Raw genomic sequence first — 55,586 nt, forward strand, 5'->3', positions numbered from 1 at the left:
GCGCGACACCAACCGTGACAACTTCATGAGCGCCGAGCGGGCCAAGGAGTACGGTCTGGTCGATGCCGTCCACGACAAGCGGCAATTGCCGGTCTAAACAAGGCGCCGAGTGGGGGCGGCGGTCTCGTTCCGTCGCCCTCGCACTTGAAAATGGCTGCATTTGCCTTCATCTTGTTTTTCAAGCCCCACCGTATTGGATTGATCGAATGACTGATACCCGTAACGGCGAAGACAGCGGCAAGCTGCTTTATTGTTCCTTCTGCGGCAAGAGCCAGCATGAAGTGCGCAAGCTGATCGCCGGCCCTTCGGTATTCATCTGCGACGAATGCGTCGACCTGTGCAATGACATCATCCGCGAGGAGGTGCAGGAGGCTCAGGCTGAAAGCAGTGCCCACAAGTTGCCTGCTCCCAAGGAAATCAGCTTGATCCTCGATCAGTATGTGATCGGCCAGGAACGGGCGAAAAAGGTTCTTGCGGTAGCGGTCTACAACCACTACAAGCGCTTGAACCAGCGCGACAAGAAAGATGACGTCGAACTGGGCAAGAGCAACATCCTGCTGATCGGTCCGACCGGTTCCGGCAAGACGCTGCTGGCCGAGACGCTGGCTCGCCTGCTCAACGTGCCCTTCACCATCGCCGACGCGACCACGCTGACCGAGGCGGGGTACGTGGGTGAGGATGTCGAGAACATCATCCAGAAGCTGTTGCAGAAGTGCGACTACGATGTCGAAAAGGCCCAGATGGGTATTGTCTACATCGACGAGATCGACAAGATTTCGCGCAAGTCGGACAACCCCTCGATCACCCGCGACGTTTCCGGCGAAGGCGTCCAGCAGGCACTGTTGAAGCTGATCGAAGGCACCGTGGCGTCGGTGCCTCCGCAGGGTGGCCGCAAGCATCCGCAGCAGGAGTTCCTGCAGGTCGATACGCGCAACATCCTGTTCATCTGTGGCGGTGCCTTCGCTGGCCTGGAGAAAGTCATCCAGGCACGCTCGACCAAGGGCGGTATCGGTTTCAATGCCGAAGTCCGCAGCCAGGACCTGGGCAAGAAGGTCGGCGTGGCCCTGCGTGAAGTGGAGCCGGACGATCTGGTCAAGTTCGGCCTCATCCCGGAGTTCGTTGGCCGCCTGCCGGTCATCGCGACCCTCGACGAGCTGGACGAGGAAGCGCTGATGCAGATTCTCACCGAACCGAAGAACGCGCTGACCAAGCAGTACGGCAAGCTCTTCGAAATGGAAGGTGTGGACCTGGAGTTCCGTCCCGATGCGCTGAAGGCCGTGGCCAACCGTGCACTGGAGCGCAAGACCGGTGCTCGTGGCCTGCGTTCGATTCTCGAAGGTGTGCTGCTGGACACCATGTACGAGATTCCTTCGCAGAACGAAGTCAGCAAGGTCGTCATCGACGAGAGCGTCATCGCCGGTACGTCCAAGCCGCTGCTCATCTATGAGAGCATCGAGCCGCAAGCCAAGGCCGCGCCTGACGCCTAAGCGGAGGCGAGTCGATGGAAAAATGCCCGTATCGCGAGATACGGGCATTTTCTTTTGGGCCGTGATCGTCGGATTCTCACTGGAGGAACGCCGCGCTCATCAACTGCTGGGTGTATGGATGCTGTGGGGCGTTGAAGATGTCCCGCGAGTCTCCCTGCTCGACTACCTTGCCCTGTTTCATCACGATCACGTGGTGGCTGAGTGCGCGGACCACCGCCAGGTCATGGCTGATGAACAAGTAGGTCAGGTTGTATTTGGCCTGCAAGTTGCGCAGCAGCTCGACGACCTGGCGTTGTACGGTTCGGTCCAGGGCCGAGGTCGGTTCGTCCAGCAGTATCAACGCTGGTTTGAGCACCAGTGCGCGAGCGATAGCGATACGCTGGCGCTGGCCGCCAGAGAATTCATGGGGATAGCGGTGACGCGTGGAAGGGTCCAGGCCGACTTCATTGAGCACGTCGATGACCGCCTGCTCGCGTTCCTTGGGCGAGCCGATGCCATGGATGTCCAGGCCCTCCGCGATGACTTCGCCAACCGACATGCGTGGGCTCAGGCTGCCATATGGGTCTTGAAACACCACTTGCATCTCTCTTCGCAGTGGGCGCACGTCACGTTGCGACAGTCCGTTCAACTGCCTGCCCTGCAGGACGATGGAGCCCTGGCTGCCATTGATCAGGCGCAGAATGGCCAACCCGAGGGTGGATTTGCCCGAGCCGCTTTCGCCCACGATGCCCAGGGTCTGGCCCTGGCGCAGGCTGAAGTCGATGCCATCGACGGCCTTGACATGATCGACCGTGCGCCTGAGCACGCCTTTCTTGATTGGAAACCAGACCCGTAGCCGTTCCACTTCGAGCATCGGCTTGCCGGCGGGGTTGTCCGCAGGTTCGCCCGAGGGCTCGGCGGCCAGCAGTTCGCGGGTGTAGGGATGCTGCGCTGAACTGAACAATTGCTCGCAGTCTGCCTGTTCGAGGATTTGCCCGCGTTGCATCACGCAGACCCGGTGGGCGATGCGCCTGACCAGATTGAGATCGTGGCTGATCAATAGCAAGCCCATGCCCAGGCGAGCCTGCAAATCCTTGAGCAATTCGAGGATTTTCAGTTGCACCGTTACATCCAGCGCCGTCGTTGGCTCGTCGGCGATCAGCAATTCCGGCTCGTTGGCCAGGGCCATGGCGATCATCACGCGCTGACGTTGTCCGCCGGACAGTTCGTGAGGCAGTGCCTTGAGTCGCTTGGCGGGTTCGGCTATGCCGACCAGTTCCAGCAGTTCCAGGGTGCGTGCCGTGGCCGCCTTGCCGGTCAGGCCCTTGTGCAGGGCCAGCACTTCGTTGATCTGCCGGCCGATGGCGTGCAGCGGATTGAGCGAGGTCATGGGTTCCTGGAAGACCATGGCGATGCGGTTGCCACGGATGCTCCTCAGCTTGCGTTCATCCAGGGTAAGCAAGTCCTGTCCGGCATAGCGGATGCTGCCGCTCGGGTGGCGCGCCTGGGGATAGGGCAGCAAGCGCAGGATCGAATGTGCCGTCACCGATTTGCCGGAACCGCTTTCGCCCACCAGGGCCAAGGTTTCACCCTTGCGAATGTCGAAGCTGACACCGTCTACGACCCTTAGCGGCGCACCCTCGTTGCGAAACTCAACAGCGAGGTCGCGGATTTCTATCAGGTTCTCGCTCATGTCACTTCCTTGGGTCGAAGGCGTCGCGCGCCGCTTCGCCGATGAATACCAGCAGGCTCAGGAGGATTCCCAGGGAGGCGAAGGCGCTTATGCCCAGCCAGGCGGCCTGGCGGTTCTCCTTGCCCTGGGCGACCAGCTCTCCCAGCGAAGGCGAGCCTGCGGGAAGGCCGAAGCCCAGGAAGTCCAGGGCGGTCAGTTGGCCGATGGCGCCGCAGAGAATGAATGGCATGAAGGTCATGGTCGAGACCATGGCATTGGGCAGGATGTGCTGGAGCATGATCTTGCCGTTGCCCATGCCCAGGGCGCGGGCCGCCCGCACGTATTCCAGGTTGCGCCCGCGCAGGAATTCGACGCGGACCAGGTCGACCAGTGCGGTCCAGGAAAACAGCAGCATGATACCCAGCAGCCACCAGAAACTGGGCTGCACGAAGCTGGCCAGGATGATCAGCATGAACAGCGTCGGCAGCCCGCTCCAGACCTCCAGGAAGCGCTGGCCGAGAATATCCACCCAGCCGCCATAGAAGCCCTGCAGGGCGCCGGCGAGGATACCGACCAGCGAACTGGCCAGGGTCAGAGCCAGGGCGAACAGCACCGATACTCGGAAGCCATAGATGACCCGAGCCAGCACATCGCGGCCCTGGTCATCGGTGCCCAGCCAGTTCTGTGCCGAAGGCGCGGAGGGCGCCGGTACTTTCAATTCATAGTTGATGCTGGTGTAGTCGAACGGAATGATCGGCCAGAGCATCCAGCCGTCCTTGGCCGCGATCAGTTCTTGAATGTACGGGCTCTTGTAGTTGGCCTGCAGCGGGAACTCGCCGCCGAAGGTGGTTTCCGGATAGCGCTTGAGCACCGGGAAATACCACTCGCCGTCGTAACGCACGACCAGGGGCTTGTCGTTGGCGATCAGCTCGGCCCCCAGGCTCAGGACGAACAAGATCAGGAACAACCACAACGACCACCAGCCGCGCTTATGGGCCTTGAAACGGGCGAAGCGACGTTGATTGAGCGGGGAGAGGGCCATATCAGTGCTCCCTGCTTTCGAAATCGATGCGTGGGTCGACCAGGGTGTAGGCAAGGTCGCCGATCAGCTTCATCAGCAGCCCGAGCAGGGTAAAGATGAACAGCGTGCCAAGTACCACGGGATAGTCGCGGTTGACCGCCGACTCGAAGCTCAACAGGCCAATTCCGTCGAGGGAGAAGATCACCTCGATCAGCAGCGAACCGGTAAAGAAGATGCCGATGAACGCAGCGGGGAAGCCTGCAATGATCAGCAGCATGGCGTTACGGAAGACATGGCCATAGAGCACGCGGTTTTCGCTCAGGCCCTTGGCGCGCGCGGTGATCACATATTGCTTGTTGATTTCGTCGAGGAAGCTGTTCTTGGTCAGCAGGGTCAGGGTGGCGAAGTTGCCGATCACCAGGGCGGTGACGGGCAGCGTCAGGTGCCAGAAGTAATCGAGGATCTTGCCGGCCAGGCTGAGTTCGTCGAAATTGCCTGACGTGAGGCCGCGTATCGGGAACCACTCCCAGTAGCTGCCACCGGCGAACAGCACGATCAGCAGAATGGCGAACAGGAAGCCTGGGATGGCATAGCCGATGATGATCACGCTGCTGGTCCAGATGTCGAAGGCGCTGTTATGCCGCACTGCCTTGCTGATGCCCAATGGAATGGAGATGAGGTAGGTGATCAGCGTGCTCCACAGGCCCAATGAGATGGAAACCGGCAGCTTCTCCTTGATCAGGTCGATCACGCTGGTGTCGCGAAAGTAGCTTTCGCCCAGATCGAGGCGTGCATAGTTCTTCAGCATCAGCCACAGGCGCTCACTGGGCGGCTTGTCGAAGCCGTACATTTTCTTGATTTTCTCGATCATGTCCGGGTCCAGGCCCTGGGCGCCACGGTAGCTGGAGCCGGCCACCGATACTTCGCCACCGCCTCCGGAGAAGCGCCCGGTGGCACCGCCGGAAGCCGCATCGAAGCCTTCGAGCTTGGCGATCATCTGTTCCACCGGGCCGCCGGGGACGATCTGGATGATAAAGAAGTTGATCAGCAGAATACCGAGCAGCGTCGGGATGATCAGCAGCAAGCGCCGGATGATGTAGGCCAGCATGGTCAGGGCGTCTCCGCATCGGTTGCTTTCTGCTCGGGCAGCACTTCACCGACCGGCTTTTCCTGCCACCAGGTCATCAGGCCGTATTGGGCGTCGTAGGCCGGGGTCACCGCTGGCCTGCCGAAACGGTTCCAATAGGCCACGCGATGGCTGCTGACGAAGTAGTTGGGCACCACATAGTGACCCCAGAGCAGGACGCGATCGAGGGCGCGTGCGTGGGTGATCAGCGACTGGCGTGAGTCAGCCTGGATCATGCTTTCCACCAGCGAATCGATGGCCGGGTCACGCAGGCCGATGTAATTGCGGCTGCCTGGTTTCTCGGCGCTGCTGGAGTGCCAGAAATCGCGTTGCTCGTTGCCGGGAGAATTGGACTGCGGCCAGATCGCGGAGGTCATGTCGAAATCGCGGCTGCGCATGCGGTTGACGTACTGCGAGCTATCGACGCGGCGGATCTGCATGTCTATTCCCAGCTCGGCCAGGTTCCGTTTGAATGGCAGGAGGACGCGCTCCAGATTGGCCTGGAAGTTGAGGAACTCGAACGCCAGCGGTTTGCCGTTGGCATCCACCATCTTGTCGTTTTCGATGTGATAGCCGGCCTCTTGCAGCAACTGATAGGCGCGGCGGCTCTGTTCGCGAATGATGCCGCTGCCATCGTTGACCGGGAGGCTGAAGGGTTGCTTGAAAACCTCGTCGGGAATCTTGCCGCGCAGCGGTTCCAATATCTTCAGTTCGTCTACGTCGGGCAGGCCGCGAGCCGCCATGTCCGAGTTCTCGAAATAGCTGTGCGTGCGCTTGTAGGCGCCATAGAACAGCTGCTTGTTGGACCACTCGAAATCGAACAGCAGGGCAATGGCTTCACGTACGCGGCGATCCTGGAACAGCGGGCGGCGGATGTTGAAGGCATAGCCTTGCATGCCGCTGGGGTTGTGGTTGGGAATCTCGACCTTGACGAATCTCCCGGCGCGCAGGGCAGGGGAGTCATAGCCGGTGTTCCAGTCCTTGGCCGAATACTCGTAGTTGGTATCGAACTGCCCGGCCTTGAAGGCCTCCAGGGCAACCGACATGTCCTTGTAGTAGTCGATGGTGATCACATCGAAGTTGTACAGCCCCCTGGAGACGGGAAGGTCCTTGGCCCACCAGTCTTTCACCCTTTCCAGGCGTATCGAGGTGCCGGGCGAAACCTGGGTGATGCGGTAGGGGCCGCTGCCCAGTGGCGGCTTCAACGTGCTCTTGCTGAAGTCACGGCTGGCCCACCAGTGCTTGGGCAGAACCGGCAGTTGGCCGAGGATCAGTGGCAGCTCGCGATTGCCCGCATGTTTGAAGTCGAAGCGCACTTTCAGTCGGTCTTCGGCTACCACCTCGGCAATGTCGGAATAGTAGTGTCGATACAGTGGCGAGCCTTTTTCGACGAGGATGTTGAAGGTGAAGACCACGTCTTCGGCCGTGATCGGCGTACCGTCGTTGAAGCGTGCCTTGGGGTTGATGTAGAAGCGTACGTAATGGTCGTCCGGGGCCCGCTCGATTTTCTCGGCGACCAGGCCGTAGGCGGTCATGGGTTCGTCCTGGGAGGGGTAGAGCAGGGTGTCGTAAACCAGGCTGGCCGGTGATTCGCTCGCCGGATTGCCCTTGGCGATGAACGGGTTGAGGCTGTCGAAGCCATTGAAGCCAGGGGTGCGCAACAGCCCGCCCTTGGGCGCATCCGGGTTGACGTAATCGAAGTGCTTGAAGCCGGCCGGGTACTTGGGCGGTTCGCCATAGAGCGTAATGGCGGTTTCGGGCGCTGCCTGGCTCAGCGAGGCGATGCCCAGCAGCGCAAGGGCGGCGGTGCGCAGGAGTGCGCGGTGGATGGCAGTCATGGTCTGTTCTCCATGGGCTTCATCCACCACGCGCGCAGGCCCAGGGTATAGGGCGGCGTGGTGACGAAGCCGAAGCGGTTGCGGTAGGCGATCCGGTGCTGATCGATGTACCAGTTGGGAATGCTGTAATGCTGCCAGAGCAGGACACGGTCGATGGCCTTGGCGGCGGCGACCTGCTCGTCGCGGGTCTGCGCGCCAAGCAGTTTTTCGAGCAGGTGGTCGACCACCGGATCGGCGACGCCTGCATAGTTCTTGCTGCCTTTCACGCTCACCTGGCTGGAATGGAAGTATTGCCATTGTTCCAGGCCTGGGCTGAGCGATTGCGGCAGGGTCATCAGAATCATGTCGTAGTCGAACTGGTCCAGGCGCTGCTTGTATTGGGCGCGATCCACGGTGCGCAGGCTTACCTGCACACCGATGCTGGCGAGGCTTTGTGCATAGGGCAGGAGAATGCGCTCGAGGTTCGGGTTGACCAGCAGGATCTCGAAGCGCAGGCGTTCGCCCTTGGCGTTGAGCAGGCCGCGGCCAGAGGGTCTCCAGCCGGCCTCGGCCAATAGACCGAGCGCTGCGCGCAGGGTTTCCCGCGGAATGCCGTGGCCTTCGGTCGTCGGGACCTGGAAGGTTTCACTGAACAGGCGCTCGGGGAGTTGCTGGCGGTAGGGCGAAAGCAACAGCCATTCCTGACCTTCCGGTTTTCCCGTGGCGGCAAATTCGCTGTTGGGGTAGTAGCTGGTCGCGCGCCGATAGGAATCATTGAACAGTGTGCGATTGGTCCATTCGAAATCGAACATCCGGGCGATGGCTTCGCGCACTCGCCGGTCGGCGAATACCGAGCGGCGGGTATTCATGAACAGCGCCTGGGTCTGGGTCGGGATCTGATGGGGGATGGCCGCACGGATCACGTCGCCGCGGGTCAGCGCGGGAAAGCGGTAGCCATTCGCCCAGTTCTTCGCCTGGTGCTCGATGTAGAAGTCGAACTCGCCGGCCTTGAAGGCCTCGAAGGCGACATTGCTGTCGCGATAGAAGTCCATTTCCAGGCGGTCGAAGTTGTACTTGCCACGGTTTACCGGCAGGTTTGCGCCCCACCAGTCCTTTACCCGTTCGAACACCAGGCTGCGCCCCGGCACCACTTTGACGATGCGATAGGGGCCGCTGCCCAGCGGTGGCTCGAAAGTGGTCGCCTTGAAGTCACGGCCCTTCCAATAGTGCTGGGGCAATACCGGCAACTCGCCGAGGCGCAGGATCAGCAGGGGATTGCCCGCGCGCTTGAAGACGAAGCGGATGCGGTGGCGATCGAGGATGTCGACACGTTGCACTTCCTGCAGGTTGGTCCGGTACTGCGGATGACCATCCCTGAGCAACAGGCGATAGGAAAACGCCACGTCATAGGCGGTGATCGGCGTGCCGTCGTGAAAGCGCGCTTCCGTACGCAGGTTGAAGACGACCCAGCTTCGGCTTTCATTGAATTCCACCGAGCGTGCGATCAGCCCATAGCTGGATGCCGGTTCGTCGCCGGATGGGTCATAGGCGCCAGTCCCCGCCATCAGGGTTTCGTTCAGCTCGCTGATGCCGTACTGCAGGAAGTTGGGCGCGACCGATGGGCTGCTGCCCTTGAAACTGTAGGGGTTGAGCGTGTCGAACGTGCCATAGGCCATGGCCCGCACGGCACCGCTCTTGGGCGCGTCGGGGTTGACCCAGTCGAAGTGGGTGAAGCTGGCGGGGTACTTGAGGGTGCCGAACTGGGCGTAGCCATGGCTTTCGCTGATAGTCGCGAAGACGGGAAAGCTCAGGACCAGGCCAACTATCAGCGAGAACAGATTACGCATCAGGCGCTGGATTCCGGCTTTCGGCTGCTTGGACTGTACAGTAACAGCTTGTATAGGCACGAAAAAGAGTGCTTTTTCCGATGTCTATGCCATCATTTCGCCACAATCACAGCGGTTCGTTGGCGAGAACTCAATCGTGGAACAACGCAGTACCGGTTTGCGGGCCTGGATGGATCGCTTGAACGAGGCGGAATTGCCCGCCCTGGCCGCGGTCATCCAAGACTTGCAGCGCCTTTCCGAAGCCGACAAATCCTCGGTCCAGCAACTGGCTGCGGTTTTGTTGCGCGATGCGACGTTGACTTCCAAGGTGCTCAGGGTTGGCAACAGCGTCTATTACAACCCGTCCCAGGAAAGCATCCGCACCATTTCCCGTGCCATCGTCCTGATCGGTTTCGACAGCGTACGCCTGATCAGCCTTTCCGTATGCCTGATCGACAGCCTGCTGAGCAAGTCGCCGCGCGAGCAACTGCGTGGTCTTCTGGCGCGTTCGTTTCATGCGGCGGTGCAGGCGCGCAATATCGCCGGGCAACGCCTGCCAGGGCGCCAGGAAGAGGTCTTCATCGCCGCGTTGCTGCATCAGATTGGCGAGTTGGCGTTCTGGGGATGTGGCGGCGAACAGGCCGATGAGCTGGCGGCGCTCCTGGAGCAAGCCAGCGTGCAACCCGGACAGGCGGTGCTCGACGTGCTGGGCGTGAGCTTTCGCCAATTGACCCAGGAACTGGTCAAGAGCTGGAACCTGGGTGATATCGCCAGCCTGGCTCAAAGCGGTGCGGCGCAGTCCGACCCGGCGGTGCGCGCGGTCACCCTGGGTACGCGCATCAGTGAAGCCGCATTGCAGGGCTGGAGTTCTCCGGCCATGGCAGCGCTGGTCGAGCAGCTTGCGCGCCTGCTCGGTATCAGTGAAGACGCGGCGTTGCAGCAGGTTCTTGCCAGTGCCGACGAAGCCGTCGAGGTGGCGACCACCTTCGGTGCCAGCAAGCTCTGCGATCTGATTCCGAGCACGGACCCGGAACTGATCCAGGCGCAGAGACAGGCGCAGACAGTCGAGCTGTTGCAGCCTGACCTGACGATCCTGCAGCAGGCCGCGCAGGACCTGGCGCTGATGGTCAGCGACAGGGCGGATGTCGGTCTGGTCCTCGATACGGCGTTGAAAGGCCTGCACCAGGGGGCAGGTCTTGAGCGTGTGATGTTGGCGGTCCTGGCTGAGCAGCAGAGCTGCTTCCGGGCCAAGCGCGTGGCGGGCGAAGGCACTCAGCAGTGGATGGAGGGCTTCCGCCTGCCCGCGGCCCAGGACAGTGAGGTCAATGTGTTCGGCTATGCGTTGCGCCATCGCGAAGCGATATGGATGGGCGTGCCTGCCAGCTACAACCTGAACGAACTGGTCACCCTGCCGATGCGGCAGATGCTCGGGCAGGGCATGTTCTTCATCGCGCCGTTGATGGCGGGCAAGCGCGAGATCGGTGTGCTGTACGCCGATTGCCGGGTGTCGGGGCGGCCCTTGACGCAGGAGCAGTTCGCGGCGTTTCAGCGTTTCACGCAACTGACCGGACGCTGCCTGGAGGCGATCAGCCGGCGCGCTTGAAGAGCGGAAGCGGCTTTCGACAGCCTGTCAGGTGCTGAAACGCGTGGTCGTCAATTGGTACTGAGATAAAGCGTCAGTGTCTGCCCGGGCTTGAGGTTCTTGCTGCTGCTTGGATTCCAGCGCTGCAAGTGTTCCATTTCGATCTTGAAGCGTTGGGCGATGAGGGACATCGAGTCGCCTCGCTTGACCCGGTAGTACGTGACGTTCTGGCGGCCACTCTTGCTTGCGCTGGCGACCGTCTCCTGCGTGCGCCCTTGTCGGACCACCAACTCCTGGCCAAGGCTCAATTTGCTCTGCGCGCTCAGCTTGTTCCAGACCAGCAAGTCCTTGACCGAAATCTTGTTGGCATTGGCGATCTGCCAGAGGGTATCGCCGTTTTTCACTTTATAGCGACGCGAACTGCTGGCCGGCACCGCGATTTGTGCGACTTGCCTGGCGAGCGGCACTGAGCCGGTCGAGGCAACCATCCCCGGAATGGTCAATGCCTGGCCGATCGACAGGCGATTGCCCTTGAGCTGGTTGGCGTTCTTCAGTTCGTTGACGTTGACCTTGTAGCGGCTGGCGATGCTGTGCAGGCTATCGCCGGAGCGAACCCGGTATTCCTGCCAGGCAAGCGCCTCGCTGGCCGGCATGCTGGCCAGGTTGGCGGCCAGCACTTCGGCCTTGTCGATCGGCACCAGCAATTGCAGGGGGCCGTCCATGGTCACGCGCTTCTTGAACGCCGGATTGAGGTTGTACAGTTCCTGGGCGTCGATGTCGGCCAGTTGTGCCACTCGATTCAGGTCGAGGCGGCGAGGGATGTCGATTTGCTCGAAGTAGGGCTCGTTGGCGATCGGGCTGAGGGCGATGCCGTAGGCGTCGGGTGACATGACCAGTTGCGAGAGGGCCAGCAGCTTGGGTACGTAGTCCTGGGTTTCCTTTGGCAGCGGCAGATTCCAGTAGTCGGTGGGCAGGCCGAGCTTCTCGTTGCGCTCGATGGCCCGGCTGACGGTGCCTTCGCCGGCATTGTAGGCCGCTAGGGCGAGCAGCCAGTCGCCGTTGAACATGTCGTGCAAGCGGCTCAGGTAGGTGAGGGCGGCGTTGGTCGAGGCGGTGATGTCGCGACGACCGTCGTACCAGTTGGTCTGGCGCAGGTTGTAGACGCGGCCGGTCGCCGGGATGAACTGCCACAGGCCCATGGCCTGGCTGCGCGACAGGGCGAAGGGGTTGTAGGAGCTTTCGATCATTGGCAGCAGGGCCAGCTCCATGGGCATGCCGCGCTCTTCGAGGCGTTCGACCACGTAGTGGATATAGAGGCTGCCACGCTCGGACGAGCCTTCGAGGAACGACGGGTTGCCGACGAACCACAGGCGCTGGTTCTCGATGCGCGGGTTGACGCCGATCTCGTCCTGCAGCTTGAACCCGGAACGCATGCGATCCCAGATGTCGCTGGGCGCTTCGGTCACTTCATCCTCAGACAACCAGACCGTTTCGTACGGTTGCGTCTTGGCTGCATGGACCTTGCTCGGCGCGGGGTTCTCGCGGTTGTCCGCGCTCATGCTCTGGCAACCCGCCAAGCCCAGGCAAAGCGCGGCCGCGAGGATTTTCAGCGGCATGGCCGGGGTGCTGTTTTCAAGGTTCTCGTCGGGCTGCAGGCGCATGGGTCGTCGGTACTTTCCGGGCGAAAAATTCCGGCGATTCTAGAAACGCCCCTCGGGGTGGTCAAGGTTACATCTGTCAAAGATGTGACACTTAGCTGACCCGGAAGACATCTTTCCAGCACCTGAGCGCAGCAAAAACCTCCTGTGCCGTGCGTTCGCGCCGGCCTTCCCGTTCGTCGATCTTTTCTTTAATGGATGTTTCATCGCAGCGCAGAAAGGGGTTGGTGGCTTTTTCCAGGGCCAAGGTGGAAGGCAGGCTGATGCGCTGCTCGTCACGCCAGCGCTTTACCTGCTGGAAACGTTGTTCGACCCGTGAGTTGCCGGGTTCGGCAGCCCTGGCGAAGTGCAAGTTGCTCAGGGTGTATTCGTGGGCGCAGTAGACCAGTGTCTCGTCCGGCAGCCGGGCCAACTGGCTCAACGATTCGTGCATCTGCGCCGGCGTGCCTTCGAACAGTCGGCCGCAGCCGGCGGCGAACAGCGTGTCGCCGCTGAACAGCCAGTGATCGTTGTCCTGGCCGTGGTAATAGGCGATATGCCCGCTGGTATGGCCGGGCACCAGAAACACCTCGAAGCCCAGGCCAAGCACGTCGATGCGGTCGCCCTGGTCGAGGGCGACATCGCGCTCGGGAATCCGTTCTTCGGCGGGGCCGTAGACACGGGCTCCGGTCGCCTGCTTGAGGCGTGTAACGCCGCCGACGTGATCGTTGTGATGATGGGTGATGAGGATATCGCTCAGTTGCCAGCCCGGATGGGCGTCGAGCCAGGCCAGTACCGGGCCGGCGTCGCCGGGGTCGATCACGGCGCAGCGCAGCCGGTTGGTATCCTGCAGCAGCCAGATGTAGTTGTCGGTGAAAGCCGGGAGTGCGTCGATCTGAAACATTTTTCGGGGTCGCCAAGCGGATCACAATGACGCATCTTAGTCAGCAAGCGCGTCGATTGGCCACGCAGGATCAGATCATGCACGACGAACCGTTCGCCCAGGCCGACCCGGACTGGCTGCAACTCACCCGGGAGGCGAGGGCTTGGCTGGCTTCTCCGCTCGGCAAAATGCTGCTCGAACAGGAGCACCTGGCGCTGGAAAACGAGCTGGCGCGGTTCTTCGGCGGGTTTCTGGTGCACTACGGCCCGGCTCAGGCCAAGCCCGCGCAGGCCGAGCAGATCCGTTGCAACGTACGCCTGGGGGCGCCCCTGGCAGGTGTCGATATTGCCTGCGAGGAGCAGGCCTGGCCGCTCGGCGAGCACGCCGCCGACGTGGTGGTGATGCAGCATGGCCTGGATTTCAGCCTGTCGCCCCATGGCCTGCTGCGTGAGGCCGCGCTCAGCGTTCGTCCCGGAGGGCATCTGCTGATCCTGGGGATCAACCCTTGGAGTACCTGGGGCTTGCGCCATTATTTCGCTGGCGATGGCTTTCGCCGTGCCCGCTGCATATCGCCGACCCGCCTGGCGGACTGGCTCAACCTGCTGGGCTTCGCGCTGGAGAAACGGCGCTTCGGGTGTTATCGTCCGCCGCTCGCTTCAGCCGCCTGGCAATCACGCCTGGCTCGGCTGGAGCACTGGGGCAGTGCCATGCGCTTGCCGGGCGCCGGCTTTTACCTGCTGGTGGCGCGCAAGCTGGTGGTCGGGCTGCGTCCCTTGCGCCAGGTGCAACGGGCGCCGATGGGCAAGCTGCTGCCAATGCCGGTGGCCAAGATCAGCCGCCGCGATAGCCAATAGACAGACGAAGAATGAGCGAACAGGTCGAGATTTATACCGACGGCGCCTGCAAGGGCAATCCCGGTCCGGGTGGCTGGGGTGCCTTGCTGGTGTTCAAGGGGGTCGAGAAGGAATTGTGGGGTGGCGAGCGCGATACCACCAACAACCGCATGGAACTCACCGCGGCGATCCGCGCCCTAGCGGAGTTGAAACGCTCCTGCCCGGTGCGCCTAGTCACCGACTCCCAGTACGTCATGCAGGGCATCCAGGACTGGATGCCGAACTGGAAGAAGCGGGGCTGGAAGACGTCCACCAAGCAGCCGGTGAAGAATGCCGATCTCTGGCAGCAACTGGATGAGCAGGTCAATCGCCATAAGGTGAGCTGGGAATGGGTACGCGGCCATGCCGGTCATCCAGGTAATGAACGGGCGGACCAACTGGCCAACCGTGGCGTCGACGAAGTGAGGAGTTTGCAGCGTGCGTAGCGTAGTGCTCGATACTGAAACCACCGGTATGCCGGTCAGCGATGGTCACCGGATCATCGAGATCGGCGCTGTGGAACTGGAAGGGCGGCGCCTGACCGGGCGGCATTTCCATGTCTACCTGCAGCCGGATCGCGAGATCGACGAGGGCGCGTTCGCGGTCCACGGTATCAGTAGCGAGTTCCTGGCCGACAAACCGCGTTTCCGTGATGTGGCCGATGAGTTCTTCGAGTTCATCAAGGGCGCGCAACTGATCATCCACAACGCAGCGTTCGACGTTGGCTTCATCAACAACGAGTTCGCCCTGATCGGCCAGACCGAGCGAGCCGATCTCAGCGAGCATTGCAGCATCCTCGACAGCCTGCTGATGGCTCGCGAGCGCCATCCGGGCCAGCGTAACAACCTCGATGCGCTGTGCAAGCGCTACGGCGTGGACAACTCCAACCGCGAGCTGCATGGCGCTTTGCTCGACTCCGAGATCCTGGCCGACGTCTACCTGGCCATGACCGGTGGCCAGACCAATCTGTCCCTGGCCGGGGATGGGGGCGATGGCAGCGGTCGTGTGGCGCCGAGTCCGATTCGACGCATCGCTGGACGTACACCGTCGATGATCATTCGCGCCAGTGACGCGGAGCTGGAGGCTCACGCCAAGGCTCTGGCCGTTATCGCGAAGGCCTCCGGTGGTCCATCCGTCTGGCAGAAGCTGGAAATGCCGGCCGAGGAAAACGCCTGAGCCGAAAGGTTGGTTCTGCGACCTTTTCGTACAGCTTGCCGCTGCGGGGGTTCCGCCCGTGGCGGTGAACTTCTAACCTGAGTAGACGGCCACTCAGGAAAGAATTCATGTACAAAGACCTGAAATTCCCCGTCCTCATCGTGCATCGCGACATCAAGGCCGATACCGTCGCGGGTGAGCGCGTACGCGGTATCGCCCAGGAATTGGCGCAGGATGGCTTCGCCATCCTTTCCACGGCCAGCTCGGCCGAAGGCCGCATCGTCGCGTCCACGCACCATGGCCTGGCCTGCATCCTGGTTGCCGCCGAAGGGGCGGGCGATAACCAGCGTCTGCTGCAAGATATGGTCGAGTTGATCCGCATTGCCCGCATGCGTGCGCCGCAGTTGCCGATCTTCGCCCTTGGCGAGCAGGTGACCATCGAGAACGCCCCGGCCGAGGCGATGGCCGACCTCAATCAGTTGCGCGGCATCCTCTATCTGTACGAGGACACCGTTTCATTTCTCGCCCGTCAGGTGGCGCGAGCTGCGCACAATTACCTGGATGGCCTGCTGCCGCCCTTCTTCAAGGCACTGGTGCAACATACCGCGCAGTCCAACTATTCCTGGCACACGCCGGGGCACGGCGGTGGCGTGGCCTATCGCAAGAGCCCGGTGGGCCAGGCTTTCCACCAATTCTTCGGTGAGAACACGCTGCGTTCGGACCTCTCGGTATCCGTACCTGAGCTGGGCTCGCTGCTCGATCACACCGGCCCACTGGCCGAGGCCGAGGCTCGTGCTGCGCGCAATTTCGGCGCCGACCATACGTTCTTCGTGATCAATGGCACCTCGACGGCGAACAAGATCGTCTGGCACTCCATGGTTGGGCGCGATGACCTGGTGCTGGTCGACCGCAACTGCCACAAGTCGATCCTGCATTCGATCATCATGACCGGCGCGGTGCCGCTGTACCTGATGCCGGAGCGCAACGAGCTGGGCATCATCGGCCCGATTCCTCTGTCGGAGTTCAGCAAGGCGTCGATCCAGGCCAAGATCGACGCCAGCCCACTGGCCCGGGGCCGTGAGCCCAGGGTCAAGCTGGCGGTGGTGACCAACTCGACCTACGACGGCCTTTGCTACAACGCCGAGCTGATCAAGCAGACCCTGGGCGACAGCGTCGAGGTCCTGCATTTCGACGAGGCCTGGTATGCCTATGCGGCTTTCCATGAGTTCTACGCCGGCCGCTACGGCATGGGGACCAGCGAAGGCGCGCGCACGCCGCTGGTATTCAGCACCCACTCGACCCACAAGCTGCTGGCAGCCTTCAGCCAGGCATCGATGATCCACGTGCAGGACGGTGGCCAGCGTCAACTCGACCGCGATCGTTTCAACGAGGCGTTCATGATGCACACTTCCACATCGCCGCAGTACGGCATCCTCGCTTCGCTGGATGTCGCCTCGGCGATGATGGAAGGGCCGGCCGGTCGCTCGTTGATCCAGGAAACCTTCGACGAGGCCCTGAGCTTTCGCCGGGCCTTGGCCAACCTGCGCAAGAATCTGCAGGCCGAGGACTGGTGGTTCAGTATCTGGCAGCCGCCCCAGGCCGAAGGCGGCGAGGGCGTGCAATCGACCGCCGACTGGCTGCTGCAGCCAGAGGCCGACTGGCATGGTTTCGGCGAGGTGGTCGAAGACTACGTGTTGCTCGACCCGATCAAGGTCACCCTGGTCATGCCGGGGCTTTCTGCCGATGGCAAACTGGCGGCGCGTGGCATTCCCGCGGCAGTGGTCAGCAAGTTCCTCTGGGAGCGTGGCCTGGTCGTGGAGAAGACCGGCCTGTACTCCTTCCTGGTGCTGTTCTCCATGGGCATCACCAAGGGCAAATGGAGCACGTTGCTGACCGAGTTGCTGGAGTTCAAGCGCCTCTACGATGGCAACAGCCCATTGATCGAAGCGCTGCCATCGGTTGCCCGCGAGGATGCCGTGCGCTATGGCGGCATGGGGCTGCGTGACCTGTGCGATGAGTTGCACGCCTGCTACCGCGAGAATGCCACGGCCAAGGCGCTCAAGCGCATGTACACGAGCCTGCCCGAGGCCGCCCTCAAACCGGCTCATGCCTACGACCATCTGGTGCGTGGCGAGGTCGAGGCGGTGCCCATCGAGCAGTTGGAAGGGCGAGTCGCTGCGGTGATGCTGGTGCCTTATCCGCCCGGCATTCCATTGATCATGCCCGGCGAGCGCTTCACTGCGCAGACGCGCTCGATCATCGACTATCTGCTGTATGCCCGGGACTTCGATGAGCGCTTTCCGGGCTTCGATACCGATGTGCACGGCCTGCAGAAGGAAAACGGCGAATACACCCTGGATTGCCTGAAACAGTCGAAATCTGACTACTTGGTGCCCGTGGCCTGAGCCTTCGGTCACAGTGCCGCCATCGACTTTTGTCACGCGCTTGTTATAGTTGCGCGCCTGGAGCCTGCCGGAATTCCATCCAACCCGGTAGTGCCAACGATAATGGATTGCCTGTCCTTGAGGATGATCAGCGTGCCCGAGTACAACGCCTTTCGTGTGGCGCTGCAGGATAAAGTCGCCCACATACAGATCGACCGTCCCGACAAGGTCAACGCGATGAACGTCGATTTCTGGCGTGAAATCATCGACATCTTCCGTTGGCTCGATGACACCGATGAAGCACGTGTAGCGGTCATCTCCGGAGCGGGCAGGCATTTTTCATCCGGTATCGACCTGATGATGCTGGCCCAGGTCGCCAGTGAGCTGGGCAAGGACGTTGGCCGTAACGCCGAGATCCTGCGGCGCAAGATCCTGCAACTGCAGGCATCGTTCAGCGTTATCGACCAGTGTCGCAAGCCGGTGCTGGCGGCGATCCAGGGCTACTGCCTGGGTGGTGCCATCGACCTGATCAGCGCCTGCGACATGCGTTACTGCAGCGAAGATGCGCAGTTCTCCATCAAGGAGATCGACATGGGCATGGCCGCCGATGTCGGTACCCTGCAACGCCTGCCACGCATCATCGGCGACGGCATGATGCGCGAGCTGGCCTATACCGGGCGTACCATCGATGGCGCCGAGGCGCTGCGCATCGGCCTGGTCAACCGGACCTATGCGGATCAGCAGGCGCTGCTGGATGGGGTGATGGACATTGCCCGCGAGATCGCCGCGAAATCGCCGATCGCAGTGCGTGGCACCAAGCACATGATCCGCTACATGCGTGATCACCGGGTCGATGATGGCCTGGACTACGTGGCGAGCTGGAATGCCGCCATGTTGCAATCCGCCGACCTGAGCCTGGCGATGGCCGCCCATGCCAGCAAGCAGAAAGCAGAATTCGCCGATTGATGAGCTGTTCGTCGAGAGAGGTGCGGTAGACCTATGGTCACAGGAGCTACATCCCTGAGTCTGGTGCGTGACGAGCTGTTCGCCACCATGGAAGAGACCGAGCAGAGTCTCGAACAATTCATTGCCGAGCGCAATAACGGCAGCCTGTTGCAGCAGGCGGTGGAAAGCCTGCACCAGGTCCGCGGCACACTCAACCTGATCGAACTGGCCGGTGCCGAGCTGCTGGCACAGGAAGTCCTGCAGCAGGCCATGGATATTCCCGTCGGCGCCGGTGAGGAGCGCGACGTGCAATTGGCCGCCCTGAGCAATGCGCTGTATGTGCTGCGGCGTTATCTGGAGCAGGTCGAGAGCAGCCGCCAGGAACTGCCGGAGTTGCTGCTGCCGGCCATCAATGAGCTGCGCCAGGCGGGTGGCCAGCCCGCGCTGCCGGAAAGCTTCTTCTTCAGTGCGCGCCTGGATCAGCCGCGTCCGCCGAGCAATGCGGACGCGGCGCTGCGTCCGGGCGATATTCGCCGTCTGCGCCATATGTACCAGATCGGCCTGCTGGGCTTCATTCGCGAAGACGATTCCCAGGCCGGTTTGAAGCTGATGCTGCGTGCGCTGCTACGCCTCGATGGCGTGTATCACGACCAGCCGCGTGGCCGACTGTTCTGGATCGGCGCCGCTGCGGTCGATGCCCAACTGGAAGGCCAACTGCTGCCGCGCAAGACCCGCAAGCAATTGTTCTCGCGCCTGGACCGTGAAATGCGCCAGGCCTTGGTCAATCCTGAGTACGAAACGCCGCGTAGCCTGCTCAAGGAATTGCTTTACCTGGTAGCCCTGGCCGACGGAGCCGGTGCCCATGCCGGAGCGGTGCGCGAAATCTTCGGCCTGGCGTCTCTGCCGTTCACCGATCATATGCTGGGCGAGGAGTACCAGCGTCTCTCCGGGCCAGGGCAGGGCGTCATGCGCTCGCTGTCTTCGGCGATTCGCGAGGAGCTTGCCAGCGTCAAGGATCAGTTGGACCTCATCGAGCGTGGCACTGCGCAGCCAGAAAGCTTTGCTGGCTTGCACGTGCTGCTTGGCAAGTTGGCCAAGACCCTCGGCATGGTCGGCCTGAGTTCGGCCGCCAATTCCCTGCACGTGCAACTGAGCGTGGTGGCGGGTTGGAGTGCCGAGGCGCCTGCAGCCGCCGAGGAACTGCAGCGCCTGGCCGAGGCCGTGCTGTATGTCGAAAGCATGGTCGCCAGTCTCGAACGTGGCGAGCGTCGTGACGCCCGCCAGACGGCAGTACCCATGCAGGAAGGTGCGGCGTTCGCCAATCATCAGTTGACCGAGGCACGTATCGTGGTGGTCGACGAGGCCCAGGCTGGCCTGGCCCTGGCCAAGCGTGCGATCACGGCCTACCTCGAATCCGACGGTGACAAGCTGCATCTGGCCAATGTGCCCTTCAGCCTGCAGGCGGTTCGTGGCGGCCTGTGGTTCCTGGGCCAGGAGCGCGCGGCGGGCCTGATCGGAGCTTGTGCCCGCTACATCCAGACGCAAATGGTCGATGCCAGCCAGATGCCGTCGGCGCAGATGCTGGAAATCCTGGCCGATGCGCTCAGCAGCCTTGAGTACTACCTGGAAGGCGGCGCCGTGCTGCGTCCGGAAACCAACCCCAGCGTGCTCGACCTCGCCGAGGAAAGCGTACGTGCCCTCGGCCAGCCGGTGGCGGCATGAGCCCGGCTGGCTGGCAGACCCTGCCACCGCTGGATGATCGCCAGGCCGGCGGTTGGGCGGTGGTGCGCAGCAGCCAGGGTTTCCTGGGGGATGCCAGCGGCGTGCGTTTCTCGCGTGACTGGATCAAGCGCCAGGCACTGTCGATCACTCGCGAACATGGCCTGGGGACCCTGGACGGCGAGCCGGTCTGGTTGATCGAGCTGGAGCGGCCGGATGAGCTTCCTGGCTGCCACTGGCAGGGTTTGCGGCAGTACATGATGCAAGCCGAACATGCCATCTTCCGCATGCTATCGGTGGCTGAGCAAGTGAGTAACTGGTATCGCGACCACCGTTTCTGCGGGCGTTGCGGTACGCCCAACCAGCAGGTTGCCGGTGAGCGCTGCATGCGTTGTCCGTCCTGCGGGCAGGACAGCTACGCGCGGATTTCGCCGAGCATGATCGTCCTGGTGACCCGTGGCGATGAGATTCTCCTGGCTCGCTCCAAACGCTTCGTCAGCGGCATGTACAGCACCCTGGCCGGTTTTGTCGAGCCGGGCGAGTCGGCGGAAGAGTGTGTGGCTCGCGAGGTGCGCGAGGAGGTCGGGGTCGAGGTGCGCAATGTGCGCTACATGGGCAGCCAGAGTTGGCCGTTTCCGCATTCGCTGATGCTGGGCTTCCATGCCGAGTATGCCGGTGGCGAGATCGTGCCCCAGCCCGAGGAAATCGAGGATGCGGCCTGGTTTCACGTCGAACGCCTGCCGCAGTTGCCCATGCCGCAATCCATCGCCCGCTACCTGATCGAGCTGTACCTGGCGCGCCGCTCAGGCCGCGCCGAACCAGTGCTGCCAGGCTAGGCGCATGGTCAGCGCCAATACCACCAGGATGAACACCGGGCGGATGAAGCGCGAGCCGCCCTTGATTGCCGTGCGCGCACCCAGTGCGGCACCGGCCATCAGCGCCACCCCCATGCACAGGCCGAGCAGCCAGGCGACCTGGCCGCTGACGATGAACACGACCAGGGCCGTGGCATTGCTGACGAAGTTCATGCTGCGCGCCACGCCGCTGGCCTTGAGCAGGTCGAGCGGGTAGAGCAGCAGGCTGCTGACCGTCCAGAAAGCGCCGGTTCCCGGCCCGGCGACACCGTCATAGAACCCCAGCGAAAACCCCTGCGGCCACTGTCGACCCTTGGCGATGGGCGCATCGGCCAGCGTCGGTGCGTCGGGTGTCTTGGCGAAAAGCAGATAGAGGCCGCAACCGAAGACGATGACGGGCAGCATCATGTTCAGCCATTCGGCAGGCATCCAGTGGGCAATCACCGCGCCGGTCACCGAACCGATGGCGGTCGCCAGCAGCGCATTCTTCCACGGCCCGGGTGAAAACAGCTTGCGCTGGTAGAAGGTGTAGCTGGCCGTACCTGAGCCGAAGGTCGCGCACAGTTTGTTGGTGCCCAGCACCAGGTGTGGTGGTAGACCAGCAGTGAGCAGGGCGGGCAGGGTCAGCAGGCCGCCTCCGCCGGCAATGGCATCGATGAAGCCGGCGGCGAAGGCGACACCGGCGAGAATCAGCAACGTGAGCGGCTCGAGGCCGAACTCCAGGGGGAGGTGCATAAAAATTCCAGGAATGATGCGAAATTGCGGGCTGGCGCTGGTTGTCGTCCGCGGCCGCTGCGCATAATGCCGGCATTTCCCCGGGGAAGGAATGTTTACCCATGCAGTATGACGGCCTGGCCTGGTTCACTGGCCTGTTGGCGATTCTGGCGTTGTGCGTTGCGCTGCGCATTCTCTACGACCGCAGTTGGTTCCTTGGCTGGCTGCGCGGCACCTGCGGCCTGCTGGTCGTCGCGCTCGCGGTGCTGTTCGGCCTGGTCGGCTACGACCTGCGCGGCTATACCGCCCTGGCTGGAGGCCAGCCGCTGGTGACCCTGAGTTTCGCCGCCGAGGGCGCACAGCGCTATCGGGTCAACCTGATGGAAAATGGTGTCGAGCGCGTGGTGACACTGGAAGGCGATCTGTGGCAACTGGATGCCAGACTGCTGCGCCTCAAAGGGTTGGCCGACCTGATCGGCCTGCAGCCGGGCTATCGCCTGGACAGGCTTTCCGGGCGTTTCCTGGCGATCGAGCAGCAGGAGAGCGCGCGCAACGTCCAGACGCAACTGAGTGAAAGCCCATACGGTGTCGATCTATGGCGCTGGTTGCGCATGAGCCGCCATGACCTGTTCCTGTTCGACCCGCAGGCGGTGCGGGTCACCTACCTGCCGGTTGCCGATGGCGCGATGTTCAGCGTGGTCCTGACACCGACCGGCCTGCTTGCCCAGCCGATGAACCAGGCGGCGAGCCAGGCGCTGAAGGATTGGCAATGACTGTTTCTGTGCCCGATGGCCTGGGCGCAGAGTCTCCTTGAAATCCAGGCACCAGCCGCGCAGGAACTTAGGAAAGAAAGCCTCCATCCACGTTGATCGCCGCACCCGTGGTGTAGCTGGAAGCATCGCTGGCCAGGTACAGCACGGTACCGGCCATCTCCGCAGGTTCCGCTACGCGCTTGAGCGGGATGCGTTGCAGGGCGAGTTGCAGAATCGCGTCGTTCTGCGTCAGCGCCGAGGCGAAGCGGGTGTCGGTAAGCCCCGGTAGCAGTGCGTTGCAGCGGATACCGAATTGCGCGCATTCCTTGGCGAAGACCTTGGTCATGCTGATCACCGCCGCCTTGGTCACCGAGTAGATGCCCTGGAACTCACCGGGGCTGACGCCATTGATCGAGGCCACGTTGATGATGCTGCCGCCGCCATGCTCCTTCATCAGCTTGCCGCCTTCGACGGACATGAAGTAGTAACCACGGATATTCACGTCGACGGTCTTCTGGAAGGCGCCCAGGTCGGTATCCAGGACATTGCAGAACTGCGGGTTGGTGGCCGCGTTATTGACCAGGATATCCAGGCGCCCGAAGTCCTGGCGAATTTGCGCGAAGACGTTGCGGATCTGCTCCATCTCGCCGATATGGCAGGCGATGGCCGTGGCCTGGCCGCCTTCAGCCCTGATCGCCTCGGCGACCGCCTGGCAGCTGTCGAGCTTACGGCTGGAAACGATGACGTGGGCGCCTTGTCGGGCAAGGAGGCGGGCGATGGCCTCGCCGATACCGCGGCTGGCCCCGGAGACGAAGGCGATCTTGCCATCGAGGTCGAACAGGTTGGTCTTGGACATTGGCGATCCTCGTCACAGAGGGGATTGATCGATGACCCGCAGGCTCATGCCTTCCAGCAGGGCGTTCATGCCGATGAAGTTGGCGAAGCGCGGGTCGCGGGTCTGGCCATGGTAGTAGCGGTAGTAGATCTGCTGGACGATACCGGCCAGGCGGAACAGTCCGTAGGTGTAGTAGAAGTCGAAATTGTCGATGCTCAGGCCCGCACGCTCGGCGTAGTAGTCGACGAACCCGCGACGGCTGAGCATGCCGGGCGCGTTACTGGGCTGGCGCCGCATCAGTTGCACGGGAGCCGGGTCGCTCGCTTCGATCCAGTAGGCGAGGCTGTTGCCGAGGTCCATCAGCGGGTCGCCAACGGTGGTCAGCTCCCAGTCCAGCACGCCGATGATGCGCATGGGGTCGTGGGCATCGAGGATCACATTGTCGAAGCGATAGTCGTTATGGACGATGGCCGGCCTGGCATGGTCGGCGGGCATCTTGTCCCTCAGCCAGGCCTTGACCGGCTCCCAGGCCGGCGCATCCGGCGTCAGGGCCTTCTCGTAGCGATCGGTCCAGCCTTCGATCTGTCGCTGCACATAGCCTTCCGGCTTGCCCAGGTCGCCCAGTCCGCAAGCCTGATAGTCGACCTGGTGCAATTCGACCAGCCGCTCGATGAAGCTGCGACATAGCGTGCCGGTCTGCTCGGCTCCCAGGTTGAGTTCGCTGGGGATGTCGCTGCGCAGAATGACGCCCTTGAGCCGCTCCATGACATAGAACTCGGCGCCGATCAGCGATTCATCGGTGCAATGGGCATAGGCCTTGGGACAGTAGGGAAAGCCGGCGTTGAGACGATTGAGAATCCGGTACTCGCGACCCATGTCATGGGCTGACTTGGCTTTGTGGCCGAAGGGGGGGCGGCGCAGGACGAATTCCTGGCTCGGATACTCGATGAGATAGGTCAGGTTGGAAGCACCGCCAGGAAACTGGCTGATGCGTGGTTGCCCTTGCAGGTTCTCGATGTGAGCCTTCAGGTAGGCATCGACGGCCTTGGCATCGAGTTCTTCACCCGCGCGAATGGCGCTGGCGTGATCGGTGACTGTCATGCGGATGCCTTTGTTCTTGTGGTCGGACGGTATGGGTCAATCTAGTGCGGTTTACAGGGGTTTCCCAGTGTCATGGATGCAGGTGTTGGCGGATGATCAGCGTTTTTGATGCGTGCTGATTGCATGGCGTCGTGCGCGAAGGGCTTAAAGCAGAACCGGGGCCTGGGCTCCGGTTCTACTTTCGTGCGGGATCAGACCGGAAACAGTTCGGTCAGCTTCAGGGCCAGCATCATGTCGCCTTCGGCACGCAGCTTGCCGCCCATGAAGGCTTGCATGCCGTCGGTTTCACCGGTGGTGATGCCTTTCAGGGTCGCGCTGTCCATGATCAGGGTAACGCTGGCGTCCGGGCTATCGCCCTTTTGCACGTCACAGGTGCCGTCCTTGACCACCAGGTAGTGATTCTCGCCGTCTTCGATGTTGAACTGGAACACCAGGTCCAGGCCGGCGGCCGCACTGGCGTTGAACTTGGCTTTCATGGATTGGACGATATCGGCAACGGAGCTCATGGTTGTTTCCTTTTTATCTAGGGGCTGCGACCTTGCGGGCGCGATAGGCCGGCGCTCATCGATAAGTAATGAGTTCCGGTGTCTTCAACAGTTCCAGGTGGATGCGACTGTTGAAGCAAGCCAGGGTCAGTGCGCGGTCGCGCAACTGCAGGCGGCTGACCGAAGTATTGACGATCTGCCAGTTGAGTTCGAAAGCCTTTGCCACCGGGATGCCGGTGAGCAGGTGAAGGGCCGCGGTAATCGTGCCGCCGGAGGTGAAGACGGCGATGTCCTGGCCAGGCTGGGCACGTTCCAGAAGGCGTTCCAGGGCTTGCCCGACACCGTCAAGAAAGCCCAGCCAGGTCTGCTGGCCCGCTACGTCGTGATGACCTTCCACCCAGCGTTGCAGGATCGCAGCGAAGAGGCGCTGGAATTCGCGGTGATGCTGTTTCGGGTTTCTCAGGATTTCCAGCGCATCGGGCTCACGCTCCAGCATGCCGGGGAGCAGGGCACGAACCACGTGTTCTGCGTCGAATTCGTTGAAGCCGCTATCGATCTCGATCTCAGGGACGGCCAGGCCCGCAGCCGCGCAGCGCTGCAAGGTCGCGTTCGCGGTGTGCCGCTGGCGGCGCAGGTCGCCACTGATGCAGCGGGCGAAGCGGATGCCCAACTGGCCCAGATGGTCGCCGAGAACTTCGGCCTGGCGGATTCCGGTCGTGGATAGCACGTCGTAGTCGTCGGCGCCGAATGAGGCCTGGCCGTGTCGGATCAGGTAGATACTGCCCACGTTCGCCATCGATCCCGGGAGTGAAAGTCTGGCGAGGTTAGGAGCAGGCACGGCCACTGTCAACGAAAAAACATACGCTTGTTTGAATTGTCTTGGGCCAGCCGACTGGCCCGTCGCGCTATGCTGCATGCCTCGCTTGCGACAACAACGCATGAACAAGGAGATGCTGTGGATTTTCTGGTGAGTTACGCGGATTTCTTGCTACGCACCCTGACCGTGGTCATCGCCATCGTCGTGGTTCTCGTCACGATCGCGGCGCTGCGCAGCAAAGGGCGGGGCAAGGCTGGCGGCCAGTTGCAGGTCAACAAGCTGAATGATTTCTACAAGGCGCTGCGCGAGCGGCTCGAGCATGCCTTGCTGGACAAGGCGCAATTGAAGCTACAGCGCAAGGCCGAGGCCAAGGCGGAAAAACAGGAAAAGAAAGGCGGGGCATTGCGTCCACGGGTATTCGTGCTGGATTTCGATGGCGACATCAAGGCTTCGGCAACCGATAACCTGCGCCATGAGATAACGGCGCTGCTGACCCTTGCCACTGCCCAGGATGAAGTGGTCCTGCGTCTCGAAAGCGGCGGCGGCATGGTGCATGGCTATGGCCTGGCCGCCTCCCAGTTGGCACGTATTCGCCAGGCTGGCGTGCCGCTCACCGTGTGTGTCGACAAGGTCGCCGCCAGCGGCGGCTACATGATGGCCTGCATCGGCGAGAAGGTCCTGGCGGCGCCTTTCGCCATCCTAGGCTCCATCGGCGTGGTCGCGCAGTTGCCGAACATGCACCGCTTGCTGAAGAAGCATGATATCGACTTCGAAGTGCTGACGGCCGGCGAATACAAGCGCACCTTGACCGTGTTCGGTGAGAACACCGAGAAGGGGCGGGAGAAGTTCCAGGAGGACCTGGAGATCACTCACGAGCTGTTCAAGAACTTCGTCGCCCGCTACCGCCCGCAACTGGCCATCGACGAGGTCGCCACCGGCGAGGTCTGGCTGGGCACCGCAGCCCTGGGCAAACAACTGGTCGACGATATCAGGACCAGTGACGAATACCTGGCCGAGCGTGCCCGCGAGGCCGATCTCTATCATTTGCATTACGCTGAGAAGAAGAGCCTGCCCGAACGCTTCGGCCTGGCTGCCAGCGTTACTCTCGACGGTGTGTTGTTGCGCTGGTGGAATCGGCTCAATCAGCAACGATTCTGGTAAAGGAGGTTTTCATGTCCCGGTTCAAGGCCCTGCTGGTCAGCGAAGAGAATGGCACGTTCGTTTCTCGGGTGGTTGAGCGCGATCACAGCGAACTGCCAGTCGGTGAGGTGCTGGTTCGGGTGCGTTACTCCTCACTCAACTACAAGGATGCCTTGTCGGCCCATGGCAACCGCGGCGTGACCCGAACCTACCCGCACACGCCAGGTATCGATGCGGCAGGTGTGGTGGAGTCGTCCTCGGTGCCCGAGTTCGTCGTCGGCGACGAGGTGATCGTCACCGGCTACGACCTGGGCATGAATACGCCGGGCGGCTTCGGCCAGTACATCCGTGTGCCGTCAGCCTGGTTGATCAAGCGGCCAGCCGGGTTGTCGCTGCGTGAGTCGATGCTGCTAGGCACTGCCGGCCTGACTGCCGCATTGTGCGTGGAAAAGCTCGAGCAGGTCGGCGGCTTGGCTCCCGAAGCGGGGCCGGTACTGGTCACTGGCGCGACGGGTGGGGTCGGCAGTATCGCAGTCGCGTTGCTTTCCCGCTTGGGTTACACGGTCGCCGCGTCCACCGGCAAGGCCGACCAGGAAACGTTCCTGCGCCAGCTCGGCGCCCAGCAGATCGTTCCCCGTGGGGATTTGCTGGGCTCGGCAGAGAAGCCCGTGCTCAAGGAACGTTGGGCGGGGGCGGTGGATACGGTCGGTGGCGACATCCTGTTCAGCGTGATCAAGTCACTGCGCTATGGCGCGAGTGTCGCCTGCTGTGGCTTGACCGCAGGTGTAGCGTTCCAGGCCAACGTGCTGCCATTCATCCTGCGTGGCGTGAATCTGCTGGGCGTCGACTCGGTGGAGTTGCCACTGGTGGTCAAGGCGTCGATGTGGGACAAGCTGTCCCTGCAATGGAAGCTCGACGAGCTGGAGGCCCTGGCGCACGAAGTTGGCCTGGAGCAGTTACCCGAGGTGATCGAGAGAATCCTGGCGGGCAGGCTGGTCGGGCGGGTGCTGGTCGATCTTGCTTGAGAGACGTATGCGATCAAGACGCGGGCAAGCAGGGCTTGCCCGCGTGAGGATCAGCCGCGGCGGCGGAACAACGGCAGCGGCTGGTCGCTGGAGCCCTGGTAGACCTCGGAGAAGTCCTCGAAGGCCTTCAGGGCGTCGTACGGGTCCTTGTCTTCGCGCAGGGCGAAGGCGTCGAAGCCGCAGCGCTTGAGGGCGAACAGCTGGTCACGCAGGACGTCGCCGATGGCGCGCACTTCACCCTTGTACTTGTAGCGCTCACGCAGCAAGTAGGCGCTGGAGGAATGGCGACCATCGGTGAACGCCGGGAAATTGAGGGCGATGACCTGGAAGTTTTCCAGTTGATCGGCGATTTCCTCGATTTCCTCCTCGGCGTCCAGCCACACGCCCAGGCCACCGTCGCGGGCCTTCAGGGCATGGCCGTGCTCACGCCACAGGGCCAGCGGCACGATGACGTCGTCACTGTTGGAGACATCGTCGAGCGTGGCGTCCTTGGGCAGCAGGTGCCAACTCTCGTCGATGACCTCGCCGTTCTTAATGATCCTTTGCATAGACGCGCTCCTTGAATGGGTCGATGCCAATGCGACGGTAGGTGTCGAGGAAGTTTTCGTCTTCGGTGCGTTGTTCGACGTAGACCTTGATCAGCTTGTCGACCACGTCGGCCATCTGCTCCTGGGCGAAGGAGGGGCCGAGGATCTGCGCCAGGCTGGCGTCACGACCGGCGCTGCCGCCGAGGGATACCTGGTAGAACTCCTGGCCTTTCTTGTCCACGCCGAGGATGCCGATGTGGCCCACATGGTGGTGCCCACAGGCGTTCATGCAGCCGGAGATGTTCAGGTCCAGGTCGCCGATGTCGAACAGGTAGTCGAGGTCGTCGAAGCGGCGCTGGATGGCCTCGGCGATCGGGATCGACTTGGCGTTGGCCAGGGAACAGAAGTCACCGCCGGGGCAGCAGATGATGTCGGTCAGCAGGCCTACATTGGGCATGGCGAAGCCCAGCTCGCGCAACTCGCCCCAGAGGGTGAACAGTTTCTGCTGCTCGACGTCGGCCAGGATGATGTTCTGGTTATGGCTGTTGCGCAGTTCACCGAAGCTGTAGCGATCCGCCAGGTCGGCGATGGCATCGAGCTGTTTGTCGGTGACGTCGCCCGGTGCTACGCCGGTGGGCTTGAGCGACAGGGTCACGGCGACATAGCCAGGCTTCTTGTGGGCGAAGGTGTTGCGCTGGCGCCAGCGGGCGAAGCCCGGGTGCTCGGCATCCAGGGCCACCAGCTCGGCATCCTGGTCGGCAAGCGCCAGGTAGGCTGGATCGACGAAGTGTTTGGCGACGCGGGCGACTTCTTCCTGGGTCAGGGTGGTGGGGCCGTCCTTCAGGTGCTCCCACTCGGCATGCACGCGTTCGGCGAAGACTTCCGGGGTCAGCGCCTTGACCAGAATCTTGATCCGGGCCTTGTACTTGTTGTCGCGACGACCATAGCGGTTATAGACACGCAGGATGGCATCGAGATAGCTGAGCAGGTGTTTCCACGGCAGGAATTCGTTGATGAAGCTGCCGACGATCGGCGTGCGGCCCAGGCCGCCGCCCACGGACACGCGAAAGCCCAGTTCGCCAGCCTCGTTCTTCACCGCTTCCAGGCCGACGTCATGCACTTCGATGGCGGCACGGTCACTCGCGGCACCGTTGACGGCGATCTTGAACTTGCGCGGCAGGTGGGCGAACTCGGGGTGGAAGGTCGACCACTGGCGGATGATCTCGCACCATGGGCGTGGGTCGATGAGTTCGTCCTTGGCGACACCCGCGAACTGATCGGTGGTGGTGTTGCGGATGCAGTTGCCACTGGTCTGGATCGCGTGCATCTGCACGGTGGCCAGGTCAGCGAGGATGTCCGGGACGTCTTCCAGGTCGGGCCAGTTGTACTGCACGTTCTGACGGGTACTGATGTGGGCATAGCCCTTGTCGTAGTCGCGGGCGATCTTGGCCAGCATGCGCACTTGTCTGGACGAGAGCAGGCCGTAGGGAACGGCAACCCGTAGCATGGGCGCGAAGCGCTGGATGTACAGGCCATTCTGCAAGCGGAGGGGGCGGAACTCCTCACCGGAGAGTTCGCCAGACAGATAACGGCGAGTCTGATCGCGGAACTGCTTGACGCGCTGCTCCACGATATGTTGGTCGTGTTGATCGTAAACGTACATATCTATCCTGCGGTTCAGGCTACTGCTTCATCGACAGCTGGGGCTGTTTCTGGGCGCACGGCTGCGCACTCCTCGCGGAGCCGACGGAAGATACCAGTTAAGTGTTATGCGCAAAAGTGAAGTTTGAATATAAGCGTCAAACTTTTGGTGCTATTGGTCGGCTGCCGGCTGGCTGCAACCTTGCCGGTGATGCGGCGTTGGACTTAACTCTGAAGCAATCGCCACAAGAGAGGAAGGGCCTTGCCATGTCCGATCGTCGTAATGACAGCGTGGTCGACGCCTGGGCGATTTTTGCCCTGATCGTCCTGGTCGTTGTAGCCGCGGTGTTCTGGGTCAGTCACCAATAGCCTGGCTCTGATCCTCGAGGCTGCTCTATCTAGCCCACAGCCGCCAGATGAAGCACCAGTTCGACCACGCCGAACAACAGGGCTGCGAAGACCAGGGTGGACAGTATGCCGATCGCGATGAAGTGCGAGGGTTTGCCGCGACTGAAATCGCGTTGGCGGTTCTTGCCGCTCTGCACGCCGAATGCCGCCGCCAGCACGCTGTACAGTATCTGCCTGAAGGTCAGTGGTGGGTCTTTGTCATCATTATCCATTAGGGGTCGCTCCCGTTTCGTCGCGAGCCACGTCGCTGCAACGTTCAGCTTAGCTCGCCTGTCCCGTTGCGGGGCATCGGGGAGTGGGGCAAGCTCTGCGGGTTCCGTTGAGCCGAGCCCGCGATGCCCGATATCGAATTGCCGGATGGTCCGCAGCAGACCGCGCTGACCCGTGAAGTGGTGCTGCGTTATCACCTGAGTTGGAAGCACCGTGACCTCGACGCGGTGCTGGCGCTTTATCACCCGGATGTCGAGTACAACGACTTTTTTCTCAACCGGCGCATGGGGCTGCACGAACTGCGGGGCTATGTGCAGAGCACCATGCCCAGGCGGCCTGACGAGGCGCTGGAGCATATCGACCGGATTCGCGTCGATGGCCATACCGCCTTCATTCAATACGGCACCACCTTGCATGGCGGCGCGGGACTGGTGTCCTTCCATACCAGTGAGGCGATCACCGTTCGTGATGGCCTGATCTGGCGGATCAACGAATACGCCTCGCTGGTACGTGAAAGTGGTCGAGAAGCCTCCTCGGACGAACGCCAGGCGGTCAGCAAGCTGGGGCTGTCGGCGACCCAGTTGAGTTTCATGGCGCGGGATCTTCAGGAGTACTTCAGCCAGCACCGGCCTTTTCTCGATCCGGACCTGGATTTGCAGCAGGTGGCCGATGCCACCGGCTATCGGCGCAACCAGATGTCCTACCTGCTCAATCAGGTGCTGGGCCTGAGTTTCTACCGCTACGTCAACCAGGCGCGCCTGCAGCATCTGCTGGCTCGGCTGGAGGCGGGGAGCGATTTGCGGCGGATGGATGAGATGGCTTTCGAGGCCGGCTTCAATTCGCTGTCGGCTTTCTACAACTGCTTTCGACGCCAGGTGGGAATGTCGCCGAAGGCCTATCTGAAGCAAATTTCCACGCGTACCCGCACGCAAGACAAAGCAATGGGCGACTGACTAGTCTCTCTGCATTCCCGTTTCATGAGGTTTGCAGATGAGCGATTGGCGCACGATCAGTCTATGGATGGACCAACTCGACGAGCCGCTGTTGCCACGGGCCGCTCTGGAGCAAGACATACAGGCCGATGTGGCGATCATCGGCGCCGGCTACACCGGGATGTGGACGGCCTATTACCTCAAGCGCCAGGCGCCGCACCTGCACATCGTCATCCTTGAAGCCCAGACCGCTGGCTTCGGTGCTTCAGGGCGCAACGGCGGCTGGTTGATGGGTAACTTGCTGGGCGAAGACCGCATGCTCGCATCCTTGCCCGCCAGTGCCCGCAAGGCGGCTTTCGATTTGCTCCATGGCATCCCCGATGAAGTCGCGGCGGTGACCGCGCGCGAAGGCATCGCCTGCGACCTGCGCAAGGGCGGCGTGATCTACAGCGCGGCGCGCTATCCCGAACAGTTGACCCGCTTGCGCGAGCACCTGCAGGAGTTGCGTCACCTGGGGCTGGGGGAAGAGGATTACCGTTGGCTCACGCCCGTCGAGTTGAGTGAGCAACTGCGTATCGCGAACGCCTATGGCGCCCTGTACAGTCCGCATTGCGCGACGATCCAGCCCGCGCGCCTGGCGCGAGGGCTGGCGCGTACGCTGGAGGCGCTGGGGGTGGTCATTCACGAGCGCAGCCCGGTGACCGACTGGCAGCCTGGGCTGGTCCGTACCGCACAGGCCAGTGTGCGGGCCGATTGGGTGGTGCCGGCCGTCGAAGGCTATGCGGCCGAGCTGCCGCCGCTGGGACGCTATCAATTGCCGGTGCAGAGCCTGCTGGTCGCCACCGAGCCGCTGTCGGCGCAGCAGTGGGCCGGCATTGGCCTGGAACGCGGCCAGGCCTTCAGCGAGAACAGCCGCCAGGTCACCTATGGCCAGCGCACGGCGGACGATCGCTTGATCTTCGGCGCCCGTGGCGGCTATCGCTTCGGTGGCCGGCTGCGCAACGACTTCAACCTCACCGAGGCCGAGCGCGGCCTGCGGCGCTACCTGATGGGCGAGCTGTTTCCGCAGTTGCGCAATGTCCGCCTGACTCACGCCTGGGGCGGTAACCTGGGCATGGCACGGCGCTTCCAGCCACACATGCTGCGTGACGCGCGCAACCGGGTGGCCCTGTCCGGCGGGTACGGCGGCGAGGGGGTCGGCGCCAGCAACCTGGGTGGACGAACCTTGGCGGCGCTGATTCTCGGCCATGACAACGAACTGACCCGGCAACCCTGGGTGCAAACCGACAGCGCCATCGAACGACTGCGTGGCTGGGAGCCCGAGCCCTGCCGTTGGCTGGGCTATAACGCGATCATCCGCAGCTTCGTTCATGAGGACGAAGTGCTGGCCAACCCACGCAGTGCGCCCTGGCGCCGGCGCCTTGCTGCCAAGGTGGCAGGGACCATGGAGCGGCTGATGACCTGGAAGGTCGGTTGAGCCCTGGCCCGATAACCCATATCCCTTGTGCCTGAACGAGAGCCTGCAATGAACATCACCCATTTCAAGAAAACCGATGCGCTGGTCCTGGATGAGTCCAATCCGGTGGGCGTGCCCCTGGGCGAGCCGGTCGCCGTGACCTCGACTACCAGTGTCGAGCGCGACGATGGCGTCGAGGCGGGCGTCTGGGAGTGCACGCCCGGCCGCTGGCGACGGCAGATTGTCCAGCAGGAGTTCTGCCATTTCATCGCTGGGCGCTGCACCTTCACTCCGGACGGCGGCGAGCCCATCGAGATCCGCGCCGGCGACGCCTTGATGATGCCTGCCAACACCACGGGCATCTGGGACATACAAGAAACGGTCCGCAAGACCTACGTACTGATTTTCTGAACTGCCACCTGAAAACCCAAGAACATCGAGGTGAACATGCTGAAGAAGCTTCTCCCGCTGATGCTGCTGGCATCTGTCGCTCAAGCCGCGGAAACCGTGCACATCTATAACTGGGGCGACTACATCGCGCCGGATACGCTAAAGAACTTCCAGGCCGCCACCGGCTACGCCACGCAGTACGATGTCTACGACAGCAATGAAACCCTCGATGCCAAGCTCATGGCCGGGCATTCCGGCTATGACGTGGTGGTGCCTTCCAACCATTTCATGGCCCGGCAGATCCAGGGCAACGCGCTGAAGAAGCTCGACCGCAGCAAGCTGCCCAACTGGAACAACCTCAACCCGGTGCTGATGAAGGCGCTGGAGGCCAATGACCCGGGCAACCAGCATGGCTTTCCTTACCTGTGGGGCACCACCGGGATCGCCTACAACCTCGACAAGGTCAAGGCAGTCCTGGGCGAAGGCGTCGAGCTGGACAGCTGGGACGTGCTGTTCAAGCCGCAAACCCTGAGCAAGCTGAAGCAATGCGGCGTCGCGGTGCTCGACAACGGCCCTGAGTTGCTGCCCATCGCCCTGCATTACCTGGGCTTGCCCCATCACAGCCAGAACCCGGCGGATTACCAGAAGGCCGAGGCGCTGTTGCTGGAGATGCGCAAGAACGTCACTTACTTCCACAGCTCCAAGTACGTCACCGACCTGGCCAATGGCGATGTCTGCATGGCGGTCGGCTTTTCCGGCGACATCATGCAGGCAGCCAACCGCGCCAAGGAGGCCGGCAATGGAGTCAAGGTGCAATACGTGATTCCGAAGGAGGGCGCACCGTTGTGGTTCGATATGGCGGCAATGCCGGCGGACGCGCCGGACGAGGCTGCCGGCTATGCCTTCCTCAATTACCTGCTGGAGCCCAAGGTCATGGCAGGTATCAGCAATTCGGTGCGCTACGCCAACGGCAATGCCAAGGCCGATGGACTGGTCGAGGCAGAATTGAAGGCCGATCCAGCGGTCTACCCGCCGGAAAACGTGATGGACAAGCTCTATGCCTTGCAGGCCATGCCGTTGAACATCGATCGCATCCGCACCCGCGTGTGGAACAAGGTCAAGAGCGGCATCTGAGCTATCAGGGCGATTGAGGTTGTCCGCTTGTCTCTTGCGGTAAGTGCGGTGATAGTCGGGCCATCCGTTGATTGGGAGGCAGCATGTCGCACAGTTCCACCGCAACCAACCTGCGTGCCGCCTGGCTGGCCCAGGCCCACGCTTCACCCTGGGTGACGACAGGCTTTGCCCTGTCGTTGCTTGTCGTCCTGTGCCTGCTGGCCGGCAGCCTGGTCAACGCGTTCGACGCACAGAATACCGAGCGCCTGCGCTATGCCCTGTACGGCGGTGGTGCCGGCTTCGCCGCGACTGCATTTGGCGCGCTGCTGGCCATCGTGCTGCGCGATATCGCCCAGCGTACCCAGGACATCATGCTCGGCTTCGCGGCTGGCATGATGCTCGCCGCCAGCTCGTTTTCCCTGATCCTGCCGGGCCTGGACGCGGCCAAGGGCATCACTGGCAACAACTACGTGGCGGCCGCCACCGTGGTGATCGGCCTCGGGCTGGGCGCCTTGCTGATGCTCGGCCTCGATCGCTTCACTCCGCACGAGCACGAGAGCACCGGCCCGTGCGGCCCCGACAGCGAGCGGATCAGCCGGGTCTGGCTGTTCGTCTTCGCCATCACCCTGCACAACTTGCCCGAGGGCATGGCGATTGGCGTCGGCTTTGCGGGGGGCGACCTGAATGTCGGCATTCCGCTGGCCAGCGCGATTTCGATCCAGGACATTCCCGAGGGCCTGGCGGTTGCCCTGGCCCTGCGCACCACCGGCCTGTCGCCGCTCAAGGCGGCGCTGATCGCCCTCGCCAGCGGCCTGATGGAGCCGCTTGGGGCGTTGGTTGGCCTGGGTATCTCCAGCGGCTACGCGCTGGCCTATCCGGTGAGCCTGGGGCTGGCGGCGGGGGCAATGCTGTTCGTGGTGTCCCACGAGATCATCCCGGAGACCCACCGCAATGGCCACCAGACGGCAGCCACCCTGGGCCTGATGGGCGGTTTCGCGGTGATGATGTTCCTCGACACCGCCCTCGGCTGAGTCACTGCGACGCAGCGTGGGCCTCGATCAGCCAGCAGGCGGCATTGAAGCGAACGTCGTCGATCTGGATGAACGGCTCGAACGCGCGCCTGGCGGTTTCGATGATCGGCTTGCGACTTTCCTCGTCCAGGCTGCGTAGCGCCAGCCCCACGGGGCCAAGGTTGCCGATGTAGGCAGGCAACTGTGCCACGGGAAAACGGCAGCCAATGTCCAGTGGGCGAATGGCGATGTCTGTCCAACCGCTGTCGAGGAGCAATCGTTCCACCCGCCCGGCTTCGGCCAGGGCGAACTGGCCTGGCGCGTCGGCGGCGCGCGCAGGTCGTGTCGGCAGCAGCGCCGCGACAGCTTGCTCGGCGACGGTCATGAATGGGTTGTGTGCCGCGCTGCGCCAGACAATGAAGCACAGCCCGGCGCTGTCGCTGGCGGCATCTCGCAGGTTGGCGAAGGCCTGTCGCGGGTCGTCGAAGAACATCACGCCGAAGCGCGACACGAACAGGTCGATATCCGCGACCGGGAATGCATGGCGCTGGGCATCGGCGCGGATGAACGAAATTCGCGACGCCCGCCCGGCCCGTTGCCGGGCCCTGGCGATCATCGGCGCTGAGAGATCGATGCCGCTGCATCGCGCAGGCGGCCCGAGCCGTCGGGCGATGGCCAGGGTCGTGCTGCCGGTGCCGCACCCCACATCCAGTACATGCTGGCGGGGGTGTCTGCCGGCTACCTCGGCCAGCACGCTCTCGAATGGTTCGAACATGGCGTCGAGCAGTTCCTGTTGCTCGACCCAGGCGAGTCCGCTCGGGCCATTCCAGAGATCACGCTGTTGCTGATCATGCATGGTGTTTTTCTCATGGCAGGTTGCACTCGCTACACTGTGCAACTTCAAGTCGACTTGAGGTCAAGAGGCGATGACGCTGGATATTGGAGAGGTGGCCAGGCGCTCCGGGTTGAGCGCCGCAACCTTGCGCTTCTACGAGGAGAAGGGCTTGATCGCCTCGGTGGGCCGGGCTGGCCTGCGTCGCCTGTTCGCTACTGAGGTCCTTGAGCGCCTGGCGCTGGTCGGGCTAGGTCGAGCCGCCGGGTTTTCCCTGGACGAGATCGCCGGTATGTTTGCCCCGGATGGCCAGCCGCACATCGATCGCCACGCGCTACGCGACAAGGCCGACGAGCTGGACCGCAGGATCGCGACCCTGACCCGGATGCGCGACGGACTGCGCCATGCGGCGGCCTGTTCGGCGGCGGATCACATGCAATGCCCGACCTTCCTCCGGCTGCTTGGCTTGGCCGCTGGTAGAAAACTCAAGGCCCCGGCGCGGTCGTGAGCGACAGGCATTGGGCCTTCATCACATCTGGCGAACCGGCTCATGGTTACGTTCACGCACGACCAGCGGTTGCAGGGTCTTGATCAACCTGCGCCGTACGGGCACCACCATGCGCTCCTGGAACACCACGCTGATCGCGACCAGCATGGCCAGGAAAATGACATAGCCGGTCAGGCTGTTGCCGGCGCTTTCCGCGGCGGCCCGGCAGGTCGCCAGGTCGTCCGGGCAGCTTGGCAGGTGCGCCACAAGCAACTTCTCCAGGGTACGGAACAGCGACGAAATCGGTACATGCAGGGCGAAGATCGATAGCGACGCGGCCCCCAGGCGCGGCGACCAGTGGCGTAGCCAGGCCGAGTTGGGATCGCGGGCGAGGGCGGCGAGGTACACCAGAACCAGTTCTGCCGGCAGCAGCAGGCCGTTGTGCAGCAGGTAGTACCAGTATTTCGCGCCATGCACGAAAAGCGAGGCGCCTAGCGCGAAACTGCTGGCGCTGAACAATGCCAGCAGCCAGCGCTGGCCCGTGCCGGGCAATTTCCCGGCGGCCTGCTGGCGACTGAAGATGGCGTAGAGCAGGATACCGGCGACGAACTCGGGCAGGCGCACCAGCGGCAGGCGCTGGATGATGCCGGTATAGGGCGCGCCGTAGTCCTGGTGGAGAATCACCAGCAGCGGCGGGATCAGATACAGCAGGCCGGTTAGCAGCAATGCCCACAGTGGATGGCGAACGCGCATCAGGCGCGGCGCCAGCAGTGGGAAGGTGAGGTAGAAGAAGAACAGCGCGGAAATCGACCACAATGGCGCGTTGAAAGTCAGGTAGTAAGGGTTCCAGGCCTGCAGCATGGTGAACTGCAGAAACAGGTTCAGCGCCATCTCGCCGTTGCTCATCCAGTGATGGAACAGTTCCGGCTGCTCACGGGCGATCAGTTCGTTGGTGTCGATGATGACGAAGCGTGCGCTGGCTTCGCTGTCGCCCATCCATTGCAGGAGCACGACCATCCCGAGGGCAAGCAACAGGGCGAAGATATGGATCGGGTAGAGATTGGCGAAGCGTTTGAGCCAGAAGCTGCGTGCCGGTTCGCGCATTTCGCCGTTGTTCAGGTAAACGTGGGCGAGCAGGAAGCCCGAGAGCACGAAGAAGGTGCTGGTGGCGAAAAAGCCCATGCTGGTGAGTTCGTCGAGCAGCGGCGTTTCGCCCTTGGCGGGGTAGTAGAGATGGATCGTGTGGTAGATGGCCACATAGAGTCCCATCAGAAAACGTAGCCATTCCAGGCCGATAAAACGCTGTTTCTCCGTAGTCATTGTCCGGTTTCCTCACGAGTAGACCCTGAGTGGACCGCACGAAAACCGGTTCTTCTTCATCTATTCGCGAAAGAACACCTGAACCAGGTGATAGCCGAACTGGCTCTTGACCGGGCCGTGGACCGTACGCAGCTCTTTCTTGAAAATCACCTGGTCGATGGCGCGTACCATTTGCCCGGGACGTACTTCGCCCAAGTCGCCGCCACGCTTGCCGGAGGGGCAGGTGGAGTATTTGCGGGCCAGGAGGTCGAATGCTTCACCGGCGGCGATGCGTTTCTTCAAGGCGGCAGCTTCAGCTTCGGTCTTGAGCAGAATGTGGCGGGCCATCGCCTTTGCCATGATTTCTGGGGCTCCCATAACAGTTAAATTATTTTATCGCTTGATAAATCATGGAGTTATGCAATCTAACTATTTTTTATTTCATGAGCCGCAGAGTTCGCTGAAACAGCCAGGCTGAGAGTAAGTAGGCCGACTACCCGGCTCAAGGCGCTTGGTACCTAGGGGAAGCCTTGCCATGGACACTCCATCCGCCATGGGTTATACTTGACTATGAGGTAACTGTGCTGCGATGACTTTCCGCAGATTAATCATGTCCCATCTGCAGTTGGCCCGCTGGAATTGATGACAGCCCGCTAGAAAAGCCGTTGAGTCTCGCCTAGAGAGGTTCAGATCCCAAATTCTGTCAGGGTTCTCCAGCGCTAATTCACGCATCACTTTCAGTCCTACTTTTGCGGGTGCTGTCGACCTGGGATCGTGCACTCCGACTCATGGCTAACGCCTAGCTGAAGCGAGTCTCCATGTCCTCATGGCTCACTGTATTCTTTTCGTCTAGGGTGGACAGGCGCTCGATGGCCAGTCTTTCGGTACGAAGCTTCCCGCAAAGCCTGGTAGGTTTCAACGCCCACGAGAACCGCTGCCAGCTCATTGTCGGCCCAAGTGGCATGACTCACACCAAAGAGCCTCCGGAATTCCCAGGTCGATTCAATCCTGCCGCTTTCCTTTTCCTGTTTGGCACGCCCTTACTGCGGCTTACTCCTTGGCTTCAGCCTGATTGATCTTGCTGGTGTGCCTGCAAGGCTTTTCCCGATTGAGTCTTGTCACCAGCAGCGCTCGCGCTGTGCTGCTGATTTGCCGTCGAGGAAAGGTCACTCCATAACAGGATCATCTACAAGCGCTTGAAATACCTCGGGTCATTTGCTCGAAGATAGATGCATTCGATATTTATATTATATATCAATAACTTGATTTTTTTGAACGACCCTGGTCAGCCCTTGGTGAGGCCAGTGTGTCGCGCATTTCTGCGATAAGTTTCAGTAAAATCGTTTTCACGGCCTGGGCAGGAACCGAGAGCGGCAGATGGCCACTCAGGCAAAGTGACAGGGGCGCCTCGACCTGAGGTTCGACGATACGGCTGAGATGAACCGCCTTGTTTTTCTGCAGGGCCAGCGCGGCAGACTCGGGAAGGATGGTCGAGGCGAAGCCTTCGCCTACGGCTGTTGCCAGGGTCGTGGCCGACTCGACTTCGGCGATCACGTTCGCTTGCCGACCGATGCCCTGGAAGGCTTCGTCCACTACCTTGCGCATGACGTTGTAGGTGCGTGGTAGCAGCAACTCCAGCTCTGCGACGGTCGCAAGCGGGATGGTCGGGTGTGTGGCAAAGGCCTCATCGGCGCTGACGAGGTACAGCTGTTCTCCCAGCAAGGGCATAAAGCTCAGGCCGCGAATCTCACGACCGCCATAAAGTACGGCCATGTCCATCCTGCCGTTCATGATCAGTTCGCTCAGCGTCGTGCCGAAGTTCTCGTTTAGATAGAGCACGATGCCGGGATGCATCTCGCGCACTTTGCGCAGCAGAGGGACGGACAGGCTGGAGGCCGCCGTGCCCGGCGCCAGGCCAACCGATACCTGGCCGCACAAGGCTGCGCTGCTGGCGGTCACGTCACTCATGGCCTGTTCGCACTGGCGCAGGATCAACTGGGCATGGGCATACAGCACCTTGCCGGCCTCGGTGGGCGTAACGCCGCGTTTGGTGCGGATCAGCAGTTGCTGCTGCATCTCGGCTTCCAGTGTCACCAGTTGCTGGCTGAGTGCCGGCTGAGCGATATGCAGCACGTCGGCTGCCTGGGTCATGCTGCCGATATCGACGATCTTCACGAAGTATTTGAGGCGGCGCAGATTCATGAAGGCTCGTTCTGAAAGAGGTACATGCGCAGAGCGAAGCAAGGCGCGGGCCAAGCTGGAGAGTCGTCATAAGCGCGGCCTATGACCGATTCTGTGCACCGTCAAAGGGCGCTTTCCCGCTGTTATAGATAAGCCTGATCCGATTGAGGGCGAGATCAGGACGTCGGTCATAAGGGCATCTTATCCGTACAGATCGAAGTCCTCTTTTGCAGCCGGCGAGCGTGCTCGTAACGTGACGTCATGCAAACCAGAGCGCGCCTGCCGCAGATGGCCGCTGCACTGCCCGAGTATGACGATGACTTCCGCCGAACCCTCACCACTGACGTTCCGCCAGGCCTTGTTGGCCATGTTGGGCGTCTCGCTGGTACTGATGCTTTCTGCGCTTGACCAGACCGTGATTGGCAACGCGTTGCCGAGCATCGTGGCCCAACTGCAAGGCTTCGAACTGTATGCGTGGGTGGGCACCGGCTACCTGCTGGCGTCCATCGTGACGATTCCGATCTTCGGTCGTCTGGGCGATTACTACGGACGCAAACCGTTCGTGCTGGCCGCAACGGTTCTGTTCACCCTCGCGTCGTTGCTCTGTGCACTGGCCAGCAGCATGCCGTTGCTGGTCGTGGGGCGTGTCTTGCAGGGCGTGGGTGGCGGCATGCTGGTCGGCACCGTTTTCGCCTGTGTGCCTGAACTGTTTCCCGATATCCATCAGCGCTTGCGCTGGCAGATGCTGCTCAGTGCCATGTTCAGTGTGATCAATGCCATTGGTCCGGGACTGGGGGGGTATCTGACGGGGCAGTTCGGCTGGCGCTCGGTATTCTGGTTGAACCTGCCGCTGGGTTTACTGGCGCTGTTTTTCGCCTGGCGCTATTTGCCCTGGTATCGACCGGTACGTCGGGCATCTGTGCGGCTGGACTGGCTCGGCGCTTTGATGATCGTGATGTTCCTGGGTGGGCTGCAGTTTTTGGTGGAGGGAGTCGGGCGGCCCACGTCCGCCATGACACTTGGAGCCGGTGCACTGGCCCTGATGATGCTGATCGGATTGTTTTGGCATGAGCGCCGTTGTACCCATGCGTTGTTGCCTCGCGCATTGTTCGCCGACCGCAGCATGCGCCTGCTATTCGTGCTGGCCATGCTGGCGGGCGGGGTCATGTTCACCTTGTTGTTCTACCTGCCTTTGTTGCTGCAAGGCGGCTATGGCTACAGCCCGCAGCAGGCCGGTTTTCTGATCACCCCGCTGGCTTTGAGCATCACCCTGGGCGCGATCGTGAACAGCCGTGTGATGACGCGCCTGAAGAATCCCAACTGGCTGCCGCTCGGCGGTTTCAGCGCGCTGACCTGCGCCTGTACAGTCCTGGCTGCGGTGGGGCTTGGCGCAAGTTTCAATCTGTTGGCGGGGCTTATTCTGTTGGCCGGGTTGGGACTTGGTTTCGTGCTGCTCAATCTGAGCGTGTTCACTCAGACCCTGGCTGAGCATCAGTACCTTGGGATCGCCACGGCACTGCAACAGTCGCTTCGACTGGTCGGCGGGTTGATCGGCACTGCGGTGATGGGCGCGCTGGTCAACCTGCTTTATGCGCGGTATGTACAGTCTGCCTTGGCCACGGCGGGGCAACTGGGTGCGTTGCCCACACTGCTTGACCCTCAAGTGTTGATGGCCGGCCCCCCGAACCTGACTGCTGAACACCTGGATATCGCCCGTGGTGCGCTGGCCTCTGCCATCGGCAGTGGCTTGTCGATGTGCGCCATCGCCGCGGCCCTGGCTGTGTTGGTGGTGATCCGATTGCCGGCTGTGGACCTCAAGGCCCGCAAGCCCGTCCGTTGATTTACTTTTTCTCCGTGAGACAGGATTCGATCATGACTCCAATCGAGCAGGCCGCCAGAGCGCCTGCGCTGTTCATTCCACAAGAGGCCGCGCGCGTATCTCTGATCGGTGCCCGCGCCTATCTGCTCGAGGCGCCTGGCGAGCTGGAGATCGAGGCGCAGCGGCGAATCTGGGCGTTGGCCGAGACGCTGGAGGCCCGTGACGATGTGCTGTCGACCATTGCCGGCATGACCAACCTGCTGGTGCTGTTCCGGCACATTCCCGTCGATCCAGAGCCGGTAATCGCCGAGTTGCAGCGGCTGTGGAGAGAGGCCGATCCGTTGCATCGCACGGGCCGCCTGATCGAAGTACCCACCTGTTATGGCGGTGAGCACGCTATCGATCTGCCGGCCCTCTGTGACTTCAGTGGGTTGGCTGCGGAAGAGATCGTTCGTCGTCATTACCAGGCGACCTATAGCGTTTTCGCGGTCGCCAGCGCGCCCGGCTTCGGTTATCTGGGGGGGCTGGACCGCGCCATCTACATGCCACGCAAGAAGGTTCCATCGCTGAACATGCGCAAAGGCATGGTGACCATCGGCGGCATGCAGTCCGGCATTGCGGTACTCGATGGTCCCAATGGCTGGAACGCCATCGGTTTCGCCCAACTGACGATGTTCGATCCCGCTGCCGACAGGCCCGCGCTGTTGGCCCCCGGTGACACGGTCCGTTTTTTACCCGAGAGGATCGAGCTGTGATCGAGATCATCACCACCGGCCCGCAGAACACCGTACAGGATCTTGGTCGCCCGGATTATCGCAACATCGGTGTCGCCACCAGTGGCGCGATGGACAGCCTGGCACTGCGCGTGGGCAACCTGATGCTGGGGAATGCGCAGAATCTGGCGGGCCTGGAGTTGCAGACCTTCCCGGTTCGCCTGCGCTTCGATGAGCCCACCGTGATTGCCCTGACGGGCGCCGACTGCCGGGCGACACTCGATGGTCGAGACCTGCTGCCCTGGTGGGCCATGCCTGTTGCGGCTGGCCAGGTGCTGGAACTGAGCTATCCGCGCAAAGGCGCAAGGGCCTACCTGTGTGTTGCAGGAGGGATCGAGGTGCCGCTGGTCATGGGCTCTCGCAGTACCGCGTTGCGTGGTGGATTCGGTGGTTTCGAGGGGCGACCGCTGCAGTCTGGCGATCAGCTTGGCTGGGGCTCCCATGAGTCGTCTCGGTTACCGGCTGCAGGCTTTGGCGTGCAGCCTCCGTCGCAGGCGCTGGCCGATGCCTTCGGCCATGACGAACAAGGCAATGTCTTGTTGCGTGCGATACCTGCGGGGGAGTATGGGCTGTTCGAGCAGGACCGTGAGCGTTTCTGGGGGCAGCCCTGGAAGATTTCCGCGCAAAGCAACCGCACGGGATACCGTCTCGCCGGAGAGCCGTTGGCTGCGCAGAAAACCCTGGAGATGCGTTCCTATGGTCTTGTGCCTGGCGTGGTGCAGGTGCCACCGGGAGGCGAGCCGATCATCCAGCTCAGCGACGCCAATACTGCGGGCGGCTATCCCAAGATTGCCGGGGTCATCGACGCCGATCTCTGGCGCCTCGGCCAGGCGGCAATCGGTAGCCGGGTTCGTTTTGTCGAAGCGACGCCGCAAATGGCCATCGAAGCGGAGCAGGCTCTCGATGAGTACCTGCAAGGCATTCGGCGGGTATTGAGCGAACGCTGATTTCCTCTCCAGGGCACTGCCGAAGGTGCCCTGATCTTGGTCGACATTCTTTGATGTGACGTCAGCAACGGCGCGTGGGCAAGGCATTGGCCTGTGCTCCGGCTGTCGTTGTAAGCACCCTGCATAAATCACGAAGCCTTTCACAGTAGGTGAAAGGCTTCGTCGTACACGATCAATCAGGGCGCACGGCGGTTAGCGAAGCGTGGCGCAGAATTCGGCAATCCGGTCACAGCCTTCGCCCAGCGTTTCCAGGCTGGTCGCGTAGGACAGGCGCACGAACGGGCTGAGTCCGTAGGCTGCGCCCTGCACGGTTGCCACGTGTTGTTCTTCCATCAGCGCCATGCAGAAATCGGTGTCGTTGCCGATCTTGCGCCCGCCACGGCTGATCCGGCCGATGAAGTGGGCGATATTGGGGAACAGGTAGAACGCGCCCTCGGGCTTGTGACAGGTCATGCCTTCGATCTTCGCCAACCGTTCCAGTACGAAGTCACGACGCTGCTGATAGAGACCCGCGCGCTCGGCCAACAGTGCCTGTGGGCCGTTCAGGACTGCCGTCGCCGCTGCCTGGGTGAGGGTGCAGACGCCCCCGCTGTTTTGCGTGTTGACGTTGCTCACGGCTTTGATCAGGTCTTTCGGGCCACCGCAGTAACCCATCCGCCAGCCGGTCATGGCGTAGGCCTTGGATACGCCATTCACGGTCAGCGTGCGTTCGTACAAACGCGGTTCAACGTCGGCGATGGTGCAGAACTCGAAGCCGTCGTAGATCAGGTGTTCGTACATATCGTCGGTCATGATCCACACGTCCGGGTGCTGCAGCATCACCTCGGCGATGGCGGTCATTTCCTGGCGTGAGCAGGCCGATCCGGTGGGGTTGCTCGGGTAGTTGAGCAACAGCCATTTGGTTTTGGGCGTGATGGCGGCATTGAGGTCTTCGGCTTGCAGCTTGAAGCTGTTGGCCTGGTTGCAGGGCACCGCAACCGGAACACCGCCGGCGAATTTGACGATATCGGCGTAGCTGATCCAGGCCGGCGTTGGGATGACCACTTCATCGCCGGGGTTCAGGGTGGCGAGCATGGCATTGAAGATCACTTGCTTGCCGCCACCGGCGACCAGGATCTGACTGACGTCGTAATCCAGGTTGTTGTCGCGCTTGAACTTGCTCTGGATCGCCAGTTTCAGCGCCGGTGTGCCTTCGATGGCCGGGTACTTGGTATCCCCGCCCAAGGCGGCGGCATACGCCGCTTCGATGGCGTGGGCAGGGGTTGGAAAGTCCGGCTCTCCGGAAGACAGACTGATCACCTTGATCCCTTGCGCGGTCAGTTCTCGCGCTTTCTGGGTCATGGCTACGGAGGCGGACACGGAGACGTTCTTCAAACGATCAGCGGTAGTGGGCATGGAGTAATTCTTTCGTGTGTGGAGAGGGCGAAAGCCAGCATATGAGCCTGCACGGCAATGGCTCCAATAGCGCTTTGCTGTGAGGTCATAGGAAAGTCAGATGGATGAGGTGTAACGAGTGCGACTGGCCCGACGGCAAAGCATCGAGCCGGTCGCAGGGTAAGGTGGGAAGGGTTATTCCAGGGCTTCGAATTGCATGTCGCTGAGCTTCTGGACACGCTCCTCACGGACCATCTTGTATTCGGTGTTCGGACCGATCCATTTGGCCCAGATCTGGTCGATCTCACCGGCCTTGTCCATGGCGTACAACGCATCGTTGATCTTGGCGAGCAGGGCTGGCTCTTCGAGGCGCATGCCGACGCTGATGGGTTCGAGGGCCATCGGCTCCGGTGCGATACCGAGTTCGACGCCGCTGGCTTTCGCCTGGTTCACCAGCTTGATGGCCGACATGGTGTTGGTTACCACGCCGAGTACCTTGTTCTGCTGCACGGCGAGGTAGGCAGAGCCCGTATCCTGGAACGTCACGGGCCGGGCCTTGGCCAGGCGGATCGATTGCTCGGACGTTGAGCCTTTGGTCGCGCTGATGCGTTTGCCTTCGAAGAAGGCGCGCGGTTTATCAGCCAGTGGCGCCTTGACCACCAGCACCTCCTTGGCGACGTAGTAGGGATCGCTGTACTGGATCTGTTGGGCGCGGGTCTTGGTGTAGGCCAGGTTGGCGATGACCACGTCCACACGGCCCATCTTCACTTCCGGCACGCGAGCCTCGCCGGAAAGCGGCTTGAGTTCGAGCGTGACGCCCAGGTGCTTGGCCAGGCTGTTGCACAGGTCGATGTCCATGCCTTCAAGCTGGCGGGTTTGCGGGTTGGGCGAGGAGAACGGCGGTACATCCGAATAAACGCCGCAGCTCAGGCTCTGTTTGGCCTGGATATCGGCCCACTGGTCAGCATGGGCGCTCAGCGCGATGAGGGGCAGCAACAGCACGGCCATATGGGCTTTTTGGATACGCATCGGGTGATCCTCAAAAAAAGAAATGTGGCAGTGTTCAGGACGCGACAGCCGCCGCGTGTTCAAGCGCGCTCTAGTGGCGATTCAATGAGAGCGCAGATCGCTGATGAAGCGCTGCGCTCGTGGGTGTTCGGGCTGGCTGAAGAACGCATCTGGCTTGGCTTTTTCCAGGATTTGCCCCGCGTCCATGAACCAGATGGTGTCCGCGACCTCACGGGCGAAATTCATCTCGTGAGTCACGCACATCATGGTCATGCCGTCCTTGGCCAGGCTGCGCATCACCTGCAGCACTTCGCCGACCATTTCCGGGTCGAGGGCACTGGTGGGTTCGTCGAACAGCATGACCGGCGGCTCCATGGCCAAGGCCCGTGCGATGGCGACGCGCTGCTGCTGGCCACCGGACAACTGGCCGGGATAAGCACCGGCCTTGTGGGCCATGCCGACACGCTCCAGCAACTCCATGGCCTGCTTGCGCGCGGCCGCGCCTTTCAGGGCGCGAATCTTGGTCGGCGCGAGGATGATGTTGTCCATCACCGAGAGGTGCGGAAACAGATTGAAGCTCTGGAACACGAAGCCGATCCGGCTGCGCAGGCGATTGAGGTTGGCATCGGTGCCATGGATGTCGTGGCCCTCGAAGAGAATCTGCCCTTCATGAATCGCCTCGAGTCGGTTGACCGTGCGAATCAGCGTGGATTTTCCCGAGCCCGACGGCCCGCAGACCACGACGACTTCCCCTTTGTGAATCTCGGCGTTGATCTTCGTCAGGGCCTGGTACTGGCCGTACCATTTGTCGACATTGGAAAACATGATCAAAGGGTTCATGGCGATCATCTCGAAGGTTCGGAAGAGGGTACGGCGCCGCCAAGGGCGGTGCCTGCCGGGGTACCTGCATCACCCTGGCGCTTGCGTTCGATACGGCGTTCGACGGCGGTCGCCAGACGAGTGAGGCTGTAGCAGAGGATGTAGTAGGTCACGGCGAGGATGACGTAGACCTGGAACGGCTTGGTCAGGAGCTGGTTGTTGACCTGGTTGGCAGCGAAGGTCATCTCCTGAACGTTGATCACGTATCCCAGGGTGGTTTCCTTGATGATCGAGACGAACTGGCTGATCAGGCTCGGCAGCGAGTTGTACAGGGCCTGCGGCAGGATCACCCAGCCGAGCGTTCTGAAATAACCCATGCCCAGCGCACGGGATGCCTCGAACTGTCCGCTGGGCAGGCCCTGTATGCCTGAACGCACGATTTCGGAAAGGTAGGCGCTCTGGTAGATCACCAAGGTGCAGAGCATGGTGGTGAAGCCGCTGATGTTGCGACCGATCAGAACCGGCACCAGAAAGTAGGTCCAGAAAATCACCATCAGCAGCGGAATGCCGCGCAGCACATACACCCATACCGTTGCCGGCAGCCGCAGCCAGCCGAACGGGGAGATGCGTGCGATGGCGAGCAGGATACTGAGCGGGAAGGCGATGATCAGTGCCAGTGCGGACAGCACCAGTGTATTGACCAGGCCGCCCAATGGACCATGTGGATACTGACCAAGAAGGAACAGCTCCCAGTTGTCACGCACAATCGTGAAGACGTCGTACATGCTCGTTTACCTCGCCCGTGCCATATCGAATCGACGGGCGATCAGCGCCCCCACGGCCATCAGCAGAAGCGAAACGGCGAGATAACCGACAGTGGCCACCAGATAGGACTCGAATGTGCGGAAGGTGTAGTTCTCCACCTCACGGGTCGCGTAGGTCAGCTCCACCACGCCAATGGCCATGGCCAGGCTGGTGTTCTTGAACAACAGGACGGTGTGGTTCACCAATGAAGGCAGGGAGTTGCGGATTCCCTGGGGCAGGATCACATAGCGCATCGCACGTACGTAGCCCAGACCGAGTGCTCGCGCGGCTTCGTTCTGGCCCGCCGGAATGGCGCGCAGGCCGGCCCGCAGGTCTTCCGAAAAATAAGCCGCCTGGCACAAGCCAAGGGCGATGACGGCGAAGATGAACTCGGTACTGAAGTTGGCCAGCCACAGCTGTGCGCTTTCTGGCAGCAGCGTCGGTACGCCGAAATACCACAGCATCAACTGAACCAGCGTAGGGACGTTGCGGTGGTAGGACACGTAGCCTGCCACCAGGCGCTCCAGCAAGGGTTTGTGGGTCAGGCGAACCACTACCAGCGCGAACGCCAGTGTCATCGCCAGCGTCCAGGCGTAAAGCATCAGTTGCAACGTGAGGCTTGCACCGTGGAGCAGCAGGCTGGCGTATTCGCCAGTCAGGATCGGCCCGAGGTCGAAGTCTTTCATCATGGTGTCACCCTGTCAGGGCAGTGCGGCAGCAGTTGTTCGCAACCGATGGGGCGGCTTGGGCCGCTCTTGTCCGGCACATTGAATCAGTGGCTCTGTGGACGGGTGGTTTGCAGCCCGCCTGGCACCTGTAGCGTTGGGGTGATTTCCATGTGGCCGATGTTCATCGAGACCGGTGCGGCGATAGCGAACGCGATGGCATCGGCGATATCACCGGCCACTGGCAGTTCGAAGCCGTCGATGAACTTGGCGCGGGTCTCGGCTGCGTTGCCGTGTACGTGCTCGAAGATGTCGGTGGCAACACGGCCCGGACAGATCTCCGTCACCCGTACGCGCTTGCCGAATACATCGATACGCAGGTTACGCGAGAGCATGCTCACGGCGGCCTTGGTGGCGTGGTAGGTCGAGTTGCCACCGAAGTTGTAGGCGCCGGCGATGGAGCTGATATTGATCACATGACCCCGGTCGCGCTCGACCATGCCCGGCACCAGCAGGCGAGTGAGGTGCAGCACTGCGCGAAGGTTGACGTCGATCAGGGCATCGATACCGTCTGCGGTGGCATCGAGAATCGAACCCGGGCGGTCGACGCCGGCGTTGTTGACCAGGATGTCGATTTCCAGCCCTTCGACGATGCGGGTCATCGAGGCCAGGTCGGCAACGTCCACGGCATGGACGATACAACCCGTGCGTTCGGCCAGTTCCGCCAGCTTGTCGGCGCTGCGTGCCAGGGCGTGAACCACGATCCCTTCGCGGCTCAGGCGTTCGACGGTGGCGGCGCCAATTCCGGAGGATGCGCCGGTCACCAGCGCGGTTTTGTAGTCAGAAAATGGCATGGCCAGGTCCTTGTCCAGTAATGCCCGAAGGCGTGTAGTCGACTCTAAAGAGCAACCCGAAAGCGCGCCAAGAGGGTTTGGGTGTAGGGGGATAAGGGATTCTTATCACCTAGGCGACGAGCTGCGAGACGGGGACGATGGTGCCGCCACCTTGTTCGATTTCACGGCGAATGCTGCGTGCCAGTTCAAGTGCATTAGCGTTATCGCCATGCAGCAGGATCGAGCATGCTGGCACCTCGATGACTTCGCCGGTGTAGCAGGTGACGGTGCCGGCATCGAGAAACTGGCGAACCCGATCACGCACGCGGCTGGGCTCCTTGATCACCGAATCGGGTAGGGCACGAGGCACCAGCAAACCGTCCTTGTCATAGGCACGATCCGCCAGGAAGGTGGTAGCAATTCGCAGGCCATGCCGCTCGGCTGCGTTCTGCATCGCACGGCTGGTGGACGAACTGACAATAAGGTCGGGGTCGAAGGCCTTTACCGTGGCGAGCAGTGCGTCGGCCAGTTCATTGTCTGCCGCTACGCGATTACCCAGGGCACCATGAAAACTCATGTGAGTCAGGCGGTGCCCGGCTACCCGGGCCATACCGGCCAGTGCGCCAAGTTGATAGGTGACGTAGGTCTGCAATTCATAGGTGTCGACGTGCATTGGCCGGCGCCCGAATCCGAGCAGGTCGGGAAAACCAACGTGGCCGCCGAGGTCGATGCCCTTGGCGAGGGCCAGGCGTGTGGTCCTGTCCATGATCAGGGGATCGCCGGCATGGAATCCACAGGCCACGTTGGCAGAGGAAATGATGTCCATCAACGCTTCGTCTTCCCCCATTTTCCAGGGGCCGAAGCCTTCGCCGAGATCGGCATTGAGGTCGATTTTCATGGCCTGTTCATGCTCCTGACAAGGCGAGAAGGGCTGTGCCGTAGTCGACCAGTTGGCCGTCTTCGACGAGGTAGTGACCTGCGATGCCGTCTGCACTGGCGATCACTGGTAGCAGCAGGTCGCCGACATCGATCACACCAACGAGATCGCCGGTTTTGATCGCTTGGCCCGAGGCAACCTGAGGCGTGTCACGTTCCGGGTGGCGAGCATGAAAGTGACCACAGACCGTCGCGATGGCCGCTACTGGTAAGGGGATGTCGGCAGTAACCGGTGTGGCAGGCAATCGCGCGTTTTTCGCTGGTGCTGCGCCTTGGGCGGGGCGCTTCAGGCGAATTTCAAATGTCGGGCTGCGTAGTTCCAACTGCGCCAGATTGGCCTCGGCCATCCAGCTTGCGAGTTGGCGGATCTTGTCGATATGCATCGTGCTCAACTCCGCGCCTGGCGCTCTTTCAGCCAGCGTTCCAGGTGATGAATGTCCACGGCTCCGCGTTTGAACGCGGCGTCTTCGAGTATCTGCTGATGCAGTGGCAGGTTGGTGGAGATACCCTCGACGCGAAACTGAGCCAGTGCCGTTCGCATCCTGGCCATCGCCTGTTCACGAGTCGCGCCGTGCGTGATCACCTTGGCGATCATCGAGTCGTAGTACGGCGGCACCTTGTAGCCAGAGGTGACGTGGGAGTCGATCCGCACGCCGATGCCGCCGGGCACATCCCAGCGATAAACCGTGCCGGGTGTTGGAACGAAGCTTTCCGGATTCTCGGCATTGATACGGCATTCCAGCGAGTGCCCGACCGTGACGATGTCGCCTTGGCGGATGCTCAGCGGCTCGCCTCGGGCCACGCGCAGTTGTTGTTCGACGATATCCAGGCCGGTGGTCATTTCGGTTACGGGGTGTTCCACCTGCAAGCGTGTGTTCATTTCGATGAAGTAGAACTCGCCGTCTTCGTAGAGAAACTCGAACGTGCCCACGCCGTGGTAGCCGATATGCCGGCAAGCGTCGACGCAGCGCTGGCCAACGCGTTCGAGCAGCGCTGCATCGATGCCGGGCGCCGGTGCTTCCTCCAGCACCTTCTGATGCCGGCGTTGCAGCGAGCAGTCGCGGCTTCCGAGCCACACGCCGTTGCCGTGGCGATCACACAGCACCTGGATCTCCACGTGACGCGGGTGACCGAGGAATTTTTCCATGTACAGCTCTGGGTTGCCGAATGCGCGGCGTGCTTCCTCGCGGGTGACGCTCACCGCCTGCATCAGTTCGTCTGCTGCGTGCACTACCCGCATGCCGCGGCCGCCACCGCCGCCGGCGGCCTTGATTATGACGGGGTAGCCGATGGCATCGGCTACGCGCTGGAGGGTATCGCGGTCTTCGGGCAGCGAACCCTCGGGTCCAGGAACACAAGGCACACCGGCCTCACGCATGGCCTGTTTGGCCGCGACCTTGTCACCCATGCGTCGGATGCAGTCCGCGGTGGGGCCGATGAAGGTCAGGCCGGCATCCGCGACGGCCTGGCTGAAGCTGGCGTTCTCCGAGAGAAAACCGTAGCCGGGGTGTATAGCCTGAGCGCCCGCCGCCTTGGCGGCATACAGAATGGCGGACTGGTTCAGGTAGCTCTGGCCGGGAGCAGCGGGACCGATGCACAGCGCCTTATCGGCGAGTTTCAGGTAGTCGGCACCTGCATCTCCCTGGGAGTAGATCATCACCGATTTCAGCCCCAGATGATGGCAGGCACGCTGGATACGAAGGGCGATCTCGCCACGGTTGGCGATCAGAACGGTATCGAACATGGCGCTCACCTGGCCTCGCTGATGCGGAACAGCGGTTGCCCGCTCTCGACTTCCTGGCCGGCCTTGGCGAGCAGTGCCTCGACACGCCCCGAGACTGTGCTCCGAACCTGGTGAAACATCTTCATGGCCTCGACGATACAGAGCATCTGCCCGACTTCGACCTGATCACCGACCTGTACGAAGGCCGGCTCATCGGGGGAGGGGGTCAGATGCAGGATGCCGTAGAGCGGAGAGCGGACTTCGCTGTCCTGGTGCGCTTGGGCCTCGGCTTGCGGCGGCGTTACGGCTAGCACGTGTGCTGAGTGCTGAGTGCTTGTCTCAACGTCAGGGGTGTGAACTGCCATCGGCACAGGGGCAGCGCTGGTGTAGCGAGTCAGGCAGAGGGTGCTGCCACCTTCGCTCAGTGTCAGCTCTGTGAGATCGGAAGCCCCGAGCAGGTCGATCAGTTCTTTGATGCGGCGTTGATCCATTGCTTGGCCCTTACACAACATGGCGGGTATCACGGAAGTGGCCGAACTGTAGCCAACGCCGCCGGTGCCACGCCAAGACGCTTTATGCGTGGGGTGATAAGACGGACTTATGACGAACACCCTGTGGGTCATAAGTGTTTCCTATCCAATCATTGCAATCTCGTCTTATCGCACTGCCGATGCGATGCGTAGTTTGAAATGGCCGTCTATCAAAACGACCTGTGCAGTGCATTCTTATAACAGGCGGTGTCCATAAAATTTTCCGCTAAAACTGCGGCCTGCTATCACACATTAAATATTGGGCGCTCGGGGAAACCTTCATGATGAAATATTCAGTTGGCGTGCTAGGACTTGTCCTGGCACAGGGGACTCATGCGGCTGGATTCATTGACGACAGTCATGCCACCCTGTTGCTGCGTAACTTCTACAGTAATGTCGATAACCGTGATGGTGCGGCCGACCCTAATTACACTCAGGAGTGGGGACAGGGGGCTGTATTGAACTACACTTCCGGTTTTACCGAAGGGCCGGTCGGTTTCGGAATCGATGCTGTCGGTATGTACGGCCTGCGTCTGGACTCTGGCAAAGGGCATCACTACAACCCGACCAGTACGGCAAGTAACGGTAATATATTCCCGACTGACAGCGATGGCCGCGCGGTCCATGATTTCGCCAGTTTTGGCCCGACAGCCAAGGCTCGTATTGGCAAGACCGAGTTTCGTTACGGCACGCTACAGCCCAAGTTACCGGTTCTCGTGGCGAGTGACCGTCTGGTGTTCCAGACTTTTCGTGGCTTTCAGGTAGAGTCCAAGGACATCGAGAGTCTCACCCTGACGGCGGGTAATATCGACCGGGTGAAAGAGCGTGGGTCAACCGATTGGGAGAAACTTTCCATTGCCGGTTCCAACGCCACCGTCGATCCCGTTAACCCAACTGTCAATACCACTCGTAGTACCCACTCCAATCAATTCTTATATGGCGGTGGTAGTTACAAGGTCAATGCAGACCTGACACTTCAGTATTACTTCGCCAACCTTAAAGACTTCTATGACCAGCATTTCCTTGGCGGTGTTTACGGGGTGAATGTCGGTCCGGGTCGTTTGACCGCCGATGTGCGTTATTACAACAATAGTTCGGATGGCAAGAACGCCAACGATGTGGAGTATTACAGTACTGGTTATTACGGCGGTGGCCGTACCCGTGGTGAAGTCGACAGCCGCCTCAGCAGCATGCAACTTACTTATGCCCTGTCAGGACATTCTTTCAGTGCAGGCTATCAACAGGTCGACGGTGACAGTGACGCGGTCTGGGTCAACGAAGGGGCGGGCACGACCAGTTACTTCTTCACCGAAACCATGTCGGCCAAGTTCCAGCGTGCCGGTGAGCGCACCTGGATTCTGCGTTATGGATACGACTTCACCCAGTTGGGCGCTCCGGGGCTTACCTTCCGTGGGGCTTATTACACGGGCGACAACATCAAGACCGCCAATGGCGATGCTGGTGAATGGGCGCGTGACCTGACGCTGGGCTACGTGGTGCAGTCCGGCCCCGCGAAGGGCCTGAATACCCTGGTGCGGTACGGAATTCTGCGCTCAGGCATGCAGCGTGATACCGACGAGTATCGGGTCATCATCGATTATCCGATCGACCTGTTCTGACACAAGCTTTGCTCCTTGGGCACGTCCCGTGTGGACTTCAGCCGACGGTGGGGGCCGCTCCACCGTTTTTTGCGTTGACACGATGAATCAATGAGCTGCTGTTCCGATCTCAGTTGGAGTCGCATTAGGACTCTTGTCTGCAAGCTTCAAAACGTATCTGGTATGTTTTTGACTGTCGCGGTAATACTCCTGACTGGCAACCTTCTCTGGATGACAGGCTTCGACCGAACGACTAAATTCGAAGACCGCCGTTGATTTCTTGCAGGCAACCCTAAAAGCCCTGCCGTATCGCGTTCACACGGTGCTGACTGATAACGGCATCCAGTTCGCCAAGAAGCCAGGCACCGAGGCCTACCGAGTTCATCCATTTGACGAGTTTTGTCACCAGCATGGCATCGAACATCGGTTGACCAAGCCTTTGCATCCATGGACCAACGGTCAGGTTGAGCGGATGAACCGGACGATCAAGGACGCCACGAGCAAGGTGTTTTACTACACCTTGCTCGAGGAGCTGCGTTCGCATCTAGGGAAAGTCAGGAAGTCTTCTTCACACAGGCTACCCGGTCGAGCGACATGGGTAGGTTCAAAACAGCCTTGATCGTACAAAACAAGCCGGTGCCCACGATCCCTATGCCATTTGACGCTACCGTTGCGTGAGAGGGTGAAACTCAATGGCTTTTTGCCAATGGCGATATTGCTTGAATCGTCGGGAAAGTGAGTGCTGCAAGATGCCATAAACGCAGAGCATGTCAGCCTGTTCGGCGGGTAGTGTTTTAAATGCCGGCGCGATCAGCGGTAGCGTCGGTTCTCCAGAACAGTGAACGACAGCATGCCACCCAGCATGGCCAGCATGAACGCGATTGCTTGCCAGTGTCCTGTCAGCAGGATCGCCACGGCCGGGCCGGGACAAATCCCGGCAATGCCCCAACCGATGCCAAACAACAGGCTACCGCCGATCAGGCGTCGGTCCAGTTCGCGTTGGATGGGTAACTGCATGGGGCTGCCGAGGAGCGAACGGGATTGCCGGCGCGCCCAGGTCAGCGGGCCAATGGCCACGGCAATGGCACCCACCATGACCAGTCCCAGGGACGGGTCCCAGGCACCGGCCAGGTCCAGGAATGCCAGCACCTTTCTCGGGTTGGCCATGCCCGCCAGCAACAGGCCCAGGCCGAACAACAGGCCAGCGATGAAGGCCGTGAATTTGATCATCTTCAGCTCCCTGCTAGATGACGCAGCACAAACACCGTAAGAAAGCCGCTGAACATGAAACACAGCGTGGCAACCATCGAGCGTGGCGACAGTCGCGACAGGCCGCACACCCCATGGCCACTGGTGCAGCCCGAGCCGTAGCGTGTGCCAACGCCCACCAGGACACCGGCTAGGATCAGCCCGAGCCAGCCGCTTTGGAACTCGATCAGCGGC

The 55,586-nt window shown here is 61.6% G+C and carries 54 protein-coding genes and 1 pseudogene (2 of these 55 only partly in view); 24 read left to right on the forward strand and 31 right to left on the reverse strand.

The genetic code is table 11. The features are described 5' to 3' along the window. Both clpP and clpX read left to right on the forward strand, forming a co-directional pair. A protein-coding gene (clpP, locus tag ACSZPK_RS20490) for an ATP-dependent Clp endopeptidase proteolytic subunit ClpP (RefSeq protein WP_437883376.1) crosses the window boundary here: on the forward strand, positions 1 to 97 show its 3' end. Its footprint begins 545 nt before the window's first position; only the last 97 of its 642 coding nucleotides appear in the window; the start codon falls outside the window, past its left edge; its stop codon occupies positions 95 to 97. A 109-nt stretch (positions 98 to 206) separates the two neighbouring features. Continuing rightward, entirely contained in the window at positions 207 to 1,487 is a 1,281-nt protein-coding gene (clpX, locus tag ACSZPK_RS20495; RefSeq protein WP_437883377.1) for an ATP-dependent Clp protease ATP-binding subunit ClpX, read from the forward strand. A gap of 76 nt (positions 1,488 to 1,563) precedes the next feature. Here the strand turns inward: clpX and ACSZPK_RS20500 are convergent, their stop codons facing one another. Genes ACSZPK_RS20500 through ACSZPK_RS20520 form a run of 5 tightly spaced genes read right to left on the reverse strand, consistent with a single transcriptional unit; the run spans position 1,564 to position 8,949 of the window. After that, on the reverse strand, positions 1,564 to 3,159 hold the full coding sequence (locus ACSZPK_RS20500) for an ABC transporter ATP-binding protein (RefSeq protein WP_437883378.1): 1,596 nt from the start codon (positions 3,157 to 3,159) through the stop codon (positions 1,564 to 1,566). A 1-nt stretch (position 3,160) separates the two neighbouring features. Next, positions 3,161 to 4,180 carry an ABC transporter permease gene (locus tag ACSZPK_RS20505; protein WP_437883379.1) on the reverse strand — a complete coding sequence of 340 codons (1,020 nt, stop codon included), beginning with the start codon at positions 4,178 to 4,180 and terminating at the stop codon, positions 3,161 to 3,163. A gap of 1 nt (position 4,181) precedes the next feature. Then, positions 4,182 to 5,267 (reverse strand): microcin C ABC transporter permease YejB, encoded by a 1,086-nt coding sequence (locus tag ACSZPK_RS20510; protein ID WP_437883380.1) that lies wholly within the window; start codon positions 5,265 to 5,267, stop codon positions 4,182 to 4,184. 2 nt (positions 5,268 to 5,269) lie between these two features. Beyond that, positions 5,270 to 7,123: an extracellular solute-binding protein gene (locus ACSZPK_RS20515; protein ID WP_437883381.1), complete on the reverse strand. Its 1,854-nt coding sequence runs from the start codon at positions 7,121 to 7,123 to the stop codon at positions 5,270 to 5,272. Continuing rightward, positions 7,120 to 8,949 (reverse strand): extracellular solute-binding protein, encoded by a 1,830-nt coding sequence (locus ACSZPK_RS20520; RefSeq protein WP_437883382.1) that lies wholly within the window; start codon positions 8,947 to 8,949, stop codon positions 7,120 to 7,122. The genes ACSZPK_RS20515 and ACSZPK_RS20520 overlap by 4 nt, the downstream gene beginning before the upstream one ends. Positions 8,950 to 9,085: 136 nt before the next feature. On the opposite strand from ACSZPK_RS20520, the gene ACSZPK_RS20525 reads away from it, so the two are divergent. Further along, the gene (locus ACSZPK_RS20525; protein WP_437883384.1) at positions 9,086 to 10,531 is read left to right on the forward strand and encodes an HDOD domain-containing protein; all 1,446 of its coding nucleotides are present in this window, start codon (positions 9,086 to 9,088) and stop codon (positions 10,529 to 10,531) included. Between the two features lie 50 nt (positions 10,532 to 10,581). Here ACSZPK_RS20525 and ACSZPK_RS20530 read toward each other — a convergent pair whose 3' ends face one another. Then, positions 10,582 to 12,171, reverse strand: a complete 1,590-nt coding sequence (locus tag ACSZPK_RS20530) for a LysM peptidoglycan-binding domain-containing protein (protein WP_437883386.1) — start codon at positions 12,169 to 12,171, stop codon at positions 10,582 to 10,584. A gap of 91 nt (positions 12,172 to 12,262) precedes the next feature. Then, entirely contained in the window at positions 12,263 to 13,051 is a 789-nt protein-coding gene (gene gloB, locus ACSZPK_RS20535; protein WP_437883387.1) for a hydroxyacylglutathione hydrolase, read from the reverse strand. Positions 13,052 to 13,128: 77 nt separating this feature from the next. On the opposite strand from gloB, the gene ACSZPK_RS20540 reads away from it, so the two are divergent. The 7 genes from ACSZPK_RS20540 to nudC all read left to right on the forward strand — a co-directional run bounded on the left by ACSZPK_RS20540 (position 13,129) and on the right by nudC (position 20,941). Beyond that, complete coding sequence (locus ACSZPK_RS20540; protein WP_437883388.1) at positions 13,129 to 13,884, forward strand: class I SAM-dependent methyltransferase; 756 nt, start codon at positions 13,129 to 13,131, stop codon at positions 13,882 to 13,884. A gap of 11 nt (positions 13,885 to 13,895) precedes the next feature. Next, the gene (gene rnhA, locus ACSZPK_RS20545; RefSeq protein WP_437883389.1) at positions 13,896 to 14,348 is read left to right on the forward strand and encodes a ribonuclease HI; all 453 of its coding nucleotides are present in this window, start codon (positions 13,896 to 13,898) and stop codon (positions 14,346 to 14,348) included. Then, the gene (dnaQ, locus tag ACSZPK_RS20550) at positions 14,341 to 15,078 is read left to right on the forward strand and encodes a DNA polymerase III subunit epsilon (protein ID WP_437883390.1); all 738 of its coding nucleotides are present in this window, start codon (positions 14,341 to 14,343) and stop codon (positions 15,076 to 15,078) included. Before rnhA ends, dnaQ begins: the two co-directional genes overlap by 8 nt. 107 nt (positions 15,079 to 15,185) lie before the next feature. Beyond that, positions 15,186 to 17,462, forward strand: coding sequence for an Orn/Lys/Arg decarboxylase N-terminal domain-containing protein (locus tag ACSZPK_RS20555; protein ID WP_437883391.1), 2,277 nt, complete (start codon positions 15,186 to 15,188; stop codon positions 17,460 to 17,462). 132 nt (positions 17,463 to 17,594) lie between these two features. Next, positions 17,595 to 18,407: a crotonase/enoyl-CoA hydratase family protein gene (locus ACSZPK_RS20560; protein WP_437883392.1), complete on the forward strand. Its 813-nt coding sequence runs from the start codon at positions 17,595 to 17,597 to the stop codon at positions 18,405 to 18,407. A 33-nt stretch (positions 18,408 to 18,440) separates the two neighbouring features. Beyond that, a complete protein-coding gene (locus tag ACSZPK_RS20565) occupies positions 18,441 to 20,108 on the forward strand; it encodes a ferrous iron transporter B (RefSeq protein ID WP_437883393.1) in 1,668 nt (555 codons plus the stop codon). Continuing rightward, a complete protein-coding gene (gene nudC, locus ACSZPK_RS20570; RefSeq protein ID WP_437883394.1) occupies positions 20,105 to 20,941 on the forward strand; it encodes an NAD(+) diphosphatase in 837 nt (278 codons plus the stop codon). The genes ACSZPK_RS20565 and nudC overlap by 4 nt, the downstream gene beginning before the upstream one ends. Here nudC and ACSZPK_RS20575 read toward each other — a convergent pair. Continuing rightward, positions 20,909 to 21,694: a TSUP family transporter gene (locus ACSZPK_RS20575; RefSeq protein WP_437883395.1), complete on the reverse strand. Its 786-nt coding sequence runs from the start codon at positions 21,692 to 21,694 to the stop codon at positions 20,909 to 20,911. The two genes, nudC and ACSZPK_RS20575, sit on opposite strands and share 33 nt — an antisense overlap. 101 nt (positions 21,695 to 21,795) lie before the next feature. Between ACSZPK_RS20575 and ACSZPK_RS20580 the strand changes: the two genes are divergently transcribed. Beyond that, positions 21,796 to 22,446 carry a hypothetical protein gene (locus ACSZPK_RS20580; protein ID WP_437883396.1) on the forward strand — a complete coding sequence of 217 codons (651 nt, stop codon included), beginning with the start codon at positions 21,796 to 21,798 and terminating at the stop codon, positions 22,444 to 22,446. A gap of 67 nt (positions 22,447 to 22,513) precedes the next feature. Here ACSZPK_RS20580 and ACSZPK_RS20585 read toward each other — a convergent pair whose 3' ends face one another. The 4 genes from ACSZPK_RS20585 to ACSZPK_RS20600 form a co-directional block, all read right to left on the reverse strand. Next, positions 22,514 to 23,281, reverse strand: coding sequence for an SDR family oxidoreductase (locus tag ACSZPK_RS20585; protein WP_437883397.1), 768 nt, complete (start codon positions 23,279 to 23,281; stop codon positions 22,514 to 22,516). A 12-nt stretch (positions 23,282 to 23,293) separates the two neighbouring features. Continuing rightward, a complete protein-coding gene (locus tag ACSZPK_RS20590) occupies positions 23,294 to 24,361 on the reverse strand; it encodes a phosphotransferase family protein (protein ID WP_437883398.1) in 1,068 nt (355 codons plus the stop codon). 191 nt (positions 24,362 to 24,552) lie between these two features. Continuing rightward, positions 24,553 to 24,867 (reverse strand): SCP2 sterol-binding domain-containing protein, encoded by a 315-nt coding sequence (locus tag ACSZPK_RS20595; RefSeq protein ID WP_437883399.1) that lies wholly within the window; start codon positions 24,865 to 24,867, stop codon positions 24,553 to 24,555. A 55-nt stretch (positions 24,868 to 24,922) separates the two neighbouring features. Then, positions 24,923 to 25,633, reverse strand: a complete 711-nt coding sequence (locus tag ACSZPK_RS20600; RefSeq protein ID WP_437883400.1) for a histidine phosphatase family protein — start codon at positions 25,631 to 25,633, stop codon at positions 24,923 to 24,925. A gap of 120 nt (positions 25,634 to 25,753) precedes the next feature. On the opposite strand from ACSZPK_RS20600, the gene sohB reads away from it, so the two are divergent. Then, on the forward strand, positions 25,754 to 26,824 hold the full coding sequence (gene sohB, locus ACSZPK_RS20605; protein ID WP_437883401.1) for a protease SohB: 1,071 nt from the start codon (positions 25,754 to 25,756) through the stop codon (positions 26,822 to 26,824). An 11-nt stretch (positions 26,825 to 26,835) separates the two neighbouring features. After that, complete coding sequence (locus ACSZPK_RS20610; protein WP_437883402.1) at positions 26,836 to 27,828, forward strand: YhdH/YhfP family quinone oxidoreductase; 993 nt, start codon at positions 26,836 to 26,838, stop codon at positions 27,826 to 27,828. A 50-nt stretch (positions 27,829 to 27,878) separates the two neighbouring features. Here the strand turns inward: ACSZPK_RS20610 and ACSZPK_RS20615 are convergent, their stop codons facing one another. From ACSZPK_RS20615 to ACSZPK_RS20625, 3 genes are all read right to left on the reverse strand, one after another. Continuing rightward, the gene (locus ACSZPK_RS20615) at positions 27,879 to 28,376 is read right to left on the reverse strand and encodes a DUF934 domain-containing protein (protein ID WP_437883403.1); all 498 of its coding nucleotides are present in this window, start codon (positions 28,374 to 28,376) and stop codon (positions 27,879 to 27,881) included. Further along, positions 28,360 to 30,018, reverse strand: a complete 1,659-nt coding sequence (locus tag ACSZPK_RS20620) for a nitrite/sulfite reductase (protein WP_437883404.1) — start codon at positions 30,016 to 30,018, stop codon at positions 28,360 to 28,362. The genes ACSZPK_RS20615 and ACSZPK_RS20620 overlap by 17 nt, the downstream gene beginning before the upstream one ends. A 376-nt stretch (positions 30,019 to 30,394) precedes the next feature. Next, positions 30,395 to 30,616, reverse strand: coding sequence for a DUF2970 domain-containing protein (locus ACSZPK_RS20625; protein ID WP_437883405.1), 222 nt, complete (start codon positions 30,614 to 30,616; stop codon positions 30,395 to 30,397). Between the two features lie 123 nt (positions 30,617 to 30,739). Between ACSZPK_RS20625 and ACSZPK_RS20630 the strand changes: the two genes are divergently transcribed. From ACSZPK_RS20630 to ACSZPK_RS20650, 5 genes are all read left to right on the forward strand, one after another. Continuing rightward, complete coding sequence (locus tag ACSZPK_RS20630) at positions 30,740 to 31,567, forward strand: helix-turn-helix domain-containing protein (protein WP_437883406.1); 828 nt, start codon at positions 30,740 to 30,742, stop codon at positions 31,565 to 31,567. A 37-nt stretch (positions 31,568 to 31,604) separates the two neighbouring features. Beyond that, complete coding sequence (locus tag ACSZPK_RS20635; protein WP_437883407.1) at positions 31,605 to 33,023, forward strand: NAD(P)/FAD-dependent oxidoreductase; 1,419 nt, start codon at positions 31,605 to 31,607, stop codon at positions 33,021 to 33,023. A 48-nt stretch (positions 33,024 to 33,071) separates the two neighbouring features. Next, entirely contained in the window at positions 33,072 to 33,413 is a 342-nt protein-coding gene (locus ACSZPK_RS20640) for a cupin domain-containing protein (protein WP_437883408.1), read from the forward strand. A 36-nt stretch (positions 33,414 to 33,449) separates the two neighbouring features. Next, positions 33,450 to 34,526 (forward strand): polyamine ABC transporter substrate-binding protein, encoded by a 1,077-nt coding sequence (locus ACSZPK_RS20645; protein ID WP_437883409.1) that lies wholly within the window; start codon positions 33,450 to 33,452, stop codon positions 34,524 to 34,526. Between the two features lie 71 nt (positions 34,527 to 34,597). Continuing rightward, a complete protein-coding gene (locus ACSZPK_RS20650) occupies positions 34,598 to 35,536 on the forward strand; it encodes a ZIP family metal transporter (protein ID WP_437883410.1) in 939 nt (312 codons plus the stop codon). Between the two features lies 1 nt (position 35,537). On the opposite strand, the gene ACSZPK_RS20655 is transcribed toward ACSZPK_RS20650, so the two are convergent. After that, positions 35,538 to 36,371 (reverse strand): class I SAM-dependent methyltransferase, encoded by an 834-nt coding sequence (locus ACSZPK_RS20655; protein WP_437883411.1) that lies wholly within the window; start codon positions 36,369 to 36,371, stop codon positions 35,538 to 35,540. Between the two features lie 70 nt (positions 36,372 to 36,441). Between ACSZPK_RS20655 and ACSZPK_RS20660 the strand changes: the two genes are divergently transcribed. Beyond that, positions 36,442 to 36,855: a helix-turn-helix domain-containing protein gene (locus tag ACSZPK_RS20660; RefSeq protein WP_437883412.1), complete on the forward strand. Its 414-nt coding sequence runs from the start codon at positions 36,442 to 36,444 to the stop codon at positions 36,853 to 36,855. Positions 36,856 to 36,876: 21 nt separating this feature from the next. Here ACSZPK_RS20660 and ACSZPK_RS20665 read toward each other — a convergent pair whose 3' ends face one another. The 3 genes from ACSZPK_RS20665 to nac form a co-directional block, all read right to left on the reverse strand. Next, on the reverse strand, positions 36,877 to 38,154 hold the full coding sequence (locus ACSZPK_RS20665; protein WP_437883413.1) for an acyltransferase family protein: 1,278 nt from the start codon (positions 38,152 to 38,154) through the stop codon (positions 36,877 to 36,879). Positions 38,155 to 38,214: 60 nt separating this feature from the next. After that, on the reverse strand, positions 38,215 to 38,493 hold the full coding sequence (locus tag ACSZPK_RS20670) for a peptidylprolyl isomerase (RefSeq protein ID WP_437883414.1): 279 nt from the start codon (positions 38,491 to 38,493) through the stop codon (positions 38,215 to 38,217). A gap of 894 nt (positions 38,494 to 39,387) precedes the next feature. After that, positions 39,388 to 40,335 carry a nitrogen assimilation transcriptional regulator NAC gene (nac, locus tag ACSZPK_RS20675; RefSeq protein ID WP_437883415.1) on the reverse strand — a complete coding sequence of 316 codons (948 nt, stop codon included), beginning with the start codon at positions 40,333 to 40,335 and terminating at the stop codon, positions 39,388 to 39,390. A gap of 295 nt (positions 40,336 to 40,630) precedes the next feature. Here nac and ACSZPK_RS20680 point away from each other — a divergent pair, with 295 nt between their 5' ends. Genes ACSZPK_RS20680 through ACSZPK_RS20690 form a run of 3 tightly spaced genes read left to right on the forward strand, consistent with a single transcriptional unit; the run spans position 40,631 to position 43,853 of the window. Then, positions 40,631 to 42,154, forward strand: a complete 1,524-nt coding sequence (locus ACSZPK_RS20680) for an MFS transporter (RefSeq protein WP_437883416.1) — start codon at positions 40,631 to 40,633, stop codon at positions 42,152 to 42,154. 32 nt (positions 42,155 to 42,186) lie between these two features. Then, complete coding sequence (gene pxpB, locus ACSZPK_RS20685) at positions 42,187 to 42,888, forward strand: 5-oxoprolinase subunit PxpB (protein WP_437883417.1); 702 nt, start codon at positions 42,187 to 42,189, stop codon at positions 42,886 to 42,888. Further along, complete coding sequence (locus ACSZPK_RS20690; protein ID WP_437883418.1) at positions 42,885 to 43,853, forward strand: biotin-dependent carboxyltransferase family protein; 969 nt, start codon at positions 42,885 to 42,887, stop codon at positions 43,851 to 43,853. Before pxpB ends, ACSZPK_RS20690 begins: the two co-directional genes overlap by 4 nt. Before the next feature lie 192 nt (positions 43,854 to 44,045). Here ACSZPK_RS20690 and ACSZPK_RS20695 read toward each other — a convergent pair whose 3' ends face one another. The 10 genes from ACSZPK_RS20695 to accB all read right to left on the reverse strand — a co-directional run bounded on the left by ACSZPK_RS20695 (position 44,046) and on the right by accB (position 52,506). Beyond that, complete coding sequence (locus tag ACSZPK_RS20695) at positions 44,046 to 45,248, reverse strand: pyridoxal phosphate-dependent aminotransferase (RefSeq protein ID WP_437883419.1); 1,203 nt, start codon at positions 45,246 to 45,248, stop codon at positions 44,046 to 44,048. Between the two features lie 174 nt (positions 45,249 to 45,422). Next, the gene (locus ACSZPK_RS20700) at positions 45,423 to 46,256 is read right to left on the reverse strand and encodes an ABC transporter substrate-binding protein (RefSeq protein ID WP_437883420.1); all 834 of its coding nucleotides are present in this window, start codon (positions 46,254 to 46,256) and stop codon (positions 45,423 to 45,425) included. 81 nt (positions 46,257 to 46,337) lie between these two features. Next, the gene (locus ACSZPK_RS20705; protein WP_437883457.1) at positions 46,338 to 47,066 is read right to left on the reverse strand and encodes an amino acid ABC transporter ATP-binding protein; all 729 of its coding nucleotides are present in this window, start codon (positions 47,064 to 47,066) and stop codon (positions 46,338 to 46,340) included. A 14-nt stretch (positions 47,067 to 47,080) separates the two neighbouring features. Then, positions 47,081 to 47,839 (reverse strand): amino acid ABC transporter permease, encoded by a 759-nt coding sequence (locus ACSZPK_RS20710; RefSeq protein ID WP_437883421.1) that lies wholly within the window; start codon positions 47,837 to 47,839, stop codon positions 47,081 to 47,083. A gap of 6 nt (positions 47,840 to 47,845) precedes the next feature. Next, on the reverse strand, positions 47,846 to 48,547 hold the full coding sequence (locus ACSZPK_RS20715) for an amino acid ABC transporter permease (RefSeq protein WP_437883422.1): 702 nt from the start codon (positions 48,545 to 48,547) through the stop codon (positions 47,846 to 47,848). Between the two features lie 83 nt (positions 48,548 to 48,630). Beyond that, positions 48,631 to 49,377: an SDR family oxidoreductase gene (locus tag ACSZPK_RS20720; RefSeq protein ID WP_437883423.1), complete on the reverse strand. Its 747-nt coding sequence runs from the start codon at positions 49,375 to 49,377 to the stop codon at positions 48,631 to 48,633. Positions 49,378 to 49,486: 109 nt separating this feature from the next. Then, complete coding sequence (locus tag ACSZPK_RS20725) at positions 49,487 to 50,254, reverse strand: LamB/YcsF family protein (protein WP_437883424.1); 768 nt, start codon at positions 50,252 to 50,254, stop codon at positions 49,487 to 49,489. Between the two features lie 7 nt (positions 50,255 to 50,261). Further along, the gene (locus ACSZPK_RS20730) at positions 50,262 to 50,675 is read right to left on the reverse strand and encodes an acetyl-CoA carboxylase biotin carboxyl carrier protein (RefSeq protein ID WP_437883425.1); all 414 of its coding nucleotides are present in this window, start codon (positions 50,673 to 50,675) and stop codon (positions 50,262 to 50,264) included. A 5-nt stretch (positions 50,676 to 50,680) separates the two neighbouring features. Continuing rightward, the gene (gene accC / locus ACSZPK_RS20735) at positions 50,681 to 52,036 is read right to left on the reverse strand and encodes an acetyl-CoA carboxylase biotin carboxylase subunit (RefSeq protein ID WP_437883426.1); all 1,356 of its coding nucleotides are present in this window, start codon (positions 52,034 to 52,036) and stop codon (positions 50,681 to 50,683) included. Positions 52,037 to 52,041: 5 nt separating this feature from the next. Beyond that, positions 52,042 to 52,506: an acetyl-CoA carboxylase biotin carboxyl carrier protein gene (gene accB / locus ACSZPK_RS20740; RefSeq protein WP_437883427.1), complete on the reverse strand. Its 465-nt coding sequence runs from the start codon at positions 52,504 to 52,506 to the stop codon at positions 52,042 to 52,044. Positions 52,507 to 52,826: 320 nt separating this feature from the next. Here accB and ACSZPK_RS20745 point away from each other — a divergent pair, with 320 nt between their 5' ends. Both ACSZPK_RS20745 and ACSZPK_RS20750 read left to right on the forward strand, forming a co-directional pair. Then, positions 52,827 to 54,164 carry an OprD family porin gene (locus ACSZPK_RS20745; RefSeq protein ID WP_437883428.1) on the forward strand — a complete coding sequence of 446 codons (1,338 nt, stop codon included), beginning with the start codon at positions 52,827 to 52,829 and terminating at the stop codon, positions 54,162 to 54,164. A 256-nt stretch (positions 54,165 to 54,420) separates the two neighbouring features. After that, positions 54,421 to 54,690: pseudogene (locus tag ACSZPK_RS20750) on the forward strand (integrase core domain-containing protein); the annotation flags it as partial. A gap of 263 nt (positions 54,691 to 54,953) precedes the next feature. Here ACSZPK_RS20750 and ACSZPK_RS20755 read toward each other — a convergent pair. Together ACSZPK_RS20755 and ACSZPK_RS20760 are read right to left on the reverse strand one after the other, a co-directional pair. Further along, positions 54,954 to 55,373: a DUF6691 family protein gene (locus tag ACSZPK_RS20755; protein WP_437883429.1), complete on the reverse strand. Its 420-nt coding sequence runs from the start codon at positions 55,371 to 55,373 to the stop codon at positions 54,954 to 54,956. Positions 55,374 to 55,375: 2 nt separating this feature from the next. Beyond that, a protein-coding gene (locus ACSZPK_RS20760; RefSeq protein WP_437883430.1) for a YeeE/YedE family protein crosses the window boundary here: on the reverse strand, positions 55,376 to 55,586 show its final stretch. 224 nt of this gene lie beyond the right edge of the window; only the last 211 of its 435 coding nucleotides appear in the window; its start codon lies off the right edge, out of view; its stop codon occupies positions 55,376 to 55,378.

Origin of the sequence: Pseudomonas sp. LRF_L74 (assembly GCF_965644255.1) — a bacterium.
Lineage (GTDB): Bacteria > Pseudomonadota > Gammaproteobacteria > Pseudomonadales > Pseudomonadaceae > Aquipseudomonas.

Bases quoted from the DNA above. Each gene is read 5' to 3' on its own strand.
- clpX (WP_437883377.1), top strand. From the start codon at position 207: ATGACTGATACCCGTAACGGCGAAGACAGCGGCAAGCTGCTTTATTGT.
- ACSZPK_RS20500 (WP_437883378.1), bottom strand. From the start codon at position 3,159: ATGAGCGAGAACCTGATAGAAATCCGCGACCTCGCTGTTGAGTTTCGC.
- ACSZPK_RS20505 (WP_437883379.1), bottom strand. From the start codon at position 4,180: ATGGCCCTCTCCCCGCTCAATCAACGTCGCTTCGCCCGTTTCAAGGCC.
- ACSZPK_RS20510 (WP_437883380.1), bottom strand. From the start codon at position 5,267: ATGCTGGCCTACATCATCCGGCGCTTGCTGCTGATCATCCCGACGCTG.
- ACSZPK_RS20515 (WP_437883381.1), bottom strand. From the start codon at position 7,123: ATGACTGCCATCCACCGCGCACTCCTGCGCACCGCCGCCCTTGCGCTG.
- ACSZPK_RS20520 (WP_437883382.1), bottom strand. From the start codon at position 8,949: ATGCGTAATCTGTTCTCGCTGATAGTTGGCCTGGTCCTGAGCTTTCCC.
- ACSZPK_RS20530 (WP_437883386.1), bottom strand. From the start codon at position 12,171: ATGCGCCTGCAGCCCGACGAGAACCTTGAAAACAGCACCCCGGCCATG.
- gloB (WP_437883387.1), bottom strand. From the start codon at position 13,051: ATGTTTCAGATCGACGCACTCCCGGCTTTCACCGACAACTACATCTGG.
- ACSZPK_RS20540 (WP_437883388.1), top strand. From the start codon at position 13,129: ATGCACGACGAACCGTTCGCCCAGGCCGACCCGGACTGGCTGCAACTC.
- rnhA (WP_437883389.1), top strand. From the start codon at position 13,896: ATGAGCGAACAGGTCGAGATTTATACCGACGGCGCCTGCAAGGGCAAT.
- ACSZPK_RS20555 (WP_437883391.1), top strand. From the start codon at position 15,186: ATGTACAAAGACCTGAAATTCCCCGTCCTCATCGTGCATCGCGACATC.
- ACSZPK_RS20565 (WP_437883393.1), top strand. From the start codon at position 18,441: ATGGTCACAGGAGCTACATCCCTGAGTCTGGTGCGTGACGAGCTGTTC.
- nudC (WP_437883394.1), top strand. From the start codon at position 20,105: ATGAGCCCGGCTGGCTGGCAGACCCTGCCACCGCTGGATGATCGCCAG.
- ACSZPK_RS20575 (WP_437883395.1), bottom strand. From the start codon at position 21,694: ATGCACCTCCCCCTGGAGTTCGGCCTCGAGCCGCTCACGTTGCTGATT.
- ACSZPK_RS20580 (WP_437883396.1), top strand. From the start codon at position 21,796: ATGCAGTATGACGGCCTGGCCTGGTTCACTGGCCTGTTGGCGATTCTG.
- ACSZPK_RS20585 (WP_437883397.1), bottom strand. From the start codon at position 23,281: ATGTCCAAGACCAACCTGTTCGACCTCGATGGCAAGATCGCCTTCGTC.
- ACSZPK_RS20590 (WP_437883398.1), bottom strand. From the start codon at position 24,361: ATGACAGTCACCGATCACGCCAGCGCCATTCGCGCGGGTGAAGAACTC.
- ACSZPK_RS20595 (WP_437883399.1), bottom strand. From the start codon at position 24,867: ATGAGCTCCGTTGCCGATATCGTCCAATCCATGAAAGCCAAGTTCAAC.
- sohB (WP_437883401.1), top strand. From the start codon at position 25,754: ATGCTGCATGCCTCGCTTGCGACAACAACGCATGAACAAGGAGATGCT.
- ACSZPK_RS20610 (WP_437883402.1), top strand. From the start codon at position 26,836: ATGTCCCGGTTCAAGGCCCTGCTGGTCAGCGAAGAGAATGGCACGTTC.
- ACSZPK_RS20615 (WP_437883403.1), bottom strand. From the start codon at position 28,376: ATGCAAAGGATCATTAAGAACGGCGAGGTCATCGACGAGAGTTGGCAC.
- ACSZPK_RS20620 (WP_437883404.1), bottom strand. From the start codon at position 30,018: ATGTACGTTTACGATCAACACGACCAACATATCGTGGAGCAGCGCGTC.
- ACSZPK_RS20625 (WP_437883405.1), bottom strand. From the start codon at position 30,616: ATGGATAATGATGACAAAGACCCACCACTGACCTTCAGGCAGATACTG.
- ACSZPK_RS20630 (WP_437883406.1), top strand. From the start codon at position 30,740: ATGCCCGATATCGAATTGCCGGATGGTCCGCAGCAGACCGCGCTGACC.
- ACSZPK_RS20635 (WP_437883407.1), top strand. From the start codon at position 31,605: ATGAGCGATTGGCGCACGATCAGTCTATGGATGGACCAACTCGACGAG.
- ACSZPK_RS20640 (WP_437883408.1), top strand. From the start codon at position 33,072: ATGAACATCACCCATTTCAAGAAAACCGATGCGCTGGTCCTGGATGAG.
- ACSZPK_RS20645 (WP_437883409.1), top strand. From the start codon at position 33,450: ATGCTGAAGAAGCTTCTCCCGCTGATGCTGCTGGCATCTGTCGCTCAA.
- ACSZPK_RS20655 (WP_437883411.1), bottom strand. From the start codon at position 36,371: ATGCATGATCAGCAACAGCGTGATCTCTGGAATGGCCCGAGCGGACTC.
- ACSZPK_RS20660 (WP_437883412.1), top strand. From the start codon at position 36,442: ATGACGCTGGATATTGGAGAGGTGGCCAGGCGCTCCGGGTTGAGCGCC.
- ACSZPK_RS20665 (WP_437883413.1), bottom strand. From the start codon at position 38,154: ATGACTACGGAGAAACAGCGTTTTATCGGCCTGGAATGGCTACGTTTT.
- ACSZPK_RS20670 (WP_437883414.1), bottom strand. From the start codon at position 38,493: ATGGCAAAGGCGATGGCCCGCCACATTCTGCTCAAGACCGAAGCTGAA.
- nac (WP_437883415.1), bottom strand. From the start codon at position 40,335: ATGAATCTGCGCCGCCTCAAATACTTCGTGAAGATCGTCGATATCGGC.
- ACSZPK_RS20680 (WP_437883416.1), top strand. From the start codon at position 40,631: ATGACTTCCGCCGAACCCTCACCACTGACGTTCCGCCAGGCCTTGTTG.
- pxpB (WP_437883417.1), top strand. From the start codon at position 42,187: ATGACTCCAATCGAGCAGGCCGCCAGAGCGCCTGCGCTGTTCATTCCA.
- ACSZPK_RS20695 (WP_437883419.1), bottom strand. From the start codon at position 45,248: ATGCCCACTACCGCTGATCGTTTGAAGAACGTCTCCGTGTCCGCCTCC.
- ACSZPK_RS20700 (WP_437883420.1), bottom strand. From the start codon at position 46,256: ATGCGTATCCAAAAAGCCCATATGGCCGTGCTGTTGCTGCCCCTCATC.
- ACSZPK_RS20710 (WP_437883421.1), bottom strand. From the start codon at position 47,839: ATGTACGACGTCTTCACGATTGTGCGTGACAACTGGGAGCTGTTCCTT.
- ACSZPK_RS20715 (WP_437883422.1), bottom strand. From the start codon at position 48,547: ATGATGAAAGACTTCGACCTCGGGCCGATCCTGACTGGCGAATACGCC.
- ACSZPK_RS20720 (WP_437883423.1), bottom strand. From the start codon at position 49,377: ATGCCATTTTCTGACTACAAAACCGCGCTGGTGACCGGCGCATCCTCC.
- ACSZPK_RS20725 (WP_437883424.1), bottom strand. From the start codon at position 50,254: ATGAAAATCGACCTCAATGCCGATCTCGGCGAAGGCTTCGGCCCCTGG.
- ACSZPK_RS20730 (WP_437883425.1), bottom strand. From the start codon at position 50,675: ATGCATATCGACAAGATCCGCCAACTCGCAAGCTGGATGGCCGAGGCC.
- accC (WP_437883426.1), bottom strand. From the start codon at position 52,036: ATGTTCGATACCGTTCTGATCGCCAACCGTGGCGAGATCGCCCTTCGT.
- accB (WP_437883427.1), bottom strand. From the start codon at position 52,506: ATGGATCAACGCCGCATCAAAGAACTGATCGACCTGCTCGGGGCTTCC.
- ACSZPK_RS20745 (WP_437883428.1), top strand. From the start codon at position 52,827: ATGATGAAATATTCAGTTGGCGTGCTAGGACTTGTCCTGGCACAGGGG.
- ACSZPK_RS20755 (WP_437883429.1), bottom strand. From the start codon at position 55,373: ATGATCAAATTCACGGCCTTCATCGCTGGCCTGTTGTTCGGCCTGGGC.